The organism is Streptomyces natalensis ATCC 27448 (assembly GCF_000935125.1).
Lineage (GTDB): Bacteria > Actinomycetota > Actinomycetes > Streptomycetales > Streptomycetaceae > Streptomyces > Streptomyces natalensis.
The window spans coordinates 56,415-114,085 of sequence record NZ_JRKI01000028.1 but is presented as its reverse complement, the minus strand read 5'-3'; the positions used below and the strand labels follow the sequence as shown (position 1 = coordinate 114,085).

At 69.7% G+C, this 57,671-nt stretch carries 47 protein-coding genes and 2 pseudogenes (1 of these 49 only partly in view); 23 read left to right on the top strand and 26 right to left on the bottom strand.

The window, feature by feature from the left end; translation table 11 throughout:
* Positions 1–118 precede the first annotated feature (118 nt).
* The 12 genes from SNA_RS19835 (at position 119) to SNA_RS45435 (ending at position 24,350) form a co-directional block, all read left to right on the top strand.
* Positions 119–7,300: a non-ribosomal peptide synthetase gene (locus SNA_RS19835; RefSeq protein ID WP_044366046.1), complete on the top strand. Its 7,182-nt coding sequence runs from the start codon at positions 119–121 to the stop codon at positions 7,298–7,300.
* Positions 7,297–12,816: a non-ribosomal peptide synthetase gene (locus SNA_RS19830; protein WP_052808943.1), complete on the top strand. Its 5,520-nt coding sequence runs from the start codon at positions 7,297–7,299 to the stop codon at positions 12,814–12,816. Before SNA_RS19835 ends, SNA_RS19830 begins: the two co-directional genes overlap by 4 nt.
* Positions 12,813–13,964: a saccharopine dehydrogenase NADP-binding domain-containing protein gene (locus tag SNA_RS19825; RefSeq protein ID WP_030068079.1), complete on the top strand. Its 1,152-nt coding sequence runs from the start codon at positions 12,813–12,815 to the stop codon at positions 13,962–13,964. The genes SNA_RS19830 and SNA_RS19825 overlap by 4 nt, the downstream gene beginning before the upstream one ends.
* Positions 13,961–15,001, top strand: coding sequence for a Gfo/Idh/MocA family oxidoreductase (locus SNA_RS42525; protein WP_157879997.1), 1,041 nt, complete (start codon positions 13,961–13,963; stop codon positions 14,999–15,001). Before SNA_RS19825 ends, SNA_RS42525 begins: the two co-directional genes overlap by 4 nt.
* Entirely contained in the window at positions 14,998–15,807 is an 810-nt protein-coding gene (locus SNA_RS19815; RefSeq protein WP_051877399.1) for a thioesterase II family protein, read from the top strand. The genes SNA_RS42525 and SNA_RS19815 overlap by 4 nt, the downstream gene beginning before the upstream one ends.
* A complete protein-coding gene (locus SNA_RS19810) occupies positions 15,804–17,591 on the top strand; it encodes an ABC transporter ATP-binding protein (protein WP_044366042.1) in 1,788 nt (595 codons plus the stop codon). The genes SNA_RS19815 and SNA_RS19810 overlap by 4 nt, the downstream gene beginning before the upstream one ends.
* The gene (locus SNA_RS19805) at positions 17,588–19,357 is read left to right on the top strand and encodes an ABC transporter ATP-binding protein (protein ID WP_044366040.1); all 1,770 of its coding nucleotides are present in this window, start codon (positions 17,588–17,590) and stop codon (positions 19,355–19,357) included. Before SNA_RS19810 ends, SNA_RS19805 begins: the two co-directional genes overlap by 4 nt.
* A complete protein-coding gene (locus SNA_RS19800) occupies positions 19,354–19,932 on the top strand; it encodes an MptD family putative ECF transporter S component (RefSeq protein ID WP_030068087.1) in 579 nt (192 codons plus the stop codon). The genes SNA_RS19805 and SNA_RS19800 overlap by 4 nt, the downstream gene beginning before the upstream one ends.
* A complete protein-coding gene (locus SNA_RS19795) occupies positions 19,925–20,620 on the top strand; it encodes an energy-coupling factor transporter transmembrane component T (RefSeq protein ID WP_037791650.1) in 696 nt (231 codons plus the stop codon). The genes SNA_RS19800 and SNA_RS19795 overlap by 8 nt, the downstream gene beginning before the upstream one ends.
* 49 nt (positions 20,621–20,669) lie before the next feature.
* The gene (locus SNA_RS19790) at positions 20,670–22,064 is read left to right on the top strand and encodes an ABC transporter ATP-binding protein (protein ID WP_206742964.1); all 1,395 of its coding nucleotides are present in this window, start codon (positions 20,670–20,672) and stop codon (positions 22,062–22,064) included.
* Positions 22,065–22,600: 536 nt separating this feature from the next.
* Entirely contained in the window at positions 22,601–23,788 is a 1,188-nt protein-coding gene (locus SNA_RS19785) for an alpha/beta fold hydrolase (protein ID WP_030068090.1), read from the top strand.
* Positions 23,789–23,969: 181 nt separating this feature from the next.
* Positions 23,970–24,350 (top strand): SMI1/KNR4 family protein, encoded by a 381-nt coding sequence (locus tag SNA_RS45435; protein WP_476718249.1) that lies wholly within the window; start codon positions 23,970–23,972, stop codon positions 24,348–24,350.
* 65 nt (positions 24,351–24,415) lie between these two features.
* Here the strand turns inward: SNA_RS45435 and SNA_RS19780 are convergent, their stop codons facing one another.
* The gene (locus SNA_RS19780; RefSeq protein WP_030068091.1) at positions 24,416–24,628 is read right to left on the bottom strand and encodes a hypothetical protein; all 213 of its coding nucleotides are present in this window, start codon (positions 24,626–24,628) and stop codon (positions 24,416–24,418) included.
* A gap of 238 nt (positions 24,629–24,866) precedes the next feature.
* Between SNA_RS19780 and lanKC the strand changes: the two genes are divergently transcribed.
* The 4 genes from lanKC to SNA_RS19760 all read left to right on the top strand — a co-directional run bounded on the left by lanKC (position 24,867) and on the right by SNA_RS19760 (position 31,380).
* Positions 24,867–27,467, top strand: a complete 2,601-nt coding sequence (lanKC, locus tag SNA_RS19775; protein ID WP_030068092.1) for a class III lanthionine synthetase LanKC — start codon at positions 24,867–24,869, stop codon at positions 27,465–27,467.
* Between the two features lie 61 nt (positions 27,468–27,528).
* Positions 27,529–27,657 carry a SapB/AmfS family lanthipeptide gene (locus SNA_RS19770; RefSeq protein ID WP_030068093.1) on the top strand — a complete coding sequence of 43 codons (129 nt, stop codon included), beginning with the start codon at positions 27,529–27,531 and terminating at the stop codon, positions 27,655–27,657.
* A gap of 127 nt (positions 27,658–27,784) precedes the next feature.
* Positions 27,785–29,545, top strand: coding sequence for an ABC transporter ATP-binding protein (locus SNA_RS19765; RefSeq protein WP_044366036.1), 1,761 nt, complete (start codon positions 27,785–27,787; stop codon positions 29,543–29,545).
* Entirely contained in the window at positions 29,542–31,380 is a 1,839-nt protein-coding gene (locus SNA_RS19760) for an ABC transporter ATP-binding protein (RefSeq protein ID WP_078970027.1), read from the top strand. Before SNA_RS19765 ends, SNA_RS19760 begins: the two co-directional genes overlap by 4 nt.
* Before the next feature lie 72 nt (positions 31,381–31,452).
* Here the strand turns inward: SNA_RS19760 and SNA_RS19755 are convergent, their stop codons facing one another.
* Positions 31,453–32,040, bottom strand: a complete 588-nt coding sequence (locus SNA_RS19755) for a response regulator transcription factor (protein ID WP_030068098.1) — start codon at positions 32,038–32,040, stop codon at positions 31,453–31,455.
* A gap of 568 nt (positions 32,041–32,608) precedes the next feature.
* Here SNA_RS19755 and SNA_RS39975 point away from each other — a divergent pair.
* Complete coding sequence (locus tag SNA_RS39975) at positions 32,609–32,773, top strand: hypothetical protein (protein WP_420823495.1); 165 nt, start codon at positions 32,609–32,611, stop codon at positions 32,771–32,773.
* Between the two features lie 494 nt (positions 32,774–33,267).
* On the opposite strand, the gene SNA_RS19750 is transcribed toward SNA_RS39975, so the two are convergent.
* The 7 genes and pseudogenes from SNA_RS19750 to dxs all read right to left on the bottom strand — a co-directional run bounded on the left by SNA_RS19750 (position 33,268) and on the right by dxs (position 41,869).
* Complete coding sequence (locus SNA_RS19750; protein ID WP_051877402.1) at positions 33,268–34,323, bottom strand: Rieske 2Fe-2S domain-containing protein; 1,056 nt, start codon at positions 34,321–34,323, stop codon at positions 33,268–33,270.
* 11 nt (positions 34,324–34,334) lie between these two features.
* A complete protein-coding gene (locus tag SNA_RS44020) occupies positions 34,335–35,057 on the bottom strand; it encodes a terpene synthase family protein (protein ID WP_241779746.1) in 723 nt (240 codons plus the stop codon).
* 339 nt (positions 35,058–35,396) lie between these two features.
* A pseudogene (locus SNA_RS44015) lies at positions 35,397–36,344 on the bottom strand (4-hydroxy-3-methylbut-2-enyl diphosphate reductase); the annotation flags it as partial.
* The gene (locus tag SNA_RS19740; protein ID WP_044366034.1) at positions 36,341–37,423 is read right to left on the bottom strand and encodes a polyprenyl synthetase family protein; all 1,083 of its coding nucleotides are present in this window, start codon (positions 37,421–37,423) and stop codon (positions 36,341–36,343) included. The gene SNA_RS19740 and the pseudogene SNA_RS44015, both read right to left, overlap by 4 nt.
* On the bottom strand, positions 37,420–38,556 hold the full coding sequence (ispG, locus tag SNA_RS19735; protein WP_030068102.1) for a flavodoxin-dependent (E)-4-hydroxy-3-methylbut-2-enyl-diphosphate synthase: 1,137 nt from the start codon (positions 38,554–38,556) through the stop codon (positions 37,420–37,422). The genes SNA_RS19740 and ispG overlap by 4 nt, the downstream gene beginning before the upstream one ends.
* A 2-nt stretch (positions 38,557–38,558) precedes the next feature.
* The gene (gene dxr, locus SNA_RS19730; RefSeq protein WP_063894090.1) at positions 38,559–39,908 is read right to left on the bottom strand and encodes a 1-deoxy-D-xylulose-5-phosphate reductoisomerase; all 1,350 of its coding nucleotides are present in this window, start codon (positions 39,906–39,908) and stop codon (positions 38,559–38,561) included.
* Complete coding sequence (gene dxs, locus SNA_RS19725; protein ID WP_044366032.1) at positions 39,908–41,869, bottom strand: 1-deoxy-D-xylulose-5-phosphate synthase; 1,962 nt, start codon at positions 41,867–41,869, stop codon at positions 39,908–39,910. Before dxs ends, dxr begins: the two co-directional genes overlap by 1 nt.
* Before the next feature lie 461 nt (positions 41,870–42,330).
* Here dxs and SNA_RS19720 point away from each other — a divergent pair, with 461 nt between their 5' ends.
* Positions 42,331–43,287, top strand: a complete 957-nt coding sequence (locus tag SNA_RS19720) for a class I SAM-dependent methyltransferase (protein ID WP_052808941.1) — start codon at positions 42,331–42,333, stop codon at positions 43,285–43,287.
* Between the two features lie 195 nt (positions 43,288–43,482).
* On the opposite strand, the gene SNA_RS19715 is transcribed toward SNA_RS19720, so the two are convergent.
* The 7 genes from SNA_RS19715 to SNA_RS44010 form a co-directional block, all read right to left on the bottom strand.
* Positions 43,483–43,848 (bottom strand): VOC family protein, encoded by a 366-nt coding sequence (locus SNA_RS19715; RefSeq protein WP_078970024.1) that lies wholly within the window; start codon positions 43,846–43,848, stop codon positions 43,483–43,485.
* 23 nt (positions 43,849–43,871) lie between these two features.
* Positions 43,872–44,252 carry an SgcJ/EcaC family oxidoreductase gene (locus SNA_RS19710; protein WP_044366030.1) on the bottom strand — a complete coding sequence of 127 codons (381 nt, stop codon included), beginning with the start codon at positions 44,250–44,252 and terminating at the stop codon, positions 43,872–43,874.
* Positions 44,249–44,911 (bottom strand): hypothetical protein, encoded by a 663-nt coding sequence (locus SNA_RS19705; RefSeq protein ID WP_051877405.1) that lies wholly within the window; start codon positions 44,909–44,911, stop codon positions 44,249–44,251. The genes SNA_RS19710 and SNA_RS19705 overlap by 4 nt, the downstream gene beginning before the upstream one ends.
* Positions 44,908–45,510, bottom strand: coding sequence for an EF-hand domain-containing protein (locus SNA_RS19700; protein ID WP_044366028.1), 603 nt, complete (start codon positions 45,508–45,510; stop codon positions 44,908–44,910). The genes SNA_RS19705 and SNA_RS19700 overlap by 4 nt, the downstream gene beginning before the upstream one ends.
* 312 nt (positions 45,511–45,822) lie before the next feature.
* A complete protein-coding gene (locus tag SNA_RS44755) occupies positions 45,823–45,951 on the bottom strand; it encodes a hypothetical protein (protein ID WP_275042016.1) in 129 nt (42 codons plus the stop codon).
* A gap of 190 nt (positions 45,952–46,141) precedes the next feature.
* Positions 46,142–46,630: a hypothetical protein gene (locus SNA_RS19695; protein ID WP_030068112.1), complete on the bottom strand. Its 489-nt coding sequence runs from the start codon at positions 46,628–46,630 to the stop codon at positions 46,142–46,144.
* A 33-nt stretch (positions 46,631–46,663) separates the two neighbouring features.
* On the bottom strand, positions 46,664–47,233 hold the full coding sequence (locus SNA_RS44010; protein ID WP_241779748.1) for a hypothetical protein: 570 nt from the start codon (positions 47,231–47,233) through the stop codon (positions 46,664–46,666).
* On the opposite strand from SNA_RS44010, the gene SNA_RS19690 reads away from it, so the two are divergent.
* A complete protein-coding gene (locus SNA_RS19690) occupies positions 47,133–47,447 on the top strand; it encodes an AQJ64_40280 family protein (protein ID WP_241779742.1) in 315 nt (104 codons plus the stop codon). The genes SNA_RS44010 and SNA_RS19690 overlap by 101 nt on opposite strands.
* A gap of 309 nt (positions 47,448–47,756) precedes the next feature.
* On the opposite strand, the gene SNA_RS39965 is transcribed toward SNA_RS19690, so the two are convergent.
* Positions 47,757–48,122, bottom strand: a complete 366-nt coding sequence (locus SNA_RS39965; protein WP_063894089.1) for a luciferase domain-containing protein — start codon at positions 48,120–48,122, stop codon at positions 47,757–47,759.
* 781 nt (positions 48,123–48,903) lie between these two features.
* Between SNA_RS39965 and SNA_RS19680 the strand changes: the two genes are divergently transcribed.
* Together SNA_RS19680 and SNA_RS19675 are read left to right on the top strand one after the other, a co-directional pair.
* A complete protein-coding gene (locus SNA_RS19680) occupies positions 48,904–49,536 on the top strand; it encodes a DUF4956 domain-containing protein (protein ID WP_030068115.1) in 633 nt (210 codons plus the stop codon).
* Complete coding sequence (locus tag SNA_RS19675; protein WP_030068116.1) at positions 49,533–50,354, top strand: polyphosphate polymerase domain-containing protein; 822 nt, start codon at positions 49,533–49,535, stop codon at positions 50,352–50,354. The genes SNA_RS19680 and SNA_RS19675 overlap by 4 nt, the downstream gene beginning before the upstream one ends.
* Positions 50,355–50,719: 365 nt before the next feature.
* Here SNA_RS19675 and SNA_RS19670 read toward each other — a convergent pair whose 3' ends face one another.
* The 5 genes from SNA_RS19670 to rpmG form a co-directional block, all read right to left on the bottom strand.
* Positions 50,720–51,907, bottom strand: a complete 1,188-nt coding sequence (locus tag SNA_RS19670) for a GTP-binding protein (protein ID WP_030068117.1) — start codon at positions 51,905–51,907, stop codon at positions 50,720–50,722.
* 33 nt (positions 51,908–51,940) lie between these two features.
* The gene (gene rpsR, locus SNA_RS19665; RefSeq protein WP_030068118.1) at positions 51,941–52,180 is read right to left on the bottom strand and encodes a 30S ribosomal protein S18; all 240 of its coding nucleotides are present in this window, start codon (positions 52,178–52,180) and stop codon (positions 51,941–51,943) included.
* Between the two features lie 79 nt (positions 52,181–52,259).
* Positions 52,260–53,417: a CobW family GTP-binding protein gene (locus SNA_RS19660; protein WP_044366026.1), complete on the bottom strand. Its 1,158-nt coding sequence runs from the start codon at positions 53,415–53,417 to the stop codon at positions 52,260–52,262.
* Positions 53,414–53,704, bottom strand: a complete 291-nt coding sequence (gene rpmE / locus SNA_RS19655; RefSeq protein WP_030068122.1) for a 50S ribosomal protein L31 — start codon at positions 53,702–53,704, stop codon at positions 53,414–53,416. Before rpmE ends, SNA_RS19660 begins: the two co-directional genes overlap by 4 nt.
* 4 nt (positions 53,705–53,708) lie before the next feature.
* Entirely contained in the window at positions 53,709–53,873 is a 165-nt protein-coding gene (gene rpmG / locus SNA_RS19650; RefSeq protein WP_026252351.1) for a 50S ribosomal protein L33, read from the bottom strand.
* Between the two features lie 85 nt (positions 53,874–53,958).
* On the opposite strand from rpmG, the gene rpmB reads away from it, so the two are divergent.
* Both rpmB and rpsN read left to right on the top strand, forming a co-directional pair.
* The gene (gene rpmB / locus SNA_RS19645) at positions 53,959–54,195 is read left to right on the top strand and encodes a 50S ribosomal protein L28 (protein ID WP_030068123.1); all 237 of its coding nucleotides are present in this window, start codon (positions 53,959–53,961) and stop codon (positions 54,193–54,195) included.
* Entirely contained in the window at positions 54,195–54,500 is a 306-nt protein-coding gene (gene rpsN / locus SNA_RS19640) for a 30S ribosomal protein S14 (protein WP_030068124.1), read from the top strand. The genes rpmB and rpsN overlap by 1 nt, the downstream gene beginning before the upstream one ends.
* Positions 54,501–54,654: 154 nt before the next feature.
* On the opposite strand, the gene SNA_RS19635 is transcribed toward rpsN, so the two are convergent.
* From SNA_RS19635 to SNA_RS19625, 4 genes and pseudogenes are all read right to left on the bottom strand, one after another.
* The gene (locus tag SNA_RS19635; RefSeq protein WP_044366023.1) at positions 54,655–56,454 is read right to left on the bottom strand and encodes an alkaline phosphatase family protein; all 1,800 of its coding nucleotides are present in this window, start codon (positions 56,452–56,454) and stop codon (positions 54,655–54,657) included.
* A 189-nt stretch (positions 56,455–56,643) separates the two neighbouring features.
* Positions 56,644–56,849: pseudogene (locus tag SNA_RS44005) on the bottom strand (IS5/IS1182 family transposase); the annotation flags it as partial.
* A 51-nt stretch (positions 56,850–56,900) separates the two neighbouring features.
* A complete protein-coding gene (locus tag SNA_RS19630) occupies positions 56,901–57,248 on the bottom strand; it encodes a hypothetical protein (protein WP_037791663.1) in 348 nt (115 codons plus the stop codon).
* Positions 57,245–57,671: the 3' portion of a hypothetical protein gene (locus SNA_RS19625; protein ID WP_052808940.1), read on the bottom strand. It continues 311 nt past the right edge of the window; 427 of the gene's 738 nt are visible here — the last part of the coding sequence; the start codon falls outside the window, past its right edge; it ends in the stop codon at positions 57,245–57,247. Before SNA_RS19625 ends, SNA_RS19630 begins: the two co-directional genes overlap by 4 nt.

Here is a 57,671-nt window from a genome sequence, read left to right as displayed (position 1 = left end):
GAAGAAGCGCAGTGAAGGACCGTTCGCTGTGAGGCTGCCCTCGCGAGTTGCAGTGGCGTTCTGAATGTGATTATCGTTTTAGTTAATGGAGGGCTGCGGCAAGGATTGGGTGACGGGCATGAGGCAACTACCGGCGACGGCGATCCAGGCCGCGTACTTCACCGGGCGGGACCCAGAACTGCCGCTGGGCGGGGTCGACTGTGTCGCGTACCTGGAGTTCAGCGGCAGGGCCATCGACATCGACCGCCTCGGCGACGCCGTCGCCGCCCTCGCGGCCAACCCGTATCTGCGGTTGCGCTTCGTCGACGCGGGCACCCTGGAGGAGACGGAGCTGCCGCCGTCGCGGCTGGGTCGGCACGATCTGCGAGGGCTGGCCCCGGAATGGGTGGCTTCGGCGTTGGCTCGGACCCGGCGCCGGATGCTGTCGGCTCCTCTGGACCTGACCGGCGGCCGGACGTGGTCGGTCGAGGCCAGTGTGCTGCCCGACGGGACGGTCACGGTTCATGTGGCGATTTCCCTGGCGATCGCCGATGTCGCCGCGATCGGTGCATTGGCATCGCAGCTGGCCGCGGCGCTCGAGGAGGGAGTCCTCCCGGAACGCCGGGAGCTGGGGGCCGTACAGGAACGGTTGCGGCGCGCTGAGCGGGCGCGGCCGGCGGTGGCTCAGGAGGTCGTCGATGCCAGGGTCGCCGAACTGCTCGCGCCGCCTCAACTGCCGCGACGCGCCGCCGGGGCCGGCCCCCGCGACGACGGGGAGGGCCTGACCGCGCAGCCCGCGCACCCGCTCGTGGAACGGTTCACCACCGGGTTCGGCAACGCCGACTGGGACCGGCTGGAGGGGCGGGCGCGGGAACTGGGGTGCACGACGGCGGCGTTGGTGCTTGCGCTGTACGAACGTGCACTGCGCCGGTTCTCCTCCAGCGCGGCATTTCTCGTCACGGTGACGGGTGTCGACACCACCGGCACCGAGGACGAGATCGTGGACCGCACGGTCACCTATGCCCATCGCGCCTGCCCCGATGCCATGGATACGTTCGCCGAGACCGCCCGCGAGGTCCGCGACGAACTCAGGTACCGGATCTCGCGCGGCGTCGAGGCGACGACCGAGCTGCGTGACGCACTCAAGAACGGGAGCGGGCATCCCGGGCTGTCTCCGTACGTGTTCACCTTCGCGGCCAAGCGGCCGGTGTTCGGTGACTATGCCGTGGCGGCACTGGGTGAGCCCGAGTTCTACTCGACGACTCCACAGGTGATCATCGACTGCCGGGTCTTCCGGCTGACGAGCGCGGGCGTGGAGGTGGCGTTCGATGTGCGTCGCGATGCGCTGCCCGAGGGGATGGCGCGCGAGATCTACGACCTGTTCGTGCAGTCGCTCCGCGAGGTCATCGAACACGGCGCGCCACAGCTGGAGTTGTGCCGCTCCGCGCTGGACGAGCGCCTTGCGGTCAACTCGACCGTGCCCGCTCGCGCGACGGGGCTGCTGTACGAAGACTTCCGCCGGCAGGTCAGGGAATGCCCGCAGGCGGAGGCGGTGCGCTGGGATCCGTGCCAGTACGGCGCGAGTGGTGACCCCGTCGGTGTCGAGGAGTCCGGCCGGCTGTCGTATGCGGAACTGGAGGACCGGGCGCTGCGACTGGCCGCTGCGGTCAGCGCGCGGGCCGCGCCCGGCACCGTCGTCGCGATCCGGCTGCCGAAGGGGCCGTCGCAGATTGTCGCGGTGCTCGGGGTGCTGTTCGCGGGCTGTACCTACCTGCCCATCGGCGTCGATGTGCCCGATGCACGCGCGGAGGCCATAGCCGAGGCGGCCCGAGCGGAATGGGTGCTCACCGCGGACGATCTCGCCGCCGCACCTGAGCCCCTTCCCGAGCCCCTTCCCAAGCCACGGGCGGCCGGGGCCGATGCGCTCGCGTACGTCATCTACACCTCCGGCTCGACCGGAGCGCCCAAGGGCGTTGCGGTCACCCACGGTGCGGCGCTCAACACGGTGACCGACGTCAACACCAGGAACGCGGTCGGCCGCCACGACCGGGTGCTGGCGGTGTCCGCCCTGGACTTCGATCTGAGCGTCTACGACATCTTCGGACCGCTGTCCTGCGGCGCGTCCATCGTCACCATCCCCGAGGACGCCCGCCGGGACGCCTTCGTGTGGGGCGAGTTGGTCCGCCGCTTCGGTGTGACGGTGTGGAACACCGTTCCCGCCCTGGTCGACATGCTGCTCGCAGCCAATGACGACGTGGCCACCCTGCGCACGGTGATGTGCTCGGGGGACTGGATCGACCCGGGCCTGTTCCGCAGGCTGCGCACCGCCGCGCCGAAGGCGGTGCTGGTGGCGATGGGCGGGGCCACCGAGGCGTCCATCTGGTCCAACGAGTACGTGATCCGCTCGGAGGACGACATCGACCCGGCGTGGCAGTCGATCCCCTACGGCGTGCCGCTGTCCGGGCAGAAATACCGCGTCGTCGATGAAGCGGGCAGGGACCGCCCCAACGGGGTCGCCGGTGAGCTGTGGATCGGCGGGGCGGGGGTGGCCGCCGGGTACCATCGCGCACCGGCTCTCACCGCCGAGCGGTTCGTCACCGACGGGCACGGGGAGCGGTGGTACCGCACGGGCGACCTCGGGATGTGGCGGGAGGGGCCGCTGCTGGTCCTGCTCGGCCGGCTTGACACGCAGGTGAAGATCCGGGGCCACCGCGTCGAATGCGGCGAGATCGAGCATGCGATCCGGGAAGTCGAGGGCATTGCGGCGTCCGTGGTGACGCCGATCCGCGGCCGCGCGGCGCTCGGCGCACTGATCGTCCCGGATGAATCCGCTGAATCCGCTGAATCCGCTGAATCCGCCGGATCCGCGCCCGGCTCAGCCGATGCGGAGCTGCTGCGAGACCGGCTCACCCGTCTCCTGCCGCACTACATGGTGCCGTCGGTGGTCGTCCGGGCGTCGGGGCTGCGGTTCACCTCGAACGGGAAGGTGGACCGGAAGTGGGCCGCCGCGCAGCTGGAGGCGGACGGGACCGGGCCATCCCCGTGGCCCGGCGTTGCGGACCGGGACAGCAAGAGGGACGGAAAGAAGGACAGCCAGATCGCCGCGGAATGGCGTCACGTGCTCGGCGTGCAGCACCTGGCCCGCGATGACAACTTCTTCGTCCTGGGTGGCGACAGTCTCGCCGCGACCAGGGTCTGCGCCGGGCTTCGGGAGAAAGGCATCGAGGCCGGCGTCGACCAGCTGTTCGCCAACCCGACGCTGGAGGCGTTCGCATCGGTCTGTGCCCCGACGCGGACACTGCCGGAACAGCCGGGCCCACACTTCCGCGACGCGTCCCGCGACGATGCCGCGAGGGAGTTTCCCCTGACCCCATTGCAGCGTGCCTATGCGCTCGGCGCGGACGGGATCACCGGGGTCGTTCGTACGGCGCCGCGGTACTCGGTCGTGATCCGCTCCGCCGAGCCGATCGACTTCGACGTCTGGGCGAAGGCGATGAGCACCGTGTGCGCGAGCCTTGACGGGCTGCGGTGCGTACGCCATGGGGCCGCGGCACAGCGCGTCCTGCCCGGTCGCGAACACCCCCGCCTCATCTGGCTCGACGACCCCGGCAGCGGTGATGCCGCTCAGGCGTCGCAACGCCTGCGTTCGTGGCTGGCCGAACTGGACGAACCGGACGAGGACACTGATCCGTCGAATCCGTCGAATCCGTCGCCCGTGCTGACCGCGGTGGCGGTACGGGGCCACGAGCGGGAGATCGGCCTGAGCCTGAACTACCTCGGCCTGGACGCGCGCAGCCTCATGTCCGTGCTGAATACGCTCATCGCCGAGGCATGCGGTACCGAGCCGCCCGAACCGGTCGACCCTTCCCTGGCGGTATTCGCCGGGTACGCGGCGGATCTCGCTGCCGAGGAAGCGCGCTCGACGCCCGGTGACGCGGTGCACGGTCTACGGCCACCGGAGTTGCCGGTACGGCACATTCCGCGCGAGCGGGCCGCCATCCGCTCGCGCGGCCTGCACCTGGACGCAGACAGCTCCGGCACGTTGCGCCGCATCGCCGGGGACCGGCAGGTCACCGTGACCTCGCTGCTCCTCGCCGAGTTCGGAGGGGCCCTCGCCGAGACCGCCGGCACCGAGGCCGTGGACATCAGCGTGCCGATGTCCCGTCGGCCGGTGATGTCCACGGCCTCGGAGGTGCTGGGCAATTTCACCGAACTCGCGCTCTGCCGCTGCGGTCCGGGGATCGGCGCCGAGCAGATCCACCGCGCGCTGGGGCAAGCCGTCGCCGGGCATGCGCCCGGTGAGCGGGACATCGCGCGGGCGGGCCGTGCGGCCTTCCCGGTCGTCTTCACCAGCACCCTCGGTCTGCCGTCGGCGCAGCGTCTGTTCGGCGGCGACGCCGGTGAGGCCAAGGCGGTCTGGTCGCACACCAGGACCCCCGGCGTACTCATCGACTGCCAGGTGGTGCCGCGCGGCGAGGGGATCGAGCTGCGCTGGGACCACCCGGCCGGGGTCTTCGAACCGGGCTTCCTGGAGCGGGCGTTCGCCGCCTTCACCGGCCGGATCCGGCGCCTCACCGGAAGCGCCACTCCAACGGCAGCGCCGAGTGCGCCGGACCACGGCGAGCTGGCGGCAACACTGCGGCGCTGTGTGCAGCGCGTGGACCCACAGCGGATCAGGCCCGCGCTGGCGCCCGTGTTCGCCCGATGGCGCGCCGGGCGCTCCGGTCCGGACGTAGCGGGCGAACCCCACGCCGCCGACGCCGAGTTCCTGGCGCAGTGCCTCACCGGCGAGGTGCGGGTCACGCGGCTGCTGGAGCACGAACGGCTCGCGCCGGAGGCGCTGTTGAGCCGTGCCTTGGAGTCCAGCGGCCTGCTGGCGCAGGTGTGCGGCGAGCTGCGCCGCGCCGCCGAGGTCGCGGGCCGCAGGCTGCGGGTGGCCGAACTCGGCGCAGGGACGGGCCTGTTGCACAACCTTCTCGCCGGACAACTGGCGGACACGGACATCGAGTGGGTCCCGGTCGAGTGCTCCCCGCTGCTGCGCGATCTCGGTGAGGACCGGGGGCTGGAATCCCTCTCCGCGCCGCCGGAGACACCGGTGGACATCGTCCTTGCGCTCGGCGCCCTGCACCGGGACGCCCGCCTGGCTCACATGCTCACGCAGATCCCCATCACGCCCGGGGCGGGGCTGCTGCTGGCCGAGGTGACCGGGCCCGACCCTGCCTCCCTGGTGACCGCACTGCTGGACCCGCGCATCGCCGACCCGGCGACCACACCGCTGTGGCCGGTGCCCACCTGGTGGAACTGGCTGGTGGAACGCGGCTGGCGATCCGTCTCGGTCAGCGCGCCGACCCCGCAGCTCGCCCTCATGCAGGCCCAGTACGAGGGCTACGAGGAGGACTACGAGGAGCTTGAGGCCGTGGACACGGTGGCCGCAATCGCACCCGCGCGCACGGCCGCGCCGCTGGACCAGGCTCCGCCTCCACCGGAGGAAGCCCCCAACGCCGGCATCGAGGACCTTCTCACCGGCCTGTGGCGCCGCCATCTGCCGGAAGGCGTGCCCTCGGTCGGGCCCCATGACGACTTCTTCGTGCTGGGCGGCGACTCGCTCAGAGCCACCCGGGTCCTGGCCGAGCTGCACGGCCACGGCTTCACCGGCGTACGGCTGGCCGACCTCTTCAACACCCCCGTGCTCCGCGAACTGGCCTGGCACATCGCCCAGTTGATGCGCGAGGGGCAGCCCGTCACTCCGGCGCCCGCCGCAGCCGTGGACACCCGCACCTTCCCCCTGACCAAGGTGCAGCAGGCGTACCTGACGGGCCGCGGTGAGCAGCAGCTGCTCGGGGGCGTCGCCTCGCACTGCTACTTCGAGTTCGAGGCACCACAGCTCGACACCGAGCGCTTCACCGCCGCCGTCGAGGCCGTGGTGCTCCGCCATCCGGCCCTGCGTACCACGGTCGTTGAGGACGGTGGCGGACCGGCCGGGCACGTCAGCGAGGAGCCGGTGCACCCGCCCGTCGAATGCGACGACGGCGATCCGAGGGGGAGCACCGCGGCGGAGGTCCCCGACCCCTCCCGGCGTGGCCCGCTCACGGTGCGCATCGGACGGCCGGGCCCGGATGCGTCCGGGACCGCGCTCGCCACGGTCGCGATCGGGATGGACAACCTGATGCTCGACGGCGCCTCGATGTGGCGGGTGCTGCGGGAGATCGGGGCACTCTACGCGGGGGCCACGGTGGCCGAACTCGACCCGCTGCGCGCTTCCTTCGCTGCGTACGTAGCCGCACGCCCCTGGCTGCACACCGACGCGCCGACGGAGCAGGACGCCGCGTACTGGGCCGCCACCCCCGTGCCCGAGGCGCCCGCCCTCGTCAGCGCGGCGCAGATCGTGGCGCTGGCCGAGCGGCCCGTTTTCGGCCGGGTGGGCACCGGCCTGGACCGCACGGAGTGGGACGCGGTCCGCGCCGCGGCCGGGGGAGCAGGCATCACGGCCGCCGCAGTGATCTTCGCCGCGTACGCCGCCGAACTCGCGGCGGACAGCGGTCAGGACCGGTTCGCAGTCAATGTCACCACCTTCGACCGCGACATGACCGTGCCGGGCATCGACACGGTGGTGGGCGACTTCACCTCGCTGACGCTGGTCGGCGTGCACCTGGCCGAGGGCGGCGATGACCTCGTCTCCATCGGGCGGAGCGCCCAGCGGCAACTGGCCGCGGCGCGGGACCACGGCAGCATCACCGCCATCGACCTGCAGCGCGATGCCGTGCAGGAGACGGGCGATCCGGTGCGCGGCATGTATCCGGTGGTGTTCACCTGCGGGCTCGGGATGCAGGACCCGGCGCTGCGCTCCGACGACTTCGGCTTCGGGCAGCTGGTCTCCGCCTGCTCGCAGACCCCGCAGACGGTGCTGGACCTCCAGGTCCACGACGACTGCCGGGGGCTGCACATCACGGCCGACCACGTCACACAGCTCATCGGTGCCCCGCGGGCCCAGGCAGTGGTGGACGGGGTCGTGCGCAGGCTGCGCGCATTCGCCGGGCCCGCGCGGACGGAGGCCGGGCTGCCCGGCGTCATCCGGAAGGCATGGGAGCGCGCGCTGGGCGCGGAACTTCCCCCGAACGGGGCGAACTTCTTCCGCGCCGGGGGCGATTCGCTGCGCGCCACCCGCTGCATCCGCCTCCTCCAGGAGCAGCTGGACCCGCGGATCACGCTGCGAACTCTCCTGGCCCACCCGGACCTTGGGGCATTCACCGCTGCGGTGGCGGAGCTGACAGCCCATACCGAAGACCAAGAAGACGACGACTACGAGGCAGGTGAGCTATGACATCCGCACAGCAACTGGTCGACAGGATCGAGATGATGGGCGTCGATCTGTGGCTGGAAGACGGAAAGCTCCGCTTCAAGGCACCGAACGGCGTCTTCGGCCCCGAGCTGCGCGAGCAGGTCGCGGCGCGCCGCGACGAGGTCATCGCGCTGCTGTCCGACCGCGAGGCCCCGGTGCGGGAGCCGGACGACGCGGACCGGCCCTTCCCCCTCACCGACGTTCAGGCGGCCTACCTCGTCGGCCGTACGGACGCCTACGAGGACGGCGGTGTCGGCTGCCACGGCTACGCCGAGTTCACCGTCCCCGACGACCTGAGCGGACCGGCCGAGTGGCTGCGGACCGCATGGCAGCGGGTCGTGGACTGCCACGAGATGCTGCGTGTGACGGTCTCCCCGGACGGATGGCAGCGGATCGAGCCCGGCATGGACGTACCGCTCGTCGTCCATGACCGCCCGACCCCTGAGGCGTTCGAGGAGACCCGCCGGGCTGTGCGGTCGCAGCTGCGGCACCGCAATTACGAGCTCGGCACCGACCCCCTGATCGATGCGGTGGTGACCCGCGGCCCGGACGAGACGGTGCTGCACCTCTCGGTGGATCTGATCCTGACCGACTTCCGCGGTCTCGAAGTGATCCTGGAGGACTTCGAGACGGCCCTCGCCGACCCCGCGACGCCCCTGCCGAAGCCGTCCCTCACCTTCCGCGACTACATCCTGACGATGCGTCGGCGGGCCGGTACGCCGCGGGCCCGCGCCGCCCGGGAGCGGGACGAGAAGCACTGGCAGGAGCGCGCCGAACTGCTCGCGCCGGCCATGCAGTTCCCGCCCGCCACTCGGGAACCCGGCAAACCCCGGGAACCCCGGAACCGCGGGGAAGCCGGGCCGGTCAGCTACGCGCGGCGCAGCCACATCGTCGGGCCGCAGCAGTGGGCCGCCCTGACCGCCGCGGCACAGCAGCGCGGCGTCACGCCGTCCGCGCTGCTGCTCGCGGTGCTCGGGCGGGTGGCCCGGCGTTACACCGATGCCGACCGTTCCCTGGTGACCGTGACGGTCCTGGACCGCAGCCCGGTCACCGAGGACGTGGACCGGATCGTCGGCGACTTCACCTCGACCGCGCCGAGCGAGGCCCCGGGAGAGCCCGGCGTGCCCTTCGTCGACCTGGCGCGCCGGGCACAGGACTCGCTCTTCGAGGCCATGGACCACGGCGCGGTCAGCGGCGTCGAAGTGGGCCGGATGCTCGCGCGCCGCAGCGGTGGGCAGAGCAGCACCCCGCAGGTGGTGCTCACCTCGACCGTGGGAGCAGGCGGGGGAGTTGGCCGTCGGCTGCGGCCCGTGGTGGAGGCCGGGCTCAGCCAGACCCCGCAGGTCCTGCTCGACGTGCAGGCCGCCCCGCACGGCGGCGGGGCCTCGCTGGTGTGGGACAGCAGGGACGGCGGGATCGACGAGAGCGTGCTGGACGCCGCCTTCGGGGACTTCGTAGGCGCTGTCGAACTGCTTGCGGTGGACGAGTCCGCCTGGGACCGCGATGTCCTCGACCGCCGCGCGCTGCCCGCGCTGCCGCGCATGCCACGGCGTCGTACCAGTCGCACCAGGGGCGCGCTGCACACCCGGATACTGGAGCACGCCCGTACCGACCCCGACGCGGTCGCGGTCGTGCACTCGGGCATCACGGTGAGCCGGGGCAAACTTGCCGACCGGGCGTCCGCGGTGACCCGGACGCTCGCCGACGCCGGGGTGCGGCCGGGCAGTCCGGTGGTCGTGGCACTGCCGCCGGGGCCGGACCAGATCGCGGCGGAGATCGGAGTGCTCGCCGCGGGCTGCTACTTCGTGCCCGTCGACGCGGAGTGGCCCGCTGCGCGCCGGGAGCACATCCTCGCGACGCTCAGCGAAGACGGTGCCGGCAGCGGCACCGGCACGGAGGTGTTCGTGATCGACTCGGACACCGTCCTTGCGCCCGCCGGAGAGGTGAGCACCGGCGCGGTGGACCCGGACGGACTCGCGTACGTCATCTTCACCTCCGGCTCCACCGGGACACCGAAGGGCGTCGCGCTCACCCACGCCCAGGTCGCGACCACCCTGGACGCGATGGAGGATCTGCTCGAACTGACCGCCGACGACGCGGTGCTGGCTGTCTCGCGGCACTCCTTCGACCTGTCGGTGTTCAACGTCTTCGGCCTGCTCGCGGCGGGAGGGCGCGTGGTGCTGCCGTCCTCGGGCATCACCGCCGACCCGCGGACCTGGGCCCGCGCCGTCGCGGAGCACGGGGTCACGGTGTGGAACTCGGTGCCCGAACAGCTCCAGCTGATGCTGGACCACCTCGACGACGAGGGCGACCCGGCGCGGCAGTTGTCGAGCCTGCGCGCGGTGCTGGTCTCCGGAGACTGGGTCCCGGTCCGGCAGCCCGAGCACCTGTGGCGCTACTCGTCCGACGCCCGCTTCCTTGCGCTCGGCGGCGCGACCGAGGCCGCGATCTGGTCGAACCTGCACGAGGTGACCGGGCCGCTGCCGCCGGACGCGCGGTCCGTTCCGTACGGTACGGCCCTGCCCGATCAGGGGGTCTGGGTGCTGAACGCGGACGGAGAACCCGCCGTCACCGGGCAGACCGGGGAGATCCATATCGGCGGCGGCGGTGTCGGCGCGGGGTATGTCGGTACCGACTCCGCCGCCTTCTACCGCCACCCGGACAACGGCGAACGCTGCTACCGCACCGGCGACCGCGGCAGGCTGCTGCCGAACGGCGAGATCGAGTTCATCGGACGCCTCGACGGCCAGGTGAAGATCCGCGGGCACCGCATCGAGCTCGCCGAGGTCGAATCCGCCCTGGGCTCGGTGGAAGGGGTAGCGGCCGCCGTCGCGGCGACCGCCGACACCGGGCGGGGCACGTCGCTCGTCGCGGCCGTGGTCCCACGGAGCGGGCCGGACCGGCGCGCCGCCGGCGTGCGGGCCGCGGAACGGGTCGAGCGGGCCGTTGCCGCCGAACACGCCGCGTTCACCGCGCACTTGGACGCCGAAGCCTTCACCACACTCCTCGACCGGATGAACGCGGTGGCCCTCGACGCGATGGGCAGCAAGGTCGCCGAGGAGTACGCGCGGGGCACCACCGGGGTCGAGGAGCTGGCCGCCGCGCTCGGCGGCAGCGAGCACCGGCCGCTGGTACGGCGCTGGATCCGCGCGCTGCACGACGAGGGCAGGCTCGCGGTGTCGGAGGACGGCACCATCACGGCCCCGCCGGAGCCGCATGAGGACGCGGCGCTGCTACGGCACTGGTCCGAGGTGCGCACGCTCGGCCGCGCGCTCGACTACGGCGATGAGCAGCTCGCCTACGTGGAGCGCTGCCTGGCCGGGCTGTCCGGCCTGCTGTCCGGCGAGGTCGATCCCCTGGCGCTGCTGTTCCCCGAGGGCAGCACGCACGTCGCCCGCGCCGCCTATGGCGAGAACGTCACCGGCCGGTACCTCAATGGCCTGGTCTGCGCGGGCATCAGGGAGCGGGCCGCACAGCGGAATGCCGCCGGACAGCCGCTCCGGGTCCTGGAGATCGGTGCCGGGGTCGGCGGCACCACCGCCCCGGTGCTCGCCGCCCTCGAAGGGTGCCGTACCGAGTACACGTTCACGGACGTCTCGCGGTTCTTCCTGGACGAAGCGGCCCAGCGCTGGCCCCAGGTGAACGTCGCGCTGTTCGACCTCAACGAGGACCCGCAGCAGCAGGGCATGACGCCGGGCTCCTTCGATGTCGTCCTGTGCGCCAATGTGCTGCACAACGCCCGGGACATTCCCGCGGCCCTGGACCGCCTGCACGGGCTGCTCGCCCCCGGCGGCACCCTGGCCGCCATCGACTCCACCAGGATCAGTGCACCGCTGCTGGTGTCGATGGAGTTCAAGGAGGGGCTGACCGGCTTCACCGACCAACGGGCGGGAACCGGCGATGCGTTCTACTCCCTGGAGCAGTGGAAGGACGCGCTGGAGGCGTCGGAGTTCGAGCGGTTCGTGGACTTCCCCGCCGAGGACAGCGTGCTGCGCCCGGCGGCGCAGTCGGTGTTCTTCGCCGGTGCGCGGCTCGACGAGGCGGTCACGACACCCGCGCAGGTGCAGGAAGGGGCCGCGCAGCGCCTGCCCCGCTACATGGTGCCGTCGCGCGTGGTGGTGCTGCCCTCGCTCCCGCTGACCGCGAACGGCAAGGTCGACCGGGCGGCCGTCGCGCAGCTCGCCGGGCGCACCGCCACCGGCCCGCAGCACGCGGCCGACGCGGGCGGACCGGGACCGGCACGGCTGGACGCCGAGCACCGCCCGGTGGCCGGGATCTGGCGCGAGGTGCTGGGCCTGGACCCGGACCATCCGGTCGCGGCCGACGACAACTTCTTCGAGCTGGGCGGCGATTCCCTGCTGATCGCCCGCTGTGTGGGCAGGCTGCGGCGGGAGATACCCGGGGCCGCCGGAGTTCCCTGGGACCGGCTGCTGCGGGCGATCGTCGCAGATCCCACGGTGGCCGGGTGCGTACGGGCGCTCTCCGACGGCGGCACGGCGGCCCCTGCCGGGGGGACGGAGAGCGCGCAGGGGGCCGCGGCGGCGCAACGGCCCCTGGTCCGGCTGCTCGACGGCCGTGGCAGCCGGTGGCGGCACGATGCCGTGGTGTTCGTCCACGACGGCTCCGGCGGGCTCGGTCCGTACCGCGATCTCATCGCGCGGCTGGAGGCACAGACCGAGCGACCGGCCGTGTTCGGCGTGCGGCGCACCCCCGGCGACGGCCTGACCGGCACCCCGCCGGAGGAACTGTTCGACGCCCTCGCCGAACGCTACGTGCGTGCGCTCGCCGACCACGGACTCGGCCTCGACCGGACCCACGGCCGTATCCATCTGGTCGGCTACTGCATGGGCGGCCTGACCGCGGCGTGCATGGCCGAACGGCTCGCCGGGCGCGGCACCCCGGCCGGATCGCTGACGGTGGTCAGCTCGTACCGCATCCCGTTCCTCATCGAGGACGGATTGATGCTGGACTACTCCTTCGCCAGGCTGATGGACCGCGACCCGGCCGACGCCGGTCTCGACTTCGACGAGCACGAACTCGGCGCCCTGCTGAACGAGGCACGCGCCCGCCACGGCGACCGGGTCCCCGAGGGCTCTGTGGCTCAACTGGCGTGTGAATACACGCAGTTGGACCAGGCGGTCGCGGCGGCGCCCGGCAGCGTACGGGACCGGATGGCCCGGCTCGCCGCCTCCGACCCCACGGGAGCCTGGACGCCGGAGACGCTGCTGGAGCTCCGCGAGGCGTATGTGACGAGCCTGAAGGCGGTCGCCTCCTTCCGGCACCCCGGCTACTTCGGTGACCTCACCTTCCTGCGGCAGCGCGGCGATCTGCACTTCCTGCCCTCCTTGAAGGAGGACATGACGGCCTTCTGGAGCGAGTACTGCCTCGGTGAGCTCTCGGTGACCGAGGTGGACGGGACGCATTTCGACTGCCTCGCCGGCGATGCGGCGGCCGCGGTGACGGACGTGCTCCAGCAGGTGTGGGGAGGAGGAGCATGAAGGGCCTGACGTATCTGGTGCTGGGTGCCTCCGGCGCGGTGGGCCGGGCCTGTGTGCGCACCCTGACCGACCGGACGGACGCCCAGGTGGTCGCTGCGGGGCGTGATCTGCCGTACTTGGCAAGGGTGTTGCAGGCGGATGCGGGTACGGACGGGGCGCGGCAGCCCGATTCCGTCCGGCTGGACCTCGACGACCAGGAATCGGTGGAGTCCGTCCTGGCCGGGGCGGACGTCGTCGTCAACTGTGCGGGTCCTTCGTACCGTTACTCCGCGCGGACCGCACAGGCCGCACTGCGATGCGGGGCTCACTACGTCGATGCCGGTGGCGACCAGTCCGTCATCGACGCGACGGCGGCAGCGGCCGCAGCGCACGGCCGGATCGCCGTGTTCGGCGCGGGCGTGCAGCCGGGGCTGGCGGGCGTGGCCGTACGCGCGGTCGCCGCACGGCTGGCGGACCCCGCGACGACGCGGATCGACGCCCACTGCGGTGGGGTGCAGCCGCTCAGCCGCGCCGGGCTCGACGAGTACCTGCACGCGGTACGGTCCCGCACCGGTCACCCGGGAAAGATCTACCAGCAGGGCGCCCTGCGCACGCTGCCGCCGGACAAGGGCAAGGGCGAGGGCAAGAACAACGGCACCGGGGTCCCCGCGGCCTTCCCCGGCACCGCGCACGCACATGTGAGCCTGGACGAGGAATGCCGGGCCGCGGCCGAGGAGCTGGGACTCGCCGCCCTGCGGTGGTGGAACATCACCGGATCGGCAGAGATCGAACGGGCCCTGGCCAAGGCACTCGGCCAGCAGCGCAGCTGCGCCGAGACGCTCCGGGCGATCGACGCCGCGGTCTCAGGAGCCCGGCAGTACTTCCGGATCAGCCTGCACGGCACGTCCGATGGCGCCACCGTGCACACCGTCCTGCACTGTGCCGACAGTTACGCCCTCACCGGGGCCGTGGCCGCGCTGGCCGCGCTCGAAGACCCGCGTGGCAGGACCGGTGCGGTCTGGATGTCGCAGTACGTCGAGGCGCGGCGCTTCTGGGACCGCATGGCCACGGACATACCCGGGGCGTCGCTCGTCCTGGACACCGCCGACGCCACGCACGGCGCCGACGTGCCCACGTCGTACGAGGAGTTCGAGGAGGGCGAGCTGTGAGAAGGGACAGGCCGCGCGCGGTGGTGGTCGGCACGACCTTCGGCGCGCACTATGCGCGGGCGCTGGCCGGACCGTACTCGCCCGTGGAACTCGTCGGCGTGGCCGGTACCGGCGGGCAGGCCGGGCGCCACCTGGCGGCGGAACTCGGGGTGCGCTACCTGGCCGGGACGGACGAGATCGAGAGCGCGGGTGCCGGCCTCGCCGTGGTCGCGGTCCGCTCCGCGATCGTCGGCGGACAGGGCGACGAGATCTGCCGTGACCTGCTGGGGCGCGGGATCCCGGTGTTGCAGGAGCTTCCGGTGCACTCCGCGGACGTGGTGCGGTCGGCCCGAGCCGCGCAACGGTCGGGGGCTGCCTTCGCGGTGACCGGCTTCTACGAACACCTGGAGCCGGTCCGCCGGTTCATCGCCGCGGCGCGGGCGCTGGACGCCGTCTCCCCGGTTACCGGCGTCGAACTCCGCACCAGCATCCAGGTCCTGCATGCGAGCCTGGGCGTGCTCTCCCGGATCCTCACCGCACCGCCGGGCCCGGACTTCGCGGTGCATCCGGCGGCGGCGACGGCCAAGTCCCTGGTCAGTACGGACTGGGGAGGCGTCGCAGTGGATGTGCTGGTACGCAACGGCTACGACGCACGCACCCCGGACGACGACTGTCAGCCCCTGATGGGCTTCGTCCTCGGCACCCCGGACGGCGAACTCTCGCTGGCGCATGTGCACGGCCCGACCCGGTGGGAGCCCCGGCTGCACGAGGAGGCTCCGGGGCGGCTCCGGCACCCGGAACAGCGTCTGTCGCACCTCTTCGGCCCGGACCACTGGACCGGGGACACCGTCTTCCCCGGCCTGTGGGCCGAGGGCATCGCCCGGGCGGTCGGCGGCTTCGCCGAGGCGGTGAGCGCCGGGCGCCGGCCCCTCGGGCAGCGGGACCTCGCCGCGCTGCGCCACTGGGAGGCGGTATCGGCGCGGCTCGGCAGACCCGCCGACGTGCCCTCCGTACCCCCGAAACTCATCAACATCCATGATCTGGAGGTCTGTTCGTGAATGCAGTGGCACCGCTGAGCGATGCCGAGGCACGCAAGGGCGGCGTACCCGTCGTCGTCTTCCCGCACGCCGGGGGCAGTCCGCGGTTCTTTCTGCACTGGACGGGGGCGATCCCGCAGGCCCGGCTGTACGGCGTCACGTATCCCGGACGGGATGCCCGCTTGCAGGAGCGGCACGGGGACCTCCCGCACGGCGACAGCCTGGTCGGCCTGGCACGGTCGGCCGCGGACGGCATCATGGCGGCCGGACTCGCCGGTCCGGACGGTCCCGGCAGGGCGGCGCCCGTGCTCGTCGGACATTCCATGGGGGCACTGGTGGCCTACGAGACCGCTGCGGCGCTGGCGGCCCGCGGTGTCCACGGTGTGCGAGTGGTGGCGTCGGGGCAGAACCCTCCGTCCCACCGCGTGGACACCGCCCTCCACCGGGACACCGACGAGGCCCTGATCGCCGACATCGTCCGGCAGAACCCGGCCGCCGCCGACCTGTGGGAGGTGCCCGAACTCCGCGCCATGTTCCTGCCGGTGGTGCGGGAGGACTACCGGCTGCTGGAGACGTACGAGTGCACGGGCGCCGTGGTCCCGGACATCCGCGTGGTCTTCGGCGACCGTGACGGCGAGGTCGATCCCGTACGCATCGGCGAGTGGAACGACTTCTCCGCCGAGCAGCGGGCCCCCGTCCGGTGCGCGGGCGGGCACTTCTATCTGCGGGCGCCGGACACCCAGCTCGCGGAACTGGTCAGGGCCGTCTGTGCCGAATCCACCTCCGGTGCCCCGGCCGGTGCCGCTCACGGGGGTGTCCGCCGATGACCGACGACCAGGACACCAGGCAACCGCGCAGGGTGGAGCGGATCACTTCAGGACCGTTGTTCCGGGTCCTGCGGCCGGTGCTCGCCCCGACCGCGGTCGCGGTCACCGTGCAGGCGGTCGGCTCGCTGTGCTCGGTGATCCCGTTCTCCGCACTCCTCGCACTCGCCGACCGCCTGACGCAGCATCAGGACCTGACGCAGCATCAGGACGTCGGCGGGGCGCTGATCTGGTTCGTCGCCGGGCTCGGCATCCAGTCGGCATGCGGCTTTCTCGCCCTGCTGATCACGCACTTCGCCGATGTCGGACTCCAGGCAACGTTGCGCCGTACGCTCAGCACCAAGCTGGGACGCCTGCCGCTGGGCTGGTTCGGGGAGCATTCCTCGGGGCGGGTGCGGCAGATCGTGCAGAACGACGTCGACTCGCTGCACCAGCTCGTCGCGCACACCCTCGTCGAGTCGGTCGCCGGCGTGCTCACCCCGGCTGTCGGGCTGGTCTTCTGCTTCGCCGTCGACTGGCGCCTCGGGCTGGCGGTGATCGCCCCGATGGCCGTGTACTTCACCGTGTTCTCGGCGCTGTCCAGGACCGGCAACCGGGAAATCATGGCGCGCGTCTCCGACGAACTCGCCGCCGTCAGCGCGGCGATCACGGACTACTTCCGCGGGGTCGTCGTGCTGAAGGTGTTCGGCAGGGCCGGTGAGAAGTACGGGCGCTTCACCGCCGTATCCGAGCGGTTCCGCGCGGAGTTCACCGGCCTGGTCCGGCCCGCGATGCGCGCCCAGGCCGTCGCGAGCGTCTTCCTCACCGCGTCGGTGATGGCCTGCTCGGTGTTCGCGGTGGGCGTCTGGAGCGTGCAGCAGCACTGGACGCGGGCCGCCTCGGTGCTCGTGGTGTCGACCGTGGCCATGATGCTCCCGGCGGCCATCCTCACCATCGCGACGAGTGCCCAGGCCCGCGCCGAAGCGGTCGAGGCCGCGGGACGCATCGTCCGCCTCCTCGACGAGCCGGAGCTTCCGGTCACGGACCGGGAGGCGGAGCTCGGCGATGCGGCCGTCGAGATGCGCGACGTCAGCTTCGGATACCGCCAGGACCGGCCCGTACTGCGGGACATCACGCTCACCTTCCCGGCCCGCACCACGACAGCCCTGGTCGGTCCCTCCGGCGCGGGGAAGTCGACGCTGACGGCGCTGCTGGCGCGCTTCCACGACGTGGACCAGGGGCAGATCCGCCTCGGCGGCGTCGATGTCCGCGACATCCCGCCCGGGCAGCTGTACCGCACCGTCGGGGTGCTGCTCCAAGAACCGCAGCTGCCCGCGGTATCGGTCGCCGAGAACATCGCCCTCGGCCGTCCGGACGCCACCCGCGCAGAGATCGAACGCGCCGCCCGCGAGGCGCTGATCCACGACCGGATCGCCGCGCTGCCCAAGGGATACGACTCGGTGGTCGGCACGGACGCCCGGCTGTCCGGCGGGGAGGCGCAGCGCATCGCCATCGCCCGCCTGCTGCTGGCGGACACCCCGGTGCTGGTGCTCGACGAGGCGACGTCCGCGATCGACCCGGATGCGGCGGCGCTGCTGCACGGGGCCATCCGGCGGCTGGCCGAAGGCCGCACCGTCATCATGATCGCCCATCGGCTCGGCAGCACGACGGGGGCGGACAACACCGTGGTGCTGGAGGACGGACGCGTCGTGGAGCAGGGCACCCACACCCAACTGCTGGAACACGGAGGCGTCTACGCCCGCATGTGGAACGACTGGAACGACGACGTCTGCGGGGTGGCCCGGTGATCTCCGCGCTCATAGCCATCGGCGGCACCGCGACCCGCCGTGAGTTCCGCGGCTTCCTGGCGCTCGCGACGCTGGTCGGAGTCCTCCAGGGACTCGCGCTGGCGACGACGGTGCCGGTGCTGCTCTCACTCCACCACGACGACACCGGGGCGGCTTGGGGCTGGCTGGCCGTGCTCGGCCTGGTCGCGGCGGCCGGCGGCACGCTGCTGACGCGGGTGACGATGAGGGGATTCCACCTCGCGATGAACGTCATCGTCGCCATGCACCGCCGCCTCGGCCAACGGCTCGTCGAGCTGCCGATCGGCTGGTTCACTCCCGCGACCACAGGGCGCACCTCGCATGTTGCGGTGCGCGGCACGATGTTCGTCGCGCAGACGGCGATGGACATCCTGGTGCCGCTGACGCTCCATGTGGTCACGCCGCTCACCGTCGCGGTCACGACCTGCTTCTACGACTGGCGGATGGGGCTCGCGCTGCTGGCCGCCGCCCCCGTCATCTGGCTGTCCGCAACCCTCGCCGGCCGCCGCAACGGCGCCGCCGAACGGCGCATCCACGACGCCGCGTCGGCCACCAACTCCCGGCTGCTCGAATTCGCCGACAAGCAGCTGACGTTGCGCTCGGCGGGCATCGAGGGAACCGCATACGCACCACTCGACGACGCGATCGACGAGCAGCGCAGGGCCGGACGGCGGGCCCTGTGGTCCTCGGTGCTCGGCCTGGTCCTCCAGGGCTTCGTCGTCCAGGCCGCGTTCGGCGCCGCCGTGACGCTGGGCGTCTACCTCGCGGTGCGCGGCACCGCCGACCCGGTCCACGTGGTCGCGCTGATCGGGCTGTGCGCACAGTTCAGCGGCCCGCTGAAGATCCTGGCCGAACTCGGTACGGCGCTGCGCCGTTCGGCCGTGGAGGTCGGCGCCGTACGCGACCTGGTCGAGCTCGAAGGGCTCCCGGAACCGGCGACGCCGAGCCCGCCGCCGTCGCGGCACGACCTCGTCTTCGACAACGTCACTTTCGGATACGGAGAAGGGCTGGGAAAGGACAGCGAACCCGTCCTCAACGGGCTGTCGTTGACCGTCCCACACCACTCGATGGTGGCGCTGGTCGGCCCGTCCGGCAGCGGGAAGACCACCCTGACGCGACTGATCGCCCGCTTCTGGGACGTCCAGGAGGGGGCGGTCACCCTCGGCGGCACCGACGTCCGCGAGCTGGCCACCGACGACCTCATGGCCCAGCTGTCCCTGGTGTTCCAGGACGTCTACCTCTTCGACGACACCCTGGAAGCCAACATCCGCCTGGGCAACCCCGGCGCGACCGACGAACAGGTACGCCGCGCCGCGGAGTTCGCCGCGGTCACCGAGATTGCCGAACGCCTTCCCGACGGCTGGCAGAGCACCGTCGGCGAGGGGGGCCGGGCGCTGTCCGGCGGCGAGCGGCAGCGGGTGTCCATCGCCCGGGCCCTGGTGAAGAACGCGCCGGTAGTGCTGTTCGACGAGGCCACCGCTGCGCTCGACCCGACCACCGAGGCCGTGGTGACCGAATCCATCCGGCTGCTCGCCGGGCGCGCCACGGTCCTGGTCATCGCGCACAGCCTGGCCACGGTGGCGCAGGCCGACTCGATCGCGTTCCTGGACGGCGGCGTGGTGGTCGAACACGGCACGCACGACGACCTCATCGCACGGAACGGCAGGTACGCGCAGTTCTGGCGCTCCCGCGAGAGCGGACATCACCGGCTGGACAAGGCCGGAGCAAGTAAAGGAGAACAACCGTGAATTTCCGGGCTGGAGACCTGGTGTCGCTCGGCGTCTTCACCGCCGTGTACCTGGTCCTCTACTTCGCCATCAACATGCTGGCCTCCCTCACCCCCTTGCTACAGCCGATCACCTCGTTCGTCACCATCGTCATCTGCGGCATCGTCTTCATGCTGTTCCGGGCCCGGGTGCGTTCGACCGGAATGGTCGCGCTGATGGCGCTGCTGCTCGGCACCCTCACACTGCTGCTCGGTCACCATCCGATCACTCTGGCGACCGCTCTCGTCGCCGGTGTCGCCGCGGAGATCGCGATCGCCGCCAAGCGCGCGGCACCGGCCGCCTCCGACGTACTCGGCTATGCGTTCTTCAGCCTGTGGTCGGCCGGCGCCGTCCTCCCGCTGATATTCCTGCGCGAGGACACCATCGCCCAGGTGCGTACGCAGATGGGCAGCGCGTACGCCGGCTCCTTCGCCGGGCTGATGACGCCGGGCGTGGTGCTCACGGTGGTGGCGAGCTACTTCGTCGCGGGCCTGCTCGGCGGCCTGCTCGGCCGCAGGATGCTCGCCAAGCACTTTGTGCAGGCCGGTCTTGCATAGTCCGGTCTCGCACGGTCAGGGCTGGGTCGACGTACGGACCAGACTGCTCGCCGTCATTGTCGTCGACCTGCTGCTGCTGTCGTCGGGCACCCGGTTCGTCCAGGTCCCTGCCCTGCTGGTGCTGGCGGTACTGCTGGTGCTGGAGCGCGCGGTGCGTGGCGCCGCGTGGATCGTCGGGGCATGGGCCGTCGTCATGGCGCTGAGCCGGTGGGTGCTGCCGCAGGTGCCGGGCGGCGTGGTGATCATGACAGCGCTGCTGTACACGGTCCCGTACGTGATCGCGGCCGGATACGGCTACTACTTCGTCCGCTCGACCACTCCGAGCGAGCTGACCGGCGGGCTGAACCGGATGCGCGTACCCCGCTTCGTGATCATCCCGCTCGCGGTCATGCTGCGGTTCAGCGCGACCGTACGCGAGGACGCCGCGGCGATCACCGATGCGATGCGGCTGCGCGGGCTGGTCAGCCCGGCGGCGGTGATCCGCCACCCCCTGCGGACCGTGGAGTACCTGGTCGTCCCGCTGCTGGCGGCATCGGTGCGCTCCGGCGAGGATCTGGCCGCCTCGGCGATGTGCCGCGGGCTCGGCGCCCAGGTCCGGCCGACGACCACTGCTCGGCTGGGATTCGGGTACGGCGATGCGCTTCTCGGGCTCGTCGTACTGGCACTGGCCTCGACCGCGGCCATCTGAAAGGCAACACGGTATGGCGGAGGGCATGGAGGAAGGCATGGAGGCGGGCATGGAAGAAACAGGGCATATGGCCGGCGCACGGGCGATTGCGCTCGACAAGGTCACCGTGCGCTACGCGGCGCGCGGCGAACCGTCGCTGCGTGACTTCTCGTTCGAGGTGTCGGAGGGAGAGTGCGTACTGCTCACCGGCGGCAGCGGGTGCGGCAAGTCGACGGTGATCCGACTGCTCAACGGCCTCGTCCCACACGTCTACGAGGCTGAAGTATCAGGCAGCGTCAGCGTGTTGGGACACACTCCCGCGGAGCGGCCCCTACAGGAGACGGGCCGCACGGTGTCGACCGTGTTCCAGAACCCGCGAACCCAGTTCTTCTGCACCGAACCACTGTCCGAGATGGCATTCGGCGGGGAGAACGCGGGCGCGGACCCGGCCGGCCTCCGCGCCCGCGTGGCGCGGGTCGCCGACCGGGTGGGCGTCGCACACCTCGCCCAGCACAGCATGTTCACGCTGTCCGGCGGAGAGAAACAGCGCGTGGCGCTGGCGTCGGCGGTCTGTGACCAGCCACGGATCTATCTCCTCGACGAGCCGACGGCCAATCTGGACGATGAGGCGGTGCAGGAGCTGCGGTCCACCCTGACGCGGCTGCGTGATTCGGGCGCGACCCTCGTGATCGCCGAGCACCGGCTGCACTACCTGCGGGGACTGGTCGACCGCGTCGTACGGATGGACGCCGGCCGGACAGCGCAGACATATTCCTCGGCGGACTTCTGGAACATCCCCGGCCAGACACGCCGCACACTGGGACTGCGCAGCCTGCATCCCCCAGCGACCGCAAAGTCCCCCAAGCCCGCGGCCGATGAGCACAGCGGCCTGGTGTGCGACCACCCACGGTTCGGCGAACTCCCCTTCCCACGCGGCATGGTGACCGCACTGGTCGGACGGAACGGCGTCGGGAAGACGCACACCGCGCGTATCCTCTCAGGACTCGAAAAGTCACCGGCCCGTGTCACGCTCGACGGCCGGCCCCTGACGCGACGGCAGCGGACCCGCCGCGCCTTCCTGGCCGCGCAGGACGTCAACCGGCAGCTGTTCGGACCGTCCGTGCGCGAAGAACTGACCCTGGGACGGCAAGGCATCGCACCATCCGCCGTCGACGCCGCGCTGCGGCGCCTGGACATCGACCAGCTCGCGGACCGGCACCCGCTGTCCCTCTCCGGCGGCCAGCAGCAACGGGTGGCCATCGCCTCCGCGCTCGTCGAGGGCCGCGAAATATACATCTTCGACGAACCGTCCTCCGGGCTCGACTACCGGGCCATGCAATCCGTCTCCGGGGTGCTGACAGAACTCGCCGCCAGCGGCAAGATCCTCATCCTGATCACCCATGACCACGAGCTTGCCGACGCATGCGCCCACGCCCTCGTGTCCCTGTCCGCCCCCTCTGCCTGAAGGACCAGGGGCAAGGGTGCTGGCCGCAGGGGTGGCTGGTGCTTCGCCGGAGGGGGCGGGGCGGCCTCAGGATGTCGGGGTGGATGCAGTGTCGCTGCGGCCGAGGAACTTCCAGCGGATTCCTGTCCGGACGGTGTGTACGGCGCGGGCGGCGTGCCCGAAGCGTTCGTCGACGATGCTGCGTCGGCGTCCATGCTGGCGGCGATCTTGCACTGATGCCTCTTCTTGGGGTGCTGGTGGATCAGCTGGGCCTGCGCGCTGGAATGGCCGGCGCGGACCATGAGGTCCTTCAGAGACGTCATGACGACTTGACCCCTGCCCATGCCCTGGCCTGCGCAGCGGTCAGCCGAATGGGCATGACGCCCGTCCTGTCCCGAGGCGAACGTCACTCGGCCGATCGGAGCGACGGGCCTACCCATTGGGGTCACACGGGAGGCTTCGGCGGCCGTGCTCATGGCATCGGGTGATCGCCCCTCGGATTCTGGCCTGGTCCGGGCATCCGTCTCGGGCTGAGCCGAACGAGAGGAACGCAAGTAATGGCAACGGGCATCATCACCAAGGACTACGCGGTCCCGCACACCTCGACCAACCCCGCGAACCTGCATGACAGCGTCGAGCTCTTCGTACGGGAGTATGACGGCACCAAGCCGAGCCATTCGCCCGAGGCCGTCCTCATGCTGCACGGCAGAAGTACCCCGGCGCTGCCGGGGTTCGACCTCGAACACGGCCGACAGGACAAGTACAGCTGGTCCAAGAGCCTGGCAGATGAAGGCTACGACGTGTTCATCATGGATCTCCAGGGATCTGGCCGGTCGACGCGCCCGAAGATGGATAATCCGTGCAATGCCAACCCCGCCCAGCAGCAGGACATCCTGGTCCCCAACCCGCTGTCGGCGCCCTGCTCCCCTGTCTACACGTCTCAGCTGAACAACTCGCAGAGTGACTGGGACGAGCTGGACACCGTCATCAAGTTCATCCAGCACCAGAGCGGTGTGTCGAAGGTCCGGCTCATCGGCTGGTCCGCGGCCGCGTTTGTCATGGGACCGTACGCGGTGCAGCACCCGCAGAACGTGGAGAGCCTGCTGCTGCTCGCGCCGATCTTCCCGCCGGACGGCAGGCAGAGCAAGGCCGGAACCGATTTCGGAGCACCGGTCGCACTGCCGGTCTCCACCCCGGCGGCCCTGTTCGGCTTCCCGATGAGCCTCGGTACCAAGGCGGCCTTCGCCAGCTCATGGGACAGGGAACTGCAGTGCGCGAACCAGCGGGAGCCCGGCATGGTCGACGTGGTGTGGGACGCCACGATGGACAACGACGCCGTCGGCAGTGGCTGGGGACCCATGGAAGACGGGGTGGCCCAGGGCGTGAATCGGATCCGGAACTCCTACTGGTGGGGCTGGAACTCCACCACAGTGCCACTGCACGGCACGCTCGGCCGGGACGTGCCGGTGTGCATCGTGTACGGAGAGCTCGACACCCAGGCGAACACGCCGGTGTCCTCCGGTCCCTTGCTTCACTTCTCGGTCCCCGCGCTCTATGAGGCCATCCCCGGCACGAAGAAGCTGATGTTCCGCGTCGCCTGTACCGGGCACCTCATGGTCTGGGAACGCCAGTCCAAATTCCTTCACCACATGTCCCGACAGTGGCTCAAGCAGGGCAAGGTCGAAGGCCTCTCCAGCGGAAGCTACTTCCGGGACGAAGACGGCGTCATCCTGCCCGCAGAGTAGGGGCTCCGCTGGCTGCCGTGATCGGCACCGCGGCTGGCCCCTGAACCACGACCCACACGATGGCCTGGACCCCGATCCCGTAGCACCGGCTGAGCGTTTTGCCTGGCGAAACCCGCCAGCTCACACGCTCAGCCGTATCCCTGCGGCTGATGTCCAGCGTTTTCATTGTTCCGGTCGCTGGATGGAGAGCTGGGACCAGGGCGCCGTACGCGCTCGGATACGCGAGATGGCAGCACGGGACCCGGAGCGGGCGCGCTTCGGGGCGGATGGGTACCAGTACGAGCTGGCGCCCGCGCTTCCAGAGGCGGAGATCAGGGCGTTCGAGGAAGCCCACGGTGTCGATCTGCCGACGGAGTACCGATCCTTCGTCGCGGAGGTGGGCAACGGCCCCGCAGGTCCAGGCTACGGGTTGATGCCGTTGACCACCCCCCGACCGGAGGCCGGCGAGGAGTGGGCCGTGGACGACGAGTGGGAAGAGGACCGGCTACCGGGCCGACTCTCCGCACCGTTCCCGGCGCCATCACGCACATCATGCGAGCCAGGTGGCGGTCGCTGTCGTTGATGAGGTTCATGCGGCCTCGGCGCTTCGAGGAGGCCATTGCGCCCTCTACGAACTTCGCCCGTTTCTCAGGGCGCTGGACGCAGTCGCAGTGCTCCGGTACGCGTGCTTCCGGAGCGTTCCAGCGACTTGAGGGAGTAGTCCAAGGGGAAGCCATCGCCGACCCGAGCCTTCTCCAACAGCAGTAGTTGGTACGGCGGATCGCCGATCCAGTTCTGAAGCAGTTGCTGCGGGGGGTTCTCCGGCTGTGTCTCAGTGACCACGGTGACCTTGGTGACCATGCGGAAACAGCAGGGGGGAGCACTGACAGCACCGGTCTCGACACGTGGTGAGCCGGCAGGGTTTGCACCCGAGAAGGAATAGCCGAATGGTGGAGCGCTCGGGCAAGGGCGTGGATCATCACTCGGTAAATTTGCAGCAAACATGCATTTCTCACGGGTTCTTCATGACAGACATGACTGTTTGCCGTCCCCTGCGTCATGACAGCGTCATGCCTGTCACCAGACCCGAGGGAGTGCGATGAACAAGGGTTACGCCGTCTTCTGCGACGCCGACCGGCAGTTCTACGACGCTCCCCACCGGCTGTCGGCGACCGGCAAGGGGCGTGGAGCTCCCTACGCGACGCTGAACCGGGAGCTGCCGGAGGGCTGGCAGCGCCACCGCTCGGGCGACTGGCTGGCGTTCCGGCCCCTGGACCACGAACTCCCCAGCCAGGGCTGGAAGATCCATATCTCGGCCTGCCTGGACAACGCCGAAAGGGTGCTGGCGAAGGTCTGGGACTACTGCGTCCCGCGCTCGGTGGCCTTCAAATGCATGCCGAGCCGGTATCTGCTGCACACCCGCAATGCCAAGTACGCCGACCGCGGCGCCAGCGGAAAGTTCCTCACCGTCTACCCGGCCGACGAGGAGCAATGCCGCCTCATCGCCGAGGAGTTGGACGAACTGCTCGCCGGCGAACCGGGGCCGTACATCCTCAGCGATCTGCGCTGGGGCGCCGGTCCGGTGTATGTGCGATACGGCAGCTTCACCGAGCGGCACTGCTATGACGACAGGGGCGAACTCCGCCCCGCGATCGAGGACGACCACGGGCGCTTGGTCCCCGACCTCAGAGAGCCCGCGTTCCGCGTCCCGGAGTGGGTCACCCTCCCGGACTTCCTCGAGCCGCATCTGGCCGCCCGCTCTGCCACCACCGTCGCCGACCTGCCGTACAAGATCGAGCAGGCGCTGCACTTCTCCAACGGGGGCGGGGTCTACGTCGGCCGGGATCTGCGGACGGACCAACGGGTGGTGCTCAAGGAGGCGCGGCCGTATGCCGGACTGGCCGCCGATGAAGCGGATGCCGTGACCCGGCTGGAGCGCGAGCGGGACGCGTTGAAGAGGCTGTCGGGGCTCGGCTGCGCCCCCGAGGTGCACGACTGGTTCACCCTCGGCGACCACACCTTCCTCGTACTGGAATTCATCGAAGGCCGGCCGCTGAACAGCTTCTTCGCGCACCGCCACCCGCTGATCGAGGCTGATCCGACCCCTGAGAGGCTCGCGGAGTACACCCAGTGGGCCATGCGTGTGCACGGTCTGGTGGCCGACGCGGTCAAGGCGATCCACTCCCGTGGCGTCGTCTTCAACGATCTGCATCTGTTCAACATCATGATGTCCGAGGACGAGTCCTCCGTGGTGCTCCTGGACTTCGAGGCCGCTGCCGTCGACGACGAATGCAGCCGCCAGGTGATCGCCAACCCGGGCTTTGTCGCTCCCGCGGACCGCAGGGGATCCGATGTCGACCACTACGCCCTGGCCTGCCTGCGCCTGGCGCTGTTCCTCCCGCTCACCAGCCTCTTTGCGGTGGACCGTGGCAAGGCGGCACATCTCGCGCAGATCGCCGCCGCGCAGTTCCCGGTGCCCCGCGACTACCTCGACGAGGCAGTGGCCGAAATCCTCCGGGGACACCAGCCGGCGAGCGACTCCGGCCGCACGGACCGGCGCGCGGGAGCGGACTACTTACCCGTAGCCCTCGGCGACTGGCCGCACAGCCGCGACTCCATGGCCCGCGCTGTGCTCGCCTCGGCCACTCCCGATCGCGAGGACCGCTTCTTCCCTGGCGACATCGCCCAGTTCGCCACGGCAGGCGGTGGCACCTGCTTCGCCTACGGGGCGGCCGGGGTGCTGTACGCCTTGGCGGAGACCGGCGCGGAGCGCTGCCCGGAGGCGGAGGAGTGGCTGCTGCGCAGGACGAAGACCCCCGCGCCCGGCAGCTCGCTCGGCTTCTACGACGGCCTCTCCGGCGTCGCCTGGGTCCTGGATCGGCTCGGACACCAGGAACGGGCCCTGGACCTCATCGACACCATCGAAGCCCAGAGCCGGCAGGACATCGCACCGGACCTGCACAGCGGACTGGCCGGCATCGGCCTGGCACTCGACTCTCTGGCCCACACCACCGGCGAACGCTTCCTTGAAGAGCGCGCCCTGCACTGTGCCCAGCTCGTGGCCGACAAGCTCCGCACTGCCGCGCCGCCGGCCGAAGGCGGTGCGCGGCCCCGCGCCGGGCTGCTGCACGGAGACAGCGGAGCGGCACTGCTCTTCCTGCGCCTGTACGAGCGCCGCGACGACCCCGCGCTGCTCGATCTGGCCGCCGATGCCTTGCGCCGGGACCTGGCTCGGTGTGTCCGCGGCGCGGGCGGCGCACTCCAGGTCGATGAGGGCTGGCGGACCATGCCCTACCTCGGCGCCGGCAGCGTCGGCATCGGCATGGTGCTCGACGACTTCCTCGCCCACCGTCCGGACGACGCGTTCGAACGGGCGCGGGCCGAGATCGTGCAGGCCGCCCAAGCCAAGTTCTATGCCCAGCCTGGCCTGTTCCGCGGCGCGGCGGGCATGGTGCTGCACCTCAGCCGCACCACGGCCGGAGTCACCGGCACCCACGCCGCCGATCTCCGCCGCCAGATCGACTCCCTTTCCTGGGGTGCCGTCCCCTATCGAGGGCACCTCGCCTTCGCCGGGGAGCAGATGATGCGGCTCTCCATGGACCTGAGCACCGGCACCGCCGGATGCCTGCTCGCACTGGGCAGCGCGCTGCACGACACACCCGTGCATCTGCCCTTCCTCCCGCCGCCACGGCGGCCCTGAAGCCGGCCCCGTCCGGGGCCGATCGAGAAACACCCCGTCCCCATGAAGGAGAGGAACCACGATGACCCTTCTCGACCTGCAGACGATGGAAACCCCCAAGGCCGAGGCCACGGAGGAGCTCCACACCGGCAGCCGCGCCAGCCTGCTGCTCTGCGGCGACAGCAGTCTGAGCATCACCACCTGTCACTGACTCATCGGCGCCACGGAGCTTCGGAATCCGTAGCGCGAAAGTCATGGGCGAGCCCCGGGCGGCAACACCGTCCGGGGCGTGCCACAGCCACCCGTGTACGTCCCTTGGAGGCGAGGTCCCCACCCCTATGCCCCGTACCCCCGGGCCCCCGTCGGCCGCCCGGCGCAGGCCGGACGCGGGTGTCCGCTCTGTCCTGACCGGGGCCTTTCGGCACAGCCCCGCACGCGCCACCGCCGCCTGCCTCTTCAGCGTGCTGTCCGCGGCTTCCGCCGTTGCCCTGCCCGCCGTACTCGGTCACACTCTCGACCTCGTGCTCGGCGTACGTCCGGGCCTCCACGGTGCGCTGGCCCTCTGCGCCGCGCTGCTGGTCGCGGAGGTGTTCCTCGACGCACTGGTCGCGCTGACCGGCGGCGTCACCACCGCCCGCAGCACCGCCTGGCTCCGCAGGCGCGGAATCAACCATCTGATGTCCCTCGCACCGCACCGTGTCGTCGACCGCTTCACCCCCGGTGACCTGGTGACCCGCCTCACCGGAAACGCCGCCGACGCCGGGACCGCACCCACCACCGCGGCCACCGGTCTCGCCGCCCTGGTCACTCCGGTCGGTTCCCTGATCGCCCTGGCCCTCACCGACATCTGGCTGGCCGCCGTGTTCCTCGCCGGGCTCCCGCTGCTGACTCGGCTGCTGCGCGTCTTCGCCCGTGGATCCTCCGACAGCGTCCGGCGCTATCAACACGCCCAGGCGGACATCGCGACCCGGCTTGTCGAGGCGCTCGGTGGCGCCCGAACCATCGCCGCGGCCGGAACCGCGGAGCGTGAGCGGGCCAGGGTCCTCGCACCGCTGCCCGAACTGGGCGCGCAGGGACGGCAGATGTGGCAGGTGTACGGTCGCGCCGTGGTCGGCAGCAGCATCCTGGTGCCGCTGCTGACCACCTCCGTCCTCGCCGTCGGGGGACTCCGGCTGGCGTACGGCGGCCTGTCGGTAGGCGAGCTGCTGGCGGCCTCCCGGTACGCCGCCCTCACTGCCGGACTGGGAGGGGTGATGGGACAGCTCAACACCCTGGTGCGCAGCCGCGCCGCGGCCCACCGCATCGGCGAACTGCTCGCGCTGCCCGCGGCAGCCCACGGCTCCCGGCCGCTGCCCGCCGACGGCTGCGGCCGGCTCGAACTGCAAGGGGTCACCGTCGTCCGCGGAGGGGCCCCCGCGCTACGCGGCATCGACCTGGTGGTGCCAGGGGGCACCATCATGGCTGTCGTCGGGCACTCGGGCTCGGGCAAGTCGCTGCTCGCCGCCGTCGCGGGACGGCTCACCGAACCTGACAGCGGACAGGTGCTGCTGGACGGCGTACCGCTCGGCGAGGCCGATCCGTCCCAGCTGCGCCGCGAGATCGGCTACGCCTTCGAACGCCCCGCCCTGTTCGGCGCCACGGTAGGGGCCGCCATCGGCTTCGGCCCCTACGAGCCACCGGCCCATGCGATCGAGGCCGCCGCCCGCGCGGCCGGTGCGGACTCGTTCGTCCGGCTGCTTCCGGACGGGTACCGCACGCCGCTCGCCGGGTCCCCGCTGTCCGGTGGGGAGGTCCAACGCCTCGGCCTGGCACGGGCCTTCGCGCATGCCGGCCGTCTGCTCATCCTGGACGACGCCACTTCCAGCCTGGACAGCGTCACCGAACTCCACGTCAGCCGGGCCCTGATGCATGACGTAAGGACCGGCAGCCGGCTGCTGATCGCCCATCGCGTCTCCTCCGCCGCCCGCGCCGATCTCGTCGCCTGGATGGAGAACGGCCGGCTGCGCGCCGTCGCCCCGCACGACCGTCTCTGGGCGGATGCCGACTACCGGGCGGTCTTCGCCCATACTGACGGCTCGGACTCCCGGACCGCCGCATGACGACGCCGACGGCACGACTGCAGCCCCGGGCGATGCGCTTTCTCCGCCGCCGGACCCGCGTAGTGCTGTTGCTGGCCGGGTGGTCACTGCTGGAGTCCGCACACACCTTCCTCAGTGGCTATGGCGTGGCAAAGGCCCTGGATCAGGGCTTTCTGACCGGCGATACGGGCGTCGGGCTGGCTTGGCTGGCCGTCTCCGCGCTCGCCGTCGTTGCCGGCGGCCTGGCCGGCCGAGGGGTCTTCCGCGGCCTTGCCGACCTCGTCGAGCCGCTGCGCGACAGCCTGATACGTCAGGTGGTGTCGCGCTCGCTGACGCAAGCGGTGGCGCATCCGGCTCGCGCGGCGGACAGCGCCGTAGTCTCCCGGCTGACCAACCAGACCGAGATCGCCCGGGACAGCTTCGCCGGACTGGTCCTGGTCGCCCGCTCCTTCGTGTTCACCGCTGTCGGCGCGGTGCTCGGACTCCTGTCCTTGGCTCCCCTGTTGCTGCTGATCGTCATGCCTCCGCTCGCCGCCGGGCTACTGCTCTTTCTGGCCACCCTGCGGCCGATGGCGGCCCGCCAGCGCGCCTTTCTGCAGGCGGACGAGGATCTGTCGACGCAGTTCGGGACTGTCGCCGAGGGGCTGCGCGATGTGGTGGCCTGCGGTGCGCAGCAGCCGACTGCGGAGCGGGCGCACGGCTTGATCGAGGACGAGGCCCGCGCGGCACGACAGCTGGCGGGCTGGGCTGCCGTCCGCTGTCTTGCGCTCGGCCTGGCGGGCCAACTACCGATCCTGCTGCTGCTGGTCACGGCGCCCTGGCTGCTGCGGCAAGGGCTCACCGCTGGTGTCGTACTGGGCGCGCTGACCTATCTCACCCAGTCCCTGCTGCCCGCACTGCACACCCTGATGAATGCCCTCGGTTCGGCCGGCACCCGGCTGCTCGTCGTTCTCGCCCGGCTCACTACCGGCCCCGCCCAGGACCCGGAGGCCACCGCCACCGCAGAGCCGACCCCCACCGCACCGGATACTGCCCCCCTGGTCGCAGCCACCTCCCTCGCCCCTGTTTCCCCCCTCGTCCCCGCCGCGCCCGTCGGCCCCCGCGTCGAACTGCGGGCGGTGACCTTCGCCTACGGGCCCGCCGCGCAGCCCGTGCTGCACGACCTCGACCTGACCGTCGAACCGGGCGAGCACCTCGTCGTGGTGGGGCCGAGCGGCATCGGAAAGTCGACCTTGACCGCTCTCGTCGCCGGCCTGCTCGAACCCGCCCACGGCGAGATACGCGTGGCCGGCCGCCCGGTCCGCGCAGGATCGGGCCCGTCCCTGCCGCGCATCCTCATCCCGCAACAGGCCTACGTCTTCTCCGGAACCCTGCGCGAGAATCTGAGCTATCTGTGCCCCGACGGCGCACCGACGTCCGCGTTGCAGACGTCATCGGACGCAGTCGGTCTGGGCCAACTGGTATGCCGACTGGGTGGATTGGACGCGCAGCTCGACCCGATCACCTTGTCCCAGGGCGAGCGGCAGCTGATCGCACTGGCCAGGGCCCATCTGTCACCCGCCTCGCTCGTTCTCCTCGACGAGGCGACCTGTCACCTCGACCCGGCGGCGGAGATGCGGGCCGAACGCGCCTTCGCAGAGCGCCCCGGAACTCTGATCGTCGTGGCGCACCGGATCACCTCGGCCCGCCGGGCCGACAGGATCCTGGTGCTCGACGGCGCCCGAGCCACCTGCGGCACCCATGACGAACTGCTCGGCCGCTCGGCCCTCTATCGCGACCTGGCAGGAAGCTGGCAGCCGGGGACACTTGAGCGCGGTGCGGGACTCTCCGCAAAGTCACACCCTCGGGGCGGATGAAGCCACTTTGCGCAAGGCGTGACGCGACTTTGCGCAAGGCCAAGGCGCACCAGGAACGCAAGCGGCCTGCCTTTAGACCCAGCCTGCCCCCTGCGATATGCGTATGGCGTCCACTCGGTTTCGAGCACCGATTTTGCGATTGATCGCCGCCATGTAATTACGTACCGTCCCATCGCTCAGATGCAGTTCACGGGCGATCTCGGAGACGGAAGCGCCTCCTGCGGCGAGCGACAGGACGCTCAACTCGCGTGGTGTCAGCGGCATGTCGGCGGCCTCCAGGAAATCCGGTGTGAGCGAATGGTCGACATAGCGCTTCCCGGCCGCCACCAGATTTATGGCGTGCAGCAGCCGGGCCGGTGGCGCGTCCTTGTCCACAAAGCCCCGCGCGCGTGCGGAGATGGCCCGGCGTAGCGTGCCGGGCCGGCAGGCACTGGCCAAAACCAGCAACGCGCACCCCGGGCCGCCCGGATGGTCCGCCGATGACACCGAACCCGCGCAGTCCACATCCACGACGCACACCTGCGGTTGGAAGGAGCGGGCCCGCCCGGGTGCGGTTCTCCAGCAGGCGGCGACGGCGTCGATGCCCTCCTCGTCGCGCAACAGCGCGGTGAGCGCCGAGCGCAGCAGCCGCGTTTCGTGCACCACCAAGACCCGGATCACGTTCGCCCCTTCGTTTCTGCTTTTGCGTGTCTGCCCCCGTTGCCGACCGTCACCAGTGAAACAGCAGGCGATGTGGCGACGTCTACCCCATGAGCCTCTTCCGCAGCACACGGTTTCAGCCCCGATTGGTGCCCTGCTGAATTGTCACGGCTGACATTCCCGCCAGATGAACTTTCGTTGGATCTGACTGGAAAACGTGTCATCACGCTCGGATGCGGCCTCGTTCATTCCTTGTAACGCTGGCCGGACTCCACAATTCGCATGGTGGACGGTAACCGCCGGTAAGCCGGTTGGCCGGTGCGCGGACGAAGCGGCCAGGGCCGACCCGCGCGTGCCCGGGGGATGGCGGTGTCGTAGGAACTTCACACACCAAGGGGGCCTGCTTCCGGAAAGCGCATGTGGCGAAAGACGGAGCGATTCCCGCCATTTGTGCGATGGCCGCTGAGCGGGTTGTTTCCTGCGCCTGTTACGGGTGTGGCGCAGGTGCCAGGTGACCGTTACCGGCACGTTCGGACAGACTCAGGGGTTTGGTGGTGCTGTGGATCCGCCGTAGGATCCGCGGCCGCCCATGTGGATACTGATCACCCTACGCATCGACTTTGACCCTGCTGAGATGTCCCGCAACGCGTTCTACAAGCTCCTGGCCGCGGTGGTGGTGCCGCGTCCGATCGCTTGGGTGTCGACCATCGACCCAGATAGTGGTTCAGCGAACTTCGCACCTGCGAAGTTCTGAGGAAAGCGGTATCGGGGGAGGGGACGTTAGCGCTGGTCAGGAGGGAAGGCAAGCTTGAGGTTTCTCCTGGCGGAGCAGCCTCCCGGACTCACGGACCGCGACCTGACGACGCTGCTCACCCTGTGAGGTCTTCCCTCGGTTGCTGCCAGGCGGTAGCCGCCCCGGCAGCATCGCGAGTTTCCTACTCCTTCCCCGTGCCTCTCAGCACGGCACAGGGGACCCCGGCCATCAGCGCCCCGAACGCCGTCCTCCACACCTGCCCCGCTATCGTGGCTTCCACGGCCACCTGGTCGTTGAACGTCGTCACAAAGGCCCGTGATCACAGTGGCTGTTCCCACGTCCGCAGGCACGTGCCGACCTGCGCGGACGGCTCGCCGCTGACGTGGTCCGGTTCGGCCCCGATCTCGACTGGAACCGCTCCTGATCGCCCCTTGTGGCGGGGTCGCGATGACGGGAATCGAGAGCCGGCCCTGGGTGTCCAAGGAATGTGCGGCTCAGGGATAGAACTGCCCAGCCCAACGCCGGTATCGGGTGATGGGTCCGTCTCCCTCGGCCAGGCGCGGCCGGGTGAGGTATTCCTTGGTGTTCCAGACGGGGACGTCTCCGTTCTGTTCGGAGAAGAGGAACACTTTGTTGTGGTACCAGAGGAAGAACTGGGACAGCAGATAGCTGCCGGCTGCCGCGAGGGCACGGTTCGCAGGGGTGGGGAGGAACCCAGGGGCGGGTACCCGCGCGTCGATGCCGCTGCGTAGTTGGATTCGCCAGGGGGCGACGGGGGTTGGCATGAACCAGATGCGGACGGTGAAGCCTGCGGGCAATTGGATGTGGACCTCGGTTCCGCCCAGGCCGTGGAGGGTGAATTCGTAGCTCGTCAGCATCGGCTTCTTCCAGCCCGGGGGGCGTACCGCCATTTCCAGGACGACGCGGCTGGTGGTTCCTTCCTCCGTGAAGGACTTGGTCACCCGGGCGCTGGAGACGCGGGGCCAGTGCAGGGCGGTGAGGTGTCCGAAGTCGACGATGTTCTCCAGGACTTCCTGGGGGTGGCCCGCGCATTCGGTGGTGTCACGGGCCACGGGTGTGAATTCTCCGGGGTGGGCGGGGAGCAGGTCCCAGGTTGGTGAGGCGCCGGCGTGGTGGTGCCACACCAGGATCAGGCCACCCTCCTCGCGGACGGGCAGCAGGGGCAGGGACGCCTTCGGCGGGCGGGTGCCGTAGCCCGTGCGTGTACAGGTGCCGTCGGGGCCGAACGCGAAGCCGTGGAAGGAGCAGACGACTTCCTCCCCCTCTATCCGGCCCGCCGTGCCGAGGTGCGCCCCGAGGTGAGGGCAGTAGGGGCGAGTCGCGCGGATCAGGCCGCTGCGGGTGCGGTACAGGACCAGGTCCTGGCCCGCGAGGCGCCTGGTCGTCACCTTGCCGGGGAGCAGTTCGTCGGAGAACCCCGCGCAGAACCAGCCGTTCGGGAAGGGGAGTGGGGGCGCTTCGTCGGCGTAACGAGGTGAAACAACGTTAGCCGGTGAGTACTTGGAGGAGTGCCCTTGGGGCTTGAACACGGTGTACCTCCCTATGCTGCGAGGCGGTGGTAGCGGCCGGATGTGCGGTAGTAGGCGGGAAGTCCGGCGATCCAGTCGTGCATGGTGTCGACCATGGTTACAGTGGCCTGCCAGCCATGCACGGGCATGGAGTGAGCCGTCAGCGCGGAGTGCAGGTCCTGTTCGGCGGTCTGGAAGTCGTCCACCGCCTGTCGAGTGCGCAACGCGGCTTCGTGCAGGGCCTGTTCGATGGTGAGACCTTGTTCATGGGCCAGGACGATGACGAGGTTGCCGGTCTCGCCGTGCGCCAGTTCCTTGCGGAGCGTGTAGATGTCGTTGATGAAGTCGGCAGCGTCGGTCGAGGCGGTGACGAGTCGCTCGTACGGGCCGGATTCCCGGACTGTGGAGGGGAGTTCGCACCGCAGGGCGATTTCCGTCAGGTTGTAGAGCATCGGCATGTAGCCGGTGATGCGGCGTCGCTCCACGTACTCCGCGACGCTGGGAAGACCTTCCTGTTTGACGCGCTGTTCGTCGACCAGACCGTCGAGCAGCTGGGCCGTGGTCTCGCTGTGCCGCCCGGTCCAGGCCGGGGAACCGAGCCTGCGGGTGCGCCGGTCCAGGTCGGTGAAGGCCGCGACCAGAGGGTGTCCAATAGGGGCGTTGTCGTCGGCCAGCACCGCCCGGATCCCTTCGGCCGCCTCGGTAAACGACGCGTGGGTACGGTGAGTTTCCGCCGTGTCGTCCAGTACCCCCATCCAGGCGAGCCAGCATGCCATGAGCGACAGGCGGGTCCTCGACGCCCTGGGGACGGCCACCGCCGCGCAGTGTCCCCACGCGTGCGAAGCCATCCGGTGGGCCTCGCTCCGGTCGGCGACCAGGCCGGTCCTGCGGGCCCAGCGCAGTACGGAGCGTTCCGCGTACGCCTGGTGCGGGCTTGTCCGCTCCGGGAACGGCAGCGCGAGTTCGGGGATGAACGCCTGTGTTTCGTCCAGCTCGATGGCCAGTGCCTGCGGCAGCACAGAACTGCCCTCCTGGTTGCGTGAGAACGGCTGGCTTTTCGCGTCCTGGGGCGCTTCGGAAAGGGGGTTGAGCAGCTCGGGGCGCCCGGGTGAGGTCAGTTCCCGGGGCAGGGCGAAGTGTTGGTGTTCTTCGGCAACGGTGACGGTCTCGACGTTGACGTATCCGTGGGAAGCGAGTCGTCGCAGGACCGCGTCGACGAGGCTCTCGGGCACGGAGGCACCGGAGGTGACACCGACCGTAGTGACGCCTCTGAGCCATGCCTCGTCGATCTGTTCGGCGTGGTCGACGAGGTGGGCGCTGGGAGCGCCGGCGTCCTGGGCGACTTCGACCAGGCGCACGGAGTTGGAGGAGTTGGTGGAGCCCACGACGATAACGAGCTCTGACATGGCTGCCATCTGTTTGACCGCGAGCTGGCGGTTCTGAGTGGCGTAGCAGATGTCGTCGCTGGGCGGGGAGATGAGTTGGGGGAACTTCTCCTTGAGGGCGTCGACGGTTTTCATGGTCTCGTCGACCGAGAGTGTGGTCTGAGAGAGCCAGGCAACCTTGTCCGACTTCCGGACTTTGACGTTCTGTACATCGTCCGGGCTGTCGACGACCTGGATGTGCTCGGGTGCTTCGCCGGTGGTGCCGATGACTTCCTCGTGGCCTTCGTGGCCGATGAGAAGGATGTCGTGGCCCTCGCGGGCGAAGCGTGCGGCCTCTTTGTGGACTTTGGTGACCAGGGGGCAGGTGGCGTCGATGACGGTGAGATGCCTCCGGGCGGCCTCTTGATGGACGGTGGGTGCGACCCCGTGGGCGGAGAAGATCACGACACTGCCCTCGGGTACCTCGGTGGTCTCCTCCACGAAGATCGCGCCCCTGTGCTTGAGGGCCTTGATGACGTACTGGTTGTGGACGATCTCGTGGCGTACGTACACCGGCGGCCCATACAGTTCGAGGGCCCTTTCCACGGTGGCGATGGCGCGGTCCACGCCGGCGCAGCAGCCGCGTGGAGCCGCCAGCAGGACGCGTCGGCGGTTCATGACGCGCGCTCCGTAGCGAGGGCCGCGACCTGCCGCAAGGCATCGGCCGCGGCGGGTGGGCAAGGGATGTTCCTCAGTGCGGTGAGGGCTTGTCCGTAGCAGTTGTTGATCATGTTCTCCACGGTGGCGCGGGCCCCGGTGGCGTCGAGGACGTCCCGGATGTGTGCCGCGCCGTCTTCGGCCAGGTCCGGATCGCCCACCAGTTGGTACAGGTGCCGTCGTTGGACGGAGGTGGCGCGCTGGGCGGCCAGCGCGAGCAGGACGGTGTGCTTGCCTTCACGAAGGTCGTCCAAGACGGGTTTGCCGGTCTGGTTCGGGTTGCCGTATATGCCCAGCAGGTCGTCGCGGAGCTGGAAGGCTTCCCCCAGCGGCAACGCGAAGGCCGTCAGGGCCTCATGGAGGGCGGGTTCGGCTCCTGCGAGGATGGCCCCGGTGTGCAGGGGACGCTCAATGGTGTATTTCGCAGTCTTGTACCGGATCACGCGTAGGGCTGCGGCCACGTCATCCATGGGCCCCAAAGGAGCTGTGAGATCCAGGTATTGGCCGTAGATGACCTCTTCGCGCATCGCCTCAAGCACACGACGTGCGGCGGTGAGCCGGGCGGGCGGATGGCCCGCACCGTGCAGGAGTTCGTCGGACCAGGCCAGGGCCATGTCGCCGGCCAGGATCGCGCCGCTGATACCCCACCATGCCGCGTCGAGGCCGAGCCTGCCGGGGTGGCGGGCGGCGAGAGCGTGGTGGACGGTGGGCTGTCCACGACGAGTCGGGGTGCGGTCCATGATGTCGTCGTGGATGAGACAGAAGGCGTGGAACATCTCCAGTGCCGCAGCCGTCCGCACGATGGGAGCGAGGTCGCCCTGGCCGCCGCCCGTGTGCCAGCCGATCACACACAGCATGGGGCGCAGCCGTTTCCCGCCCGCGTCCAGAAATCCTTGCAGGGTGCCGGGGAGATCGGTGGGCATGCGCGTTTCCTGTGCGATTCGGGTCTTGGAGTCGAGGAACTCGCGCAGCACCCCGTCGACGTGAGTGGGTACGGAGGCCAGGTCGATGGACGGGGCGGACAGGGACAGGGCCGTCATGAGCCTTCGCCTCCCGGTGCGGAGGGGGTGTCTTCCGTCAGGCTCAGGGCTTCTTCGATCAGGGCGTCAACCACACGGTGTTCGGGTACGGTGCGGACGACTTCACCATGAACGAAGATCTGCCCTTTGCCGTTGCCGCAGGAGACTCCGAGGTCGGCCTCGCGTGCTTCGCCTGGTCCGTTGACAACGCAGCCCATGACGGCGACGCGCAGCGGGTGGGGGAATCCGTCGAAGGCGGCTTCGACTCGGGCGGCAAGGTGGTGGATGTCGACTTGGAGTCGGCCGCAACCGGGACAGGAGACGATCTCCAGTTTGCGGGGGCGCAGGCCGAGGGACTGCAGGATGTGGCAGCCGGCTTTGACCTGTTCCACCGGGGGTGCGGACAGGGAGGCGCGGATGGTGTCGCCGATGCCTTCCGACAGGAGGATGCTGAAGGCGACGGCGGATTTGATGGAGCCCTGGAAGGTGGGACCGGCTTCGGTGACGCCGAGGTGGAGCGGGTAGTCGCACTGCTGGGCGAGGAGTCGGTTCGCGCTGACCATGGTCATGGGGTCGTGGTGCTTGACAGCGATCTTGATGTTGCGAAAGCCGTACTCCTCGAACAGGGAGCATTCCCACAGCGCGGATTCCACCAGTGCCTGCGGTGTTGCGGCGCCGTGTTTGGCCAGTAGGCGCTGGTCGAGGGAGCCGGCGTTGACCCCGATCCGGATCGGGACACGGGCTGCTTGGGCGGCCTCGGCTATCTCAGCGACTCTGTCGTCGAATTTCTTGATGTTGCCCGGATTCACCCGCACCGCCGCACAGCCGGCGTCGATGGCGGTGAAGACATAGCGGGGCTGGAAGTGGATGTCCGCTATCACCGGCAGCTTGGACTTCGCGACGATGGCGGGGAGGGCGTCGGCGTCGTCCTGGGAGGGGACGGCGACGCGGACGATGTCGCAGCCGGCGGCGGTGATTTCCGCGATCTGCTGCAAAGTGGCGTCGATGTCGGCGGTGTTGGTGGTGGTCATGGTCTGGACGGAGACCGGTGCGCCGCCGCCGACGGGGACATCGCCGACATGGATTCGCCGGGTGCGGCGGCGCACCGGAGTAGTGGGGAGTGGGGCGGGGAGACCGAGGTCGATGGCGGGCATGTTCAGACCTCCTGCGCCTGGTGTGCGGGGCTGGGCGTGATGTGGTGGAGGTGCTCGTGCGTGTGCTGGCGGGCCCAGGTGTCGGCGGCTCGGATCGCGCCGAGGGTGAGCTTGTGATCGGGGACCGGGATGTGGCGGTCGAGGGCGTGTTCGATGGCCTGGGCGATGGCGGGAAAGGGGACGATGCCGTCGAGAAACGCGGCGACGGCCGCTTCGTTGGCTGCGTTGAAGACAGCCGGGGCGGTGCCGCCCAGGCGGCCGGCGTGGCGGGCCAGAGCGATGCCGGGGAACCGCACCTCGTCGACGGGCTCGAAGGCCCAGGCGTGCGCCCGAGTCCAGTCCAGAGGCGGGATGACGGCGGGGGGTGGCCGGTGGGGCCAGGCCAGGGCGGTGGCGATGGGCAGGCGCATGTCCGGCGGGGCCGCCTGGGCGAGGGTGGAGCCGTCGGCGTACTCGGCCATCGAATGGACGGCGGACTGTGGGTGGATGACGGCTGTGATGCGGTCGTAGCGGATGCCGAACAGCATCTGGGCTTCGATGATCTCCAGGCCCTTGTTGACCAGGGTTGCTGAATTCACGGTGACCAGGGGGCCCATCTGCCAGGTTGGATGCTTCAGGGCCTGCGCCGGGGTTACGGCAGCCAACTGTGCGGGGGCGTGGTTGCGGAAGGGGCCGCCGCTGCACGTCAGGACCAGACGCTGCAGGCCCGGCACCGGGCAGGCGTACGCCCAGCCTGGCAGGCACTGCATGATCGCGCTGTGTTCGGAGTCCACCGGCACGATCTGCCCCGGCCTCGCCACCCGCCGGATCAACTCACCCCCGGTGACCAGCGATTCCTTGTTCGCCAGTGCCACACGCCGCCCTGCTTCGAGTGCGGTCAGCGTGGCCGGCAGCCCCGCGGCACCAGGCAGGGCGTTGAGCACGACGTCACACGACCAGGCGGCGGCCACCGCCAATCCTTCCTGACCGGTCAGCACTCTGGGAATGGGCCGGCGAGGCCCACCGCTCTCCCGTACCAGTGTGGCAAGAGCGGCGTTCACGTCTTCGACAGCGCCGGCGTCGGCGACGGCCACTACCTCGGCCCCGGTATGCAGTGCCTGACGGGCCAGCGCACGGGGGCGGCCACCACTCGCGGCCAGGCCGACCGCCCGGAAACGGCCCGGGTGCGCGGTGATGACGTCCAGTGCCTGTGATCCGACCGAACCGGTGGATCCCAGGACCACCACCGTCCGCACACCACCATCCCCACCGACCGCGATCGGCGTCCCGGCCGTTGTCAGGGTGTCGCCCTGGCGCAGCGGCTCGCGGGTGGAGCGGCCGGGCGCGTGGGGGAGAACCGGCCGGGCGGTCATCACTGCCCCGCTCCAACGTGGGGGCGGTCGGCGCGGGCGCGCAGGACGGAGTAGGCGATGCCCTTGGCGGTGAGCCCAGCAGCGGCCAGAATGTCAGCACGGGTGCCGTGGGACAGGAAGCGTCCTGGCAATCCGAGCACCCGCACGGGCACCTGGGAGCCTGCATCGGCCACCGCACGCGCCACGGCCGTGCCCACACCACCGGCCCGGGTGTTGTCCTCGACCGTCACCACCAGCCGGTACTTCAGGGCGAGATCCAGGAGTTCCGGTGGCACGGGCAGCACCCAGCGCGGGTCTGCCACACTCACCCCGATCCCCTGCTCCTCCAAGTACTGGGCGGCTTCCACCGCGGGCCCGGCCAACGAGCCCACCGCCACCAGGAGCACATCCCGCACCGCGGAGCGGTGGAGGACCTCCAGGGGGCCGTGACGTTCCAGGGCCGGGATGTCCGGGGAAACGGAGGCTTTGGGGAACCGCAGCGCGGTCGGCCCCTCGGAGTGAGTGACTGCTTCGCCCAGGAGTTCGCGCAGCCGGGTGGCGTCCCGGGGAACCCCCACCCGCATCCCCGGCACCGCGCCCAGCAGCGTCAGATCCCACATCCCGTGATGCGACGGCCCATCAGGACCCGTCACCCCCGCCCGGTCCAGAACGAATGTCACCGGCAGCCGGTGCAGTGCCACATCCATCAGCACCTGATCGAAAGCACGGCCCAGGAAGGTGGCGTAGACCGCGACGACCGGATGCAGGCCGCCCAGCGCCAGGCCCGCGGCAGATGTCACCGCATGCTGCTCGGCGATCCCTACATCGAAAAAACGGTGAGGGAACCGCCCGCCGAACCGGGCCAGCCCAGTCGGACCCGGCATTGCCGCGGTGATCGCCACCACGTCATCGTGCCGCTCGCCCAACCCGCACAGCTCGTCGGCGAACACACTCGTCCACGACGGCGCGCCACCGCCTGTGCGCGGCCGGCCCGTGGCGGGGTCAAGGACACCGACCGCATGCATACAGTCCGCCGCATCGCCCTCGGCCGGGGCGAAGCCGCGACCTTTGACTGTCACCGCGTGCACCACCACCGGACGGCGCATGTCCCGCGCCATCGACAGGGCCTCTTCCAACGACGGCAAGTGGTGACCGTCGACCGGGCCGAGATAGGCGAAACCGAGGAGACCGAACAGATTCCGAGCCACCGGCAGCGGCCCCGGCAGCACCGAGCCATCGCCGCCATGGTGGCCAACCGAGCTCCCGCGATCTGCGCCGTCGCCCGAGTCAGAGCCAGCACCCGCCTGCGGCTTGTTGTTCCCCTCTCCGGCCTCAACCAGCCAGTCGATGCTGTCGGGGCCGGTGCTGCGCAGGTGCTGGAGGTGGTCGGCAAGGGCACCGATCGTGGGGGCGTAGGAGCGCATGTTGTCGTTCAGAACGATCACGACCGGACGTTCCGGAGCCGCGCCAAGGTTGTTCAGCGCCTCCCAACACATCCCACCCGTCAACGCACCGTCACCGACAACAGCGACCACCGCACGGTCGCTCTCGCCCGCCAGATGGCGGGCCTTGGCCAGGCCGTCGGCGTACGACAGGACGGTCGAGGCATGAGAGTTCTCGATAACATCGTGCGGCGACTCGGCCTGGGAAAGGTAGCCGGACAGGCCGCCCGCCTGTCGCAGGTTGTCGAACCTTCCGGCCCGGCCGGTCAGGAGCTTGTGGACATAGCCCTGGTGGCCGATGTCGAACAGCACCGTGTCCTTCGGGGAATCGAATACCCGGTGTAAGGCGATGTTCAGCTCCACCACACCGAGATTCGGTCCCAAGTGCCCGCCGGTCGCGCATACCTTCTCGACGAGGAAGGCCCGTATCCGCGCGGCCAGCAGTGGAAGCGCCCCAGCTGGAAGACGCTTTACCGCCTCGGGACCCATATCAGAGTCCAGCAACAACTCGTCTGTTTGTGTTGCCGAAGTACTGGCCATCGCAGTCTTCTTCCATAGGAGAATGCTTCAGGGCCTACAAACGGCTCACCTGAGGCGGATTCCCGCCGCTAGCGCGCAGTGGCCACCCGCGCACTGCGCCTCTTCCACGCTCCGACTGCAAGTGCTCTCAACCCGTGAAGGCATATATTTCCGGCACTTGTCGTCGCACATGCTGCACCGCGTCAAAGTGCCCTGTAGTGAACCGTTCGTCGCGTGGCCTTACCAGTACGCCCCCGTCAGATCCCGTACTCAAGGGGATTTGGCAGTCCAGGCGTTGAACGTGTTGAACGCTCCCGGCGACCACGGCGTTCAACGAGCCACCAAGTGTCCGGGCGCCGGGTTCTACGGCTCCCGTGACTGGTGCTGCCCGCAGGGACGAGAGAGTACTGGTCATCCGGGGTTCAGCAGGGCGTGTCGCCACGAAGCGCGCGCCCAGCCCGGCAGCCGAAGCCTTCGCCGGCATGGCACTGTCCGTCGCGCTGATCACAGGCGTACGTCTCGGAGTCTTCACCCGCCTGGCCGAAGGCCCTGCTGAGGCCCAGGAGTTGGCATCTGGTCTGGGGCTCGACACTCGCTCCACGGCCCTGCTCGCCGACAGCCTGCATGCGCTGGGCTACCTCACTCGCCCCGCGGACGCCTACGCCCTCAGCGGCGTCGCCCGACGCTGGCTCGACCCCGGCGCGTCCCGTCCCGTCGCGGCCTGCGTCGCCGGCAACGTAGAGCACTGGGACTGGTGGGCCGCCCTGCCGGAGATCATCCGCACCGGAACCGGATTGGATGTCCATAGCGGAAGGGCGGAAACCGACACCTTCTGGCAGGACTACATCGGCGGGCAGTACGACCTGGCTCGCCTCAGCGCGCCAGCGGTCTCCCGAGCGATTCGACTGCCGGCGGGGGCCCGCCGTCTGCTGGACGTCGGCGGCGGACACGGCTGGTTCGCCGCCGAACTCTGCCGCCGCCATGACGGCCTCCAGGCAACGGTCCTCGACCTGCCCGGCAGCGCGGAAGTGGGCCGACGCATCATCGCCGAGACCGGGATGGATCACCTGGTGCGGCACCGCAGCGGCGACGCCCGCTCCACAAGCCTTGAGGCGGACCACTACGACGCCGCCCTGTGCTTCAACCTGATTCACCCTCTGCCGCCCGACGACATCCGGGCTCTTCTCTCGAACGTCAACAGATCGCTCAGGCCAGGCGGCCGGATCGCTGTGCTCAACCTGTTCGCCCGGCCCCGTCGGCGTCGGCCTGATCAGTTTTCGGCATGCCTCAGCCTCTTCTTCCACATGACGTCCGCAACGATCTACACCGTTGGCCAGCTGGACGAATGGCTGCGGGAGGCGGGCTTCCGGCAGTCGCGACGGATGACACTGCGCCGGGTCCCTGGCCAAACCCTTGTGGTGGCCACCAAACGAGCGTGACGTGCCTGCAGTGAATCCACCTCGCGCAGGTCGACCCACCGATCCGACGGACCGTGAGAGAGGGACACCATAAAACGAGCCAAAAGCGTGTGCTGGAGGCGCCGTGTCCCCGGTCGAAATGGACTGTCCGACTTGAGTCGAGACAACGCCGAATACCGTCGGCAAGCTCAAGGGTTCTTTTTCAGGGGCAAGTAGCTAGTCGACTCCGTAGCCGTGCTCGGACAAGTCGAACCAGTTTCCCTCCGGATCGATGGCTCGGTATTCGGCATACGGGCGCGGGGAAGTCCGACGCTGAGGTGGCTCGACGTCTTCGTGTGCCAATTTTTTGCAGGTCCCGGCGATGTCGGCGACATGAAATCCGAAGTGGTTCATTCCGGCGGGCGCCTCACCTCCCATGTCGATTTTGAGCAGAGCGAGAGTCAGATAGCCGTCATGGAGGAAATAGTTACCGTCCTTGTCGGTGGCAAGCGTTTCCATGCCGAAATGGTCACCGTAGAAGCGCACCAATTCCTCCGGACGTCGGGCGTAGAGAGCAAGGTGGCGAATTCTGGGGCGAGGCATGGTGTCCTTTCAGGGAGCCGCATTTATCGGCTCAACGGAGCCATGTTCATGAATGCGATGATGAGGAAGTTCTCCCGTCGGCGCTCCAGCACCGCCTGCGCATGCAGGACGAGGTCTGTGCCGGGGTGCGGGATGCGCACCCTGTTCTCCACGCGGGCAAGGGCGAGGTCCGGCCCGAGTCGGGTGACGCGCTGGACGGTGACCTCGAGTTGAGTCCCCGCGTAAACCGTGCCGAAGAGGTGTTGGTGCGCCGCCGCGATCTGGTCGCTGCCGTGGTAATGGTCAGCGCGGACGGAGGTGAAGTCCGCGTCATGGGAGAAAATGCGCCCGAAGGAATCCGCGTCGGACCGGGCCCAGGCGGTCTCCATGGCGTCGAAGACGGTACGCACTTCGGTTGCATTCACTTTTTTCCGCGCCTTTCACCGGGGTCGTGGAACTGGAGGCGCAGCGGCGCACATGCCGTTTCCTGGGGCCCGGGGGGCGGGCTCCAGGCGCCCAGCGCGTAGGACAACCACTCGTCCTGGCGCTCCACGTAGCAGATCATGTTGACCGGCCAGCCGGTGTTCCCGAACATGTACGCGTCCATGGGCGTCGGAGCCTCGCTGATCTGCAAGCCCCGCTCGTGTGGTGGTCCCATCCGATGCCAGTCGGGGTGCAGGTGGATGGAACCGAGGATGTCCAACCCCAGGCCGGCCGCGCGCTTGTGAACCCGGAGCAGGTCACGGGAGTCGCACCAGAATCCGCGGTGCATGTTGGCGTAGGCCGTACCGAAGCGGGGGATGATGGTCGTCCGGAACTCTTCCGCGGCGGCCGTGTCCGCGGATCGGACGTTATCTGCGAATTCCGTCGCCTGGATCAGGGCCCGGCCGTTGCGGAGGGTGCCTAAGAGGAGGGCGAAGGACGAGGGGGGCTTTCTTGGTGAGCACCCCTTGTAGGCGTCGAAGGCCACGCCGAGGAAAGGCTCGAGCGTCCGATGGCTGATGACGACAGTGCTGCACTGCGCCGTCTCGCTGGTGTCGGACGCTCGAGCCCTGGTGCGTTCCTCGGCTGTCCGAGGACTCACAGACCTGCCTTCATGACCCCCGGGGCCTGCGTCTCCCAGACATCCCCGTACAGCCAGTTGCCGCGCGCGGCCGGGTCACGGCTGGTGTAGTACTCCCGGTAGGCGCTCAGGATCTCGTCCACGGACAGTGATCCGTCGCCGTTCACGTCGAGCTTTTCGAAGGCGAGCCGCCGGTTCTTCTCGGAGCTGCCAACGGCCTTCTGGAAGCAGAGGAACTCCTGGGCGTCGACGGTGCCGTCGCCGTCCCGGTCGCAGACGCGCCAGATGGACTCCGCGAGCGGCCGGAACAGGGTGTCGAACTTTTCCGGTTTCTCGCCGAAGGTGCTGATGATCCCCTTACGCCACTCGTCAGGGCTGATCTTCCCGTCGTCGTCGACGTCGAGATACTCCAGGATGTTTTGCATGAATTCCTGGTAGCTCGCGAAGAGTCCCATAGCCGCTGGTGAGTCGAAGGGGATTTTCTGAAAGGCGATGATTCTGGCCGCCATGGCCATAACATCCGCCTCTTCGAAGAATCCGTCACCGTCGGCGTCCACGTGTCCGAAACACACGTCGATCTTACGTTCCAGGAGATCGCCTGCGTTCCCCAGATCTGCCATAAAGGAAATCCACCCCTTCATACCCTTTGGCCCTCCAAGGGCCTCTCGGGAATGAGATTTCCCGGCTCGATATTCAAGAAAACCAGGGCTCCGACGTATTTTAGTAAAAGCATAATCATATGAACAGGGTCGAATTGCTTGCGGCGGGGAACGTTCGGGGGCGCGGGAAAGAGTCGAGGCAGGAGGGTCGGCACGGTCGCGGCAGCCGTGGCGCTGGGACAAGTCCTGAAGCAGCGGCACGGCCTGGCCCGCGGGCCGACAGACCGGCGACCACCACCAGGCCGCCCGCCGCTGCACCGGAATCCTCATAGCTCAGTGATCGCCAAATCGGCCGATGTCGCGCAGCGCGACGGTGACGATCAACGCGTCCAGCGAGATGAGGAAGAAGCCCAGCCGCCCGGTCCAGGCCATGACGGCGAACCGGTTGGGCCACTGCTCCACACCGCCTCCGCCGGGCGACAGCGCCCGGCGGAGCCCCAGACATCGCCGACCGGATGACCGGATAGTCACGGTCGGGCATTGCAGGCGTTGACCGGTTCTGGTGAGGGTGGTGTGCATGAAGGCCGGTTTCCGTCGGGCGCGGCCCTTTTCATGTCACGGCAGTCCGCTTCGACTGTGGTGAAGCGGGTAATCAGCCTTCACGTCGGCGTTTGCGGTGGGGCCGGGCCGGGTGGACGAGGCTGGCGAGGCCGCCCACGGCCGCCCGTATGTGGCCCGGTTCGCTCGGGATGTTCCCGCCCGCACACCACCAGGAGAGCTGCCCGGCCGCCTCACGCGGATGCATGCCGAGGTCGTGCTCGTCGCACACAGGCCATGTCTGCCAAAGACACTCGGTGACGGTCTCCTGTGCGGCGTCGGTGATGGCCGTCAGGGCGAGGAGAGGGTTGTCTGCCGAGTGGGGATCCACGACGTTGCCGTGCCATTCGCCGTTGGCCAGGGCTACGTAGACGTACTCGGCCACGTCCTCGTCGTACGAGGGAAGTCCCAGCAATTGCAGAAGTCCTTGGTCGGGCAAGGTCACCGCAAGGTCCCGGTTGACAAGGGCAAGAGCCTCGTCCCACAGCGGGTACTCGCCAAGCGAAACCCGACGGGGCTCGGGGAGATCGAAGAGACCACTCATGCAGACCATCCTGTACGACCGAGCAGACGGTGCTCACCCTGCACAGCGCGGCAAGTCGCCAATCGTCGGTGGCGTGGCACCCGCGGCGGTGGACGACCTACCTTCGGCGAGGCCATCTGCCGCGACCACGATGTGGTGGGACGATGTTTCGCCTGTTTGAAGCAGGTCCTTGCGATCCTCACACGGTTCGACAAGCTCGCTGTCCGGCAGCACGCCGGAGTTGTCATGGCGGTCCTGATCCTGTGCCTCCGCGGACCCGCCAGCCATCGTGGTGGATCGATGCCCGTCGCAGCCGGCGGCAGACGTGTCCGGTTCGAGCAACCTTGGTGAGCGCCGGGCGGTCTTGCTAGATGCCGGGGTCGGGGCCGTGCTGATGCCGGCCACCGGCACAGCGGTGGAAGACGACTTGCCGAGTGCCTGAGCGAGGGTGGAGATGACCGATCTGAACACCGTGGTGACGTGGGTCGACGCACGCGAGAGACTGCCTCGCAGTGGTACGCCGGTGGCAGCAGCGATCACGGGCCGGTATCCGGCTGACGGCGCCACTGAGGCCGACGTGGCGTCGGGTGAGGAATTCTGGCTGGTGAGGCCGATGTACTTCACGACTCTGCACTGGAGTGAGGACGGGGCGGAGCACAGGGACTGCTTCGTCGACTCCGACGGGGTTGTCCGCTTGCCCTACGGCCTCACCAGCGCCGAAACCGTGACGCACTGGGCCGAGCTGCCCACCCTGCCGGGCGGGACGACGCATCTCGTCCTCGGGAAGGGCGTGCAGTCGGCCCTCCACCACGCTTGGGACACTCGCCCCCTCACCTGACCCACGCCTTGCTCGGACACGTGGCGGGCGTGCCTGCGGAGCTGGTCGTTCTGCAGGGGTCGGCTACGAGGCGTCGCGCGCTGGAAAGCCCGTGGTGCTGAACTTGCCGGTGCGGTGGTTCGTCTGCGCAGTCTCCGAAGCCGTCGGCAGACGTTCGCGGAGCAGGTGCCGGGCAAACGCGCCGATATGGCTGGAAGGGATCGAGGTGGGCTTGGGGTTGAGCCGGGATGTCGACCATGGTTGAGCAGGAGCGGGATTGCCAAGGCCGTCTGTGAGCCCCGCAGTGCCGCCGACGGTCGACGGCCCCTTCTACTCCGTAACGCCCTCCGGGGCCTTGCCCGTTCGGCACCACCTCATGGGCCGTCGTGCCCGCCAGCCTGGACGGCGGCGGGGCGATTGTGGGGATCCCAGGGTGCAGGGGTCCGTTCGGACTGTTTCGGCCAGGTCCGATCGGCTGCCGGTCGCGAGCAGTGCGGCGCTGACGAGTGTGGCGAGCAGGTCGATGTCGGAGCCCGCTTCGAGCCGGACCGTGATCCAGCCGGATGCTGTGGGCAGCTTGATGGCGCTCGACTTCCGCAGTGCCGGACGCAGCCGTTCGATCATGCCGTGGGTCAGGTGTACGTCGACCTCGTTGCCGCCATGGAAGTGGACGATCTCCTGGGCGCCGGCGCACAAGCAGTGTCGTGCCCCGCAACACGCACGACCCCGCGAGAGCGCCGGCCAGTCTGCGAGACGTGCGTTCGCGTGTTCGGCCAGGTTCATATCGTCAGCCTGCCCGCTCCCGGCCCAAGCGAAGAGGGCTGCGGCGAAGGGATCTCGGGGCCGGGCGGGGCGGTGGTCACGGCGGGCAAAGCTGTGCACAACTTGTCGCTTGCCCTTCATCGGCCGTCCACGGCCTCGGTAGCCATCGGGTCAAGGCTGGAATTTCGAGTTAGCCGAGATGTCGAGACGTTCAGCGCCGTGCACGCGATGGGTCACCGTCGAACCGGCCTGCGGCCAACACGGGGGGCCGCAGGCCGGCCTGCCCTTCACGACGATGAGCGCATGCGCTGGATGGCGAGGAGGGCGGCGTCGTCGCCGAGGGAACCTTCCGCATGGGCGAGGAGGTCCCGCTGGATGTTCTGGACGAAACGCATGGCTGGAGTGCCATAGCTGCTGCATCCGTGCGAGGCGCTGCCCCAGGCGGCCTGTCTGCATGTCTCCAATGTGCATGATGCGTTCAGAAACGGGGCGTTTCGGGAGGCGGTGGACCATCACGGCGGCGCCCTTGCGTTTCACGAGCCGGCCAGTTGTTCGGGTGTGGCGTGAGCGCTGAACGTGCGGGCCGTGATGCATATTCGGACACTTACCAACAGTAACCACCAAGATCCGCCACTTTTGCCAGTCAGGTGATGACTGTTCACTCAGTGTTTCCCTATGGTCTGGATCGCCTTCGTTCCTTACAGATAGTGGAGTCATGGATTCGTTACGTCACCTCGTCGCCCACCTGGGGCTCGACCTCGCCGCCATCTGCCTGCTGACGTTCGCGATCTACTACCCGAGACACCGACGCCGCGACCTCGTACCGGCATACCTGGCCCTGAACGTCGCCCTGTTCACCGTCGTGGTGGCGCTCGCCGCAGTGGGCAGCAGCGGAGGCATGGCGGTCGGCTTCGGCCTCTTCGGAGTCCTGTCGATCATCAGGCTCCGCTCCGACTCCGTCCAACACGAGGAAGTCGCCTACTACTTCACCACGCTCGTCCTCGGCCTCATCTGCGGGCTGCCGCACCTGGCGTTCGGCCTCGCCGCCGCGTTGAGTGCCGTGCTCCTGCTGGTCGTCTACTCGGCCGATCACCCGCTGCTGTTCGCCCGAGCCCGTCGCACGGTCGTCACCCTCGACACCGTCCACAGCGACCCCGCCCCGCTCCGGGCCGACCTCGCGCGGCGCCTGGGCGAACCACTGCAATGGACGGTCATGGAGGTGGACTTCGTGCGCGATCTGATGGTCGTCGACGTCCGTTACCGCGAGGCCGCGTCGAGAGCCGCCGGTCAGCAGACGGCCGGGGCCGAGCTGGTGCGTCCGACCACGCCCGTCCTGGACGCGGCATGACGGCCCAGGCGGCGGTGCTCGCCCCCGCGGCCGTACAGGCCATCAACGAGGCGGCCCACGACGCCGACCCGATTTCCCTCGCCGAGGTCAACGAGCGCTCCGCCCTGCTCGCACGCTTCGACCGCAGCTACCTGGTACCGGCAGAAACGTTCGCCCGCGTGGTCGGCCGGCTCACCGCACCACGGCGTCACGGCCGCCCACTGCGCGCTCTGGCCATCGACGGCCGTCGCGCCTTCCGCTACCACTCGGTCTACTACGACACCCCCGGTCTGCGGTCCTTCCACGACCACCGCCAGGGCCGCCGCCTCCGCTTCAAGATCCGCGAACGCGTCTACGAGGACACCGGCGAGCGGCAGTACGAGATCAAGCTCAAGGGCGGCCGCGGCGACACCGTCAAGCACCGCCGGCCCCTCACCGGAGCCGACACCCCGCTCGACGCCACCCACCAGGCATTCCTCGCGGCAACCCTGAACCGGGCCTACGCAATCAACGCGCCCACCACCCTGCATCCCTCCCTCAGCACGGACTACCTCCGTGCGACCTTCGTGGGCGACGGCGAGCGCATAACCTGCGACGCGGGACTGGTCTGCATCGACCTGAGGACGCAACAGGCCGTGCACTGCGACACCGACCTCGTACTCGTCGAGACGAAATCGACCGGGCACCTGACGGACGCGGACCGGGTCCTGCACGCCCACGGTCTGCAACCCGCCGTCTTCACCAAGTACTGCGGCGCACTCGCCGCCCTGCACCCGTCCCTCCCCGCCAACCGCTGGCGCCGCGCGGCACGCCGGACCTTCAGGGCCGGAGCAGGGTGACCGTATCCACCCACCCGGAGTGACGGCGGTTGACGGGCGCGTGCCGGCGTCCCGTCAGCCGCCGGCCGGCGCGCTGCGCGGCCCCTGGCCAACATGCCGTGCACCGCCGAGCCGGCGAGCGAGATCATCGACAACCCGGGCTGCGGCCCATGAACCGCAATGCGGCAGCCGAGCGGAAGAGGACAGCTCTGTCGTCCTGCTCGGCAAGCCGGATCCTTGTGGTGGGCGGCGGACCAATCGCCCAGCGCAACATACGGCGTACTGCTCGCGGACGCTGGAGGGTGCCACGCCCATGTGTGGTCGGTTCAACTTGCCGCCCGGACAGTGCGTATGGCCGCAGCTGGCCGACCGCCCCCACGAGGACCTCAGTTGTCGGTCGGGACACCCGGTGCAGGAGCGCCGAGCAGCGGGTCGGGAAGACCGGCCCATGCTTCGACGCCGTGCGACAGCTCCCGGTCGTCGAGGAGCGTGGCGTCGAGGATGCGGCGGAGGCCGTCCTGATCCAGCCCGGTGCCGGTGAAGACGATCTCGTTGCGCCGTTCGCCGTAGTACTCGTCCCAGAACCAGGAGGCCAGGGTCCGGCGCTGCGGCGAGGCAGCGCGCCATGCGGAGGCGTCGCCGTCCTGCAACCAGTCGCCGGCCTCGCGCAGTTCCAGGTGGCCGCCGGCCGAGCGCCAGCTGACGACCGACCGGGGGCGGGTGCCCAGCCACAGGTGACCCCGGCTGCGGACGACTCCGGACATGAGCTTCGGCAGGCTGTCCGCGAGCCGCTCGGGGTGCACGGGCCTGCGGGAGCGCCACAGTACGGACATCATTCCTTGGTCGACACCACGTCGGCGCACGGGTGCGAGGACGGGGTCGAGACGCTCGGCCGGGTTGGCTTCGGCCCACCGTGGGTCGGGGTTCACCAGAGCCTTGAGGGCGTCTGCGTCGTCCGAGTCACCGGCGAGCACCGTTGCCGACGGATTGAGGTGGCCGAGCAGAGCCCGGACCCCTTGCCGGCGGCCGTCGGCGGGGTCCTGCCCAGGTCGCAGGACCAGCGTTCCGGCTGCCTCCACTTGGCGGGCGGCTGCCTCGGCGAGCGTGACCGGTGCGGTATGGCGGCCCGGTCCGAAGAACGGGGCGGAGCGGTGCACACAGCGCAGGTCGCTCAGGAAGCGGCCGGGATCCACACCCATGGTTGTCGCCGCCAGGTCGTAGTGGTGCGCCGTCGGCGTACGGCCCGGCGGGGGCTGCCAGAGGGAGGCGAGAAGCGCTGCCGCGTCCAGGTTTTCCGGGAGTGAGAGCACCACATGTGGACGCGGCGAACGACGGGCGATGGCCTCCAGGTCCTGACGGACGATCACGGCGGGATCGCCCGTCCCCGCCCGGCACAGCTCGTCGCGCAGCGCATCGTCGTCAGAGGTGACGATGCGCTGCACACACGGATAGCCCCTGTTTCCGTCGCCCTGTACGGAGATCGACAGCACGACGGCGTCGGGCGCGGCGCGCAGCAGCACGTCCAGAGCGCGGCTGCGCGCCTCAGGGGTGTTGCCGGAGACGACGCTCAGCACCCCGCGTTCCGGCGGTTGACCGGTCCTCACCGGTTACCGGGAGCTGTAGGGCAGGAGAGCCATCTCGCGGGCGTTCTTGATGGCCCGTGCTATCTGCCGCTGCTGCTGTTTCGTCACATGGGTCACCCGGCGGCTGCGGATCTTGCCGCGGTCGGAGATGAACTTCCGCAACAGGTCGGTGTTCTTGTAGTCGATGTAGGTGATGCCGGCGGCGTCGAGGGGGTTGACCCTGCGCTTGGGAGCTTTGGATTTGGCGTCGGCGCGGCGGGACATGGGCAGGTCCTTTCGTCAGGGGTACGGGGTGGTACGGGGCGACGGCGATACGGAGTGGCGGCGGTACGTCGGTGCGCGTTCAGCCGACGGGATCGAGCAGTTCGTCGAAGGCGTGCGACAGTTCCTTCCATGCCTGCGGTCCGGTCGCGTACTCGGCGTCGGTGAGCAGGCAGGAGTCGAGCAGGCTCACCAGGTTGTCCCGGTCGAGGCCGGGTGCGGTGAAGGTGAGGTGCTGGCAGCGGTCGCCGTGTTCGGGGTGCCAGTCGAGGGAGGCGGCGATGCGGCGTTCGGCGGGCACCATCTCCCAGGCGGCGTCCGGCAGTGCGGCCAGCCAGGGCCCGGCGGACTCCACGCACAGCGCACCGCCGGCGGCGTCCCAGGACAGCAGCGTGTCGGGCCGGTCGGCCAGCCAGAAGCGGCCCCGGATGCGGGCCGCGGCGCAGACGAGGTCGTCCAGCGCCGCGTGCAGCCGCCCCGGGTGGAAGGGCCGGTCGCGTCGCCATACCAGGGTGGCGACCCCGTGTTCGTCGGCCTCCTGGGGCAGCAGCGCGCACGCCGGGTGCTGCCGGGCGGCCGCCGCCTCATGGTCGAACCCGGCCATCAGGGCGGCGGCCAAGGTGCCGTCCCCCACCCGGACTTGCCGTGCGGTCGGGGTGAGTTGGGCTAGGAGCGCGTGGTCGGCGTCGTCCGCGGTTTCGTCGCCTTCGGCGAGGGCGAGCACGGTGGGGTACTCGATCTGCCGGGCGAAGGTGTCGGCGACCGTGCGCTGGTCGGTGGCAGCGGCAGCCAGACCGGCCTCGGCGAGGTCGTCACCGTTGGACAGGCAGGGCAGTACGAGCGCCGGGTCGACCGCGGTGGCCACCCCGGTCAGTGCCAGCCACTCGCTCTCCGCCGCGATGACGGCGGCCATCGCCTGCGGCTCGACGGAGTCCCACAGCTCGACGACGGCCAGCCGGTACGTTCCGGTTTCGGCGAGCCGGAGGAGCTCGGGCACGAGGTCCTCGCGCAGCGCGCAGCAGGCGCAGTCGTTGACCAGCGGGGCGTGGCCGCTGCTGACCGGGCCGTTGAGGTCGCGGATGGTGCGGTGCACCGAGCCGTTCGGCCCGGCCGACAAGTCGTGGTGCAGAACGACGGTCCCGGGCACGGAGTGCAGGAGGTCCCCGATGGCCGCGCGCCGGGCGCCTTCACACAGCCCGCCGACGATGGCCACCGGCAGTCGGTGCTCGGCAGGGCTCACGGTTCCCTCCGCTCGTACCGGCGCTGGCAGCGCTCCACGCGGCCCGCGGTGTCCAGGACCCGCTGGGTCCCGGTGCAGAAGGGGTGGCTGACCGAGGAGATCTCGACTTCGATGACGGGGTAGGTGTTGCCGTCCTCCCACTCGACGGTCTTGCCGCTGGTGGCCGTCATCGGCGTCTCCCCTGCTGGAGCGAAGCCGAGAGCTTGGGGAGGGGTGAGGAAGGCGTGGTCGGCGGCCCGGTCGCGGAAGACGACGGGCCGGTACTCGGGGTGGATTCCGCGCTTCATGGGGTCAGCGCTCCTCGCGGAAATCGACGTGACGGCCGACGACCGGGTCGTACTTGCGCAGGGTCAGCCGGTCCGGGTCGTTCCGGCGGTTCTTGCGGGTCACGTAGGTGTATCCGGTCCCGGCGGTGGACCGGAGCTTGATGATCGGACGGAGTTCGTTACGGGCCATGCACCGCAGCATACACGGAATTGGTTTTCATTTTCATCAAGCTGCTACGGTGTTGCGATAACGACCACAGACTTCAAGAGGAGCCATGTCAGCTCACTGCCAACTCACCGGCCGGCAGCCCGGCTTCGGCCACACCATTTCCCACTCGCACCGCCGCACCAAGCGCCGCTTCGACCCCAACATCCAGCAGAAGCGCTACTGGCTGCCCAGCGAAGGCCGCCACGTCCGGCTCACCCTCAGTACCAAGGGCATCAAGACGGTCGACGCGATCGGCATCGAGGCCGCCGTGGCCCGTATCCGCGCCCGGGGAGGGAAGATCTGATGGCGAAGAAGAGCAAGATCGCGAAGAACGAGAAGCGGCGCGTGACCGTCGCCCGCTACGCCGAGCGCCGCGCCGAGCTGAAGACCGTCATCGCCAACCCGCATACGTCCGACGACGAGCGCGCCGCCGCCCAGAAGGAACTGCGCAGCCAGCCGCGCGACGCCAGCGCCACCCGGGTCCGCAACCGCGACGCCGTCGACGGACGCCCCCGCGGCCATCTGCGCGCCTTCGGCCTGTCCCGCATCCGGGTACGGGAAATGGCCCACGCGGGCGAACTCCCCGGCGTGACCAAGAGCAGTTGGTGAAGTCCCTCGGGTCGGCCTGACGCGCGGTCGGGGATCCGCTTTCACGGGAGCGGGATCCGGCGCCGGACGCAGGCCGCCGTGCACAGGGCGAACGCCCCGACTCGCGTGGAACGCGAGTCGGGGCGTTCGTGTGCCGCGCAGTGCCCCGTCCGGGTCAGTCGACCGTCAGTGTCGACGGACCGGCCAGCACGCTGTAGCCGTTGTCGGCCAGGGAGTAGACCGCGTAGCTTCCGGGGCCCGGCAGTTTGCCGGTGTCGAAGGTCAGTGCGCCGCTGGCGTTCGGCGCGTACTGCCAGGACAGGGAGGATCCCTTGCCGGGTGTCACGCCGGTCGGGTAGATCCCGATCCAGTTGGTCGAGCTGACCTGGCCTGCCGTCGGGACGGCGTAGCGGAAGGTGACGTTGCCGCCGCTCGTGATGGCGGACGTGTCGCTGGTCAGGGTGGGGGTGGTGGCGCCGGACGGGGTGAAGGCGCCGTTCAGCGGTGTGGCGTAGGTGTCGTTCGCGGTCAGGCCGGGCAGGCCGAGGGCCGCCTCGATGGTGCGGGCGGTGCTGTAGTGGTCGTACCGGGTCGCGCTGCTGGTTCCGGCCGGGACGGTGCCCTGCGAGCCGAGGGCGATCGTCGCGACATGGTTGTGCGCTTCGGTCTCGGACTCGTCCCAGGTGAGGATGAGCAGCGACTTCTGCTGTGTCCACGCCGGTGAGGAGAGCACGGGGGCGAGGGTCTGCTTCAGCCAGCCGTCCTGGGTCTTCAGGCTGGTGGCGTTGCCGTTGCCGGATGATTCGCCGTCGTAGTAGTCGTCGGCGGCGATCCAGGAGAAGTTCGGCGTCGTCGCGGCGCTCTTGAGGTCGGTGGTGAGTTGCGTGGTGTCGAACAGGTGGGCTGCGCAGCGGGTGGCGTTGCCGCTGATGTCCGTGTAGTTGATGAACGGCGCGTCGTCGGGCTCGTAGTAACTGTCGCTGGTCTTGCCGGTGTTGCAGGGCGTGCCCATGCCCTGCTCGTACGCTTTCCAGGTCTTGCCGGCGGCCTCGATCGTGTCGCCGAGGTTTTTCTCCGGGGAGTTGATGTTCGGCCAGTAGGTGGCGCCGGTGGTGTACGTGTCGCCACCGGCGATGGCGAGGTAGTTCTCGTCGCTGGGGTGGTAGACCGCGTGGTAGTCGCTCATGGTGGCGCCCTGGGCCATCAGGCTGTGGATGTAGGGCGTGTCCGTCGGATCGTTCATGATCTCGGAGTAGTCCGTGTTCTCCATCATGACCGTGAACACGTGGTCGTAGCCGGGCACATGGGAGACCGGAGGTGTCAGGGGAGCCGGGGCGGTGACCGGCGTGCTGAGGGCGAGGGAGAGGTTGTCCAGGTAGCCGGTCTCGTTGGAGGAGTCGAGGAACTGCACCTGCACCTGGATGCCGCGCGTTCCGGCCGGCACCGGCCCGGTCGTGCTGCGGGCGAGGAACTCCGTCGTGTTGGAGCGGTCGGCCGCCGACACCGTCGGCAGCTTGGCCGTGCCGAGATGCTGCCCGTCCGTGCCCTGGAACTGCAGTGAGACCGCCACGTACCCGCCATAGCCGGTCCAGCCGCCCAGCCAGCCGCCGAGGTTGTACGTCACGCCGCCGCTGTCGATCGCGGTGGACGCGGACGAGACGTCGACGGTCTGTGTGATGGCGCCGTCGCCCTGGTTACCAGGCGCGAAGAACGCCTTCCCGGGCGCGGGGCTCGACGGATGGCCGAAACTCCCGGCCGTGTAGCACATCACGTCCGGGCTGCCGGATTCCACCGTCCAGCCGGGGATCGTCGTGGCGGCCTTCCAGTCGCCGGTGCAGAAGCCGGCCTCGGCATCACCGTTGACGATCAGGTTTCCGCTGGTGGTCGCCGCTGCGGCGGGAGGGGCAGGCGCGGTGGCCAAAAGCGCGCCGACGAGGGCAAGAACGCTGCCGAGGGATCTCCACAGCAGTCGCATGGGGGTTACCTCATCCCGTGGGGTACCGAAGGGTGGTCATGGGCATGCCCATGGTCCTGGACAGGAAAGAGGTACCGGTTGCCGCTGTCGAGGGGAAGAACGGTACGCCAACGCACAGCGACCATCGCTGTGCGCACCACTTGGGGCGGGTGTCCGGCGGGTCATGGCCGGGTCGAAGCCGGCTCCGCAGTAGCAGATGAGGGTGCAGGCGATGCTGGTGAAGGCCAGGAAGCGGTCGGCCTTGCGTTCGTAGCGGCGGCGAAGCCGACGGCAGCCAGCGAGTCCCATCGTGCGTTCGCTCGTACAACGGTGTTGTCCAGGCGCTTGGATGGTTCAATGCTTTTGCGGGCGATGCGGCGGGTGATGCCGCGCTGCCGTAACCATCGGCGCAGGTGGGTGACCTCCGGACAACGAACCCAGCGCGCCCGCCGCCACCTCCCTGTTGCTTACACCTTCACACGCTGCCAGTGGCCCCGCCGGCGCCACTCACCGTCGTCCTGTGCCCAGCTCGTGACGAGGGCCGCGACCTCGTCGTGGCCCTTCATGGCGTAGGGCGGCGCCACGACGGCGCGGAAGTGCTGGTCGGGGCCGCCGTCGCGGTATTCCACGAGGCAACTCCCGTCCTGCGCGAGGTGGGCCTGGATGTAGTGCTGTTCCGGATCGCGGCCGTCGGCGCGTTCCACTACGAGGAAGGGCAGCGCCAAGTTCAGCTCGCTGAGCAGGTCGTAGAGGGTCTCCGCGTCGGGGCGCTCGTGCACGGTCCCGGCGGCGGTGAGGGCGCGGGTGGCGGTCACGAGCTTTCCTCCGGGCGCAGCACCGACTGCTCGGCCAGCGCGACGAGGTCGTCCCCGGTCGTCTGCCGCGATCCGTCCGGCCCGTGCACCGTCAGGGCGGTCCCGGACTCGGCCCGGTAAACGGCGCCGAGGCGGTTCTCCCACTCGACGAGGCTGTCGGGGGAGCCGGGCAGGAGGGACAGTTCGTGCCGCAGGACGTCCAGGGTCGCCAGGCCGCGGTCCGGGCCCTGGCTGTGGCTCCCGGTGCGCTCGTTGCGGTAGCGCATGCGCAGGAAGGGGACCGGATCGCGCCGCAGCCGTGTCGGCTGGAGGCCCCGGTCGAACTGGTGGCGGGCCTCCGCGAGGGTCTCGGAGCCGGAGAATTCCTGACGCCAGGCGGGGAAGAGCGCCACCGTCGCCTTGTGGAGTTCGGCGTCCTCCTGC

Coding starts and splice junctions, on each gene's coding strand:
- SNA_RS19835 (WP_044366046.1), top strand. CDS start 119: ATGAGGCAACTACCGGCGACGGCGATCCAGGCCGCGTACTTCACCGGG.
- SNA_RS19830 (WP_052808943.1), top strand. CDS start 7,297: ATGACATCCGCACAGCAACTGGTCGACAGGATCGAGATGATGGGCGTC.
- SNA_RS19825 (WP_030068079.1), top strand. CDS start 12,813: ATGAAGGGCCTGACGTATCTGGTGCTGGGTGCCTCCGGCGCGGTGGGC.
- SNA_RS19810 (WP_044366042.1), top strand. CDS start 15,804: ATGACCGACGACCAGGACACCAGGCAACCGCGCAGGGTGGAGCGGATC.
- SNA_RS19790 (WP_206742964.1), top strand. CDS start 20,670: ATGGAAGAAACAGGGCATATGGCCGGCGCACGGGCGATTGCGCTCGAC.
- SNA_RS19785 (WP_030068090.1), top strand. CDS start 22,601: ATGGCAACGGGCATCATCACCAAGGACTACGCGGTCCCGCACACCTCG.
- SNA_RS45435 (WP_476718249.1), top strand. CDS start 23,970: ATGGAGAGCTGGGACCAGGGCGCCGTACGCGCTCGGATACGCGAGATG.
- SNA_RS19780 (WP_030068091.1), bottom strand. CDS start 24,628: ATGGTCACCAAGGTCACCGTGGTCACTGAGACACAGCCGGAGAACCCC.
- lanKC (WP_030068092.1), top strand. CDS start 24,867: ATGAACAAGGGTTACGCCGTCTTCTGCGACGCCGACCGGCAGTTCTAC.
- SNA_RS19770 (WP_030068093.1), top strand. CDS start 27,529: ATGACCCTTCTCGACCTGCAGACGATGGAAACCCCCAAGGCCGAGGCC.
- SNA_RS19765 (WP_044366036.1), top strand. CDS start 27,785: ATGCCCCGTACCCCCGGGCCCCCGTCGGCCGCCCGGCGCAGGCCGGAC.
- SNA_RS19760 (WP_078970027.1), top strand. CDS start 29,542: ATGACGACGCCGACGGCACGACTGCAGCCCCGGGCGATGCGCTTTCTC.
- SNA_RS39975 (WP_420823495.1), top strand. CDS start 32,609: ATGTGGATACTGATCACCCTACGCATCGACTTTGACCCTGCTGAGATG.
- SNA_RS44020 (WP_241779746.1), bottom strand. CDS start 35,057: ATGGGGGTACTGGACGACACGGCGGAAACTCACCGTACCCACGCGTCG.
- SNA_RS19740 (WP_044366034.1), bottom strand. CDS start 37,423: ATGACGGCCCTGTCCCTGTCCGCCCCGTCCATCGACCTGGCCTCCGTA.
- ispG (WP_030068102.1), bottom strand. CDS start 38,556: ATGCCCGCCATCGACCTCGGTCTCCCCGCCCCACTCCCCACTACTCCG.
- dxr (WP_063894090.1), bottom strand. CDS start 39,908: ATGACCGCCCGGCCGGTTCTCCCCCACGCGCCCGGCCGCTCCACCCGC.
- dxs (WP_044366032.1), bottom strand. CDS start 41,869: ATGGCCAGTACTTCGGCAACACAAACAGACGAGTTGTTGCTGGACTCT.
- SNA_RS19720 (WP_052808941.1), top strand. CDS start 42,331: ATGGCACTGTCCGTCGCGCTGATCACAGGCGTACGTCTCGGAGTCTTC.
- SNA_RS19715 (WP_078970024.1), bottom strand. CDS start 43,848: ATGCCTCGCCCCAGAATTCGCCACCTTGCTCTCTACGCCCGACGTCCG.
- SNA_RS19700 (WP_044366028.1), bottom strand. CDS start 45,510: ATGGCAGATCTGGGGAACGCAGGCGATCTCCTGGAACGTAAGATCGAC.
- SNA_RS19695 (WP_030068112.1), bottom strand. CDS start 46,630: ATGAGTGGTCTCTTCGATCTCCCCGAGCCCCGTCGGGTTTCGCTTGGC.
- SNA_RS19680 (WP_030068115.1), top strand. CDS start 48,904: ATGGATTCGTTACGTCACCTCGTCGCCCACCTGGGGCTCGACCTCGCC.
- SNA_RS19675 (WP_030068116.1), top strand. CDS start 49,533: ATGACGGCCCAGGCGGCGGTGCTCGCCCCCGCGGCCGTACAGGCCATC.
- rpsR (WP_030068118.1), bottom strand. CDS start 52,180: ATGTCCCGCCGCGCCGACGCCAAATCCAAAGCTCCCAAGCGCAGGGTC.
- rpmE (WP_030068122.1), bottom strand. CDS start 53,704: ATGAAGCGCGGAATCCACCCCGAGTACCGGCCCGTCGTCTTCCGCGAC.
- rpmG (WP_026252351.1), bottom strand. CDS start 53,873: ATGGCCCGTAACGAACTCCGTCCGATCATCAAGCTCCGGTCCACCGCC.
- rpmB (WP_030068123.1), top strand. CDS start 53,959: ATGTCAGCTCACTGCCAACTCACCGGCCGGCAGCCCGGCTTCGGCCAC.
- rpsN (WP_030068124.1), top strand. CDS start 54,195: ATGGCGAAGAAGAGCAAGATCGCGAAGAACGAGAAGCGGCGCGTGACC.
- SNA_RS19635 (WP_044366023.1), bottom strand. CDS start 56,454: ATGCGACTGCTGTGGAGATCCCTCGGCAGCGTTCTTGCCCTCGTCGGC.